The following is a 41386-nucleotide window of genomic DNA, read 5'->3' as shown; positions in this document are numbered from 1 at the left end:
CTTCACGGCCTTTCCCCGATAGAATATCGGGAAAAGGCCGTGGCATAATACTCTTTTTATTACTGTCTACTTGACAGGGAGATGACCAGATGCGTACTCTTTTTTGGGGTGATTATATTCCATTTTGAACAGATTTCTTTACAATTACCCATGTGTCTTTCTTTTTAACCGTTATAGCTACATTAGTTCCATTAGATTCCTTATAAAAGATATATCCATTGTTTGAGTTTACATATGTAACTGGTTCACCTATGCAATCTCGCGAACAGGATTTGTTGACTAGTTCAATTAAGGATAGTTCACTTGGATCGGTTTTACTGGCTTCTATAACAGCATCAAGGCTTGTTTTTCGATAACCTTGCAAGTTTATATGAAAAAGCTGCTCTATTTCTCCTGTAATGCTAGTGTTCATTACTTCTACTGAATTCTTTTTTTCTTGAAGAAAGCCGTTTTCATAAAGTAATTTTGTATAGCCAATCCATGCTATTAACACTAGCATGAAAAACATACCCGTCATTTTAAGTATTCGAAGTCGTTTGCTTATAATTGTTTCTGAGTATTTCATTCACTCTAATCCTCCAATGTTTTTAATTTAAAATATGCTTGGATACATACTTTTAGAAGAGGATGAAAGTTAATGAGTTTTTAATAAAAAAGAAAACATCCAGGGTTAGATGCTTTCTTTTTTTGGTATTTTTGGCTATCTGTTAGTTACTTGTTTCATAAGTGGTCTTATTTCTTTAACTGGTGGTTTCTTATCATAGGCATCAACGTAAGAAAAGTAGTAGTTTAAGTTTCTTAGAAGACCTTTTCCTATTTTTGCACTTAAGAAAGGAAAGACTTGTCCGGTATAATCATCGAGAGATTTACAGTAATATTTTTCATCTAAATATATACTGTATTTACATGTTAGTTCTACTAAAGGATTCCCTTCATCATCAAATACTTCTTTAGAATCAATAATATCTATTAGTGCAAATTTTTCATTTAAGTAAACTTTCTTTTTTTTCTCGTGTTTATTTGTAAGTATAAAAACGAGACCAATCGCGTTAATCAAACTATTTCCTCCTATAAAAAACGGATATTAATAAAATATATCGATATAAGCTAAATGTAAAGAGGAGAGGTGAAATATCATGGAGAGAAAACTAAATAAGCCGATTGGTGAGAGCTGATAATCAGTGGGGGATGAACAAACCCCTCACTGATTAAAGTTTCACTTTATTGAAAGACTTGCGGGAATTGTTTTACGATTGCGTTTGTTATCATGTCAGCCATTTCTAATGCTTCTTTTTCAATTTTATCGTAAAGTTTTACTCCTGCTTCATAATCTTTATTTAGGAAGGCAAGTGCTTCTGCTTTCGTTAGTGCTAAATGTTCATAAAACATTTTTCTAAATTCTTCTTTATCTATATATGGGTTGATACTGTTAAGAAATTCAATAATTGCGTCACCATTAGCGTACCATTTTTTCTCTATAGCGGCCGCTGCATTTTGATTACCAGCTTTTTCCGCTTTAACAAGATCCGCTGCAATTACTAAGTGATCTTTAATTAATGCACTATATTTTTTTACTGCATCTTTACCGTAAAATGGTTCAAGTGATAGTCCCATATGTGTTGCGTTTTGTAGAAGTCGTCCAACAGTAACGTTAACATCTGGTAAATTAAATACTATACTTATAATAGCCAATCTCGTCCAAGCGACGTGTTGTTCCCATAAAGAACGCATATATCCTTTTAAAAAATTCTCATTTTTACTAATTCGGTAGTTCCGTACGGATAAATCATAGTTTACATAAGGGTTATGGTAGGGGGAGTAATACGATTGCCAATAAGAATACATAAATAGTAACACTCCTTTGAACATGTATAACTCAAAGTATGATGAAGATTTATTTTTAGTTCCGTGTCCTAGATTATTTTTAGGGAATTTGAAATGGAGAAATTCAATGAATGATGTTGTGATATATATGAATAATTTGAATATAAAGTAAAAGAGGGTCTGCAAGGGAAGTTACAGACCCTCAAAAGGGTATTGCCGAGATGTCGGACTCGACTACGTAATGTTATCATAAAATTCTTTTGAAAAAACCTGGTAAATGTGTCCAAATGAAATTGGGACCTTCATACAGTCAAAGGGACCTGCTTCCCGCGGCAGATCCCAATAACTAGATAATGTCGATGAGCAAAAAACTCATCTGGAGTACTTTTATAGTAACAAGTAAAATGTGTTTTGTGTATTGAGAAAGAAGAATTGCATAATTATATACGAACAATTTAACTCCCAACAATTTATGATTATCATTAATTGTTGGGAGTTAAATATGGTTATAAAATGGAGAAAAGACTTGGAAGTGAGATCGAGGTACACAGAAGTATGTAATCATGAAAAAGACCTGCTAATATAAGCAGGTCAACTTAAGGGGTTTATCCAACAGATTATTATATATGTTAACAACTCAATTGTAGTAAGTCTATATGTTTAATATTGAGAAAACTTCTGTGAATAATATATTTTTTGCGCATATATTAACGTTTAAAAAGTTGAGAAAGAAAATTAAAAAGCTTTTTATAAGAGAATAATGGCTGATACTTATAGTATGATTCATATTTCCACGTATCATTATTAGAGAATTGGAGTTGTTTTGTTTTCGTTTTTGCCGTGATGGACCTCATATTACGATGTTTCATATAGTAACCTCCTGAATTTATATGTATATGATTAGTAGTATTCAAGAAAGGGAAATAAAATGAACATTTAAATTGAAACTCTTTCTTCTTGTGTACTGGATTTACGTTATAAATGTTGTAAAACATATAAAATAATGATGCTAATTCATATTAAATAAGTGAAGAAACATAGAATAATGAAAAAACAATAAGCATCTAATCATCCCTTTCAAGTCGCATAAGTGATTGATATAATAGAAGTAGATGAAAGATAAAGAAAAGCAGGTGACTCTTTTTTGTTTACTAAAGCACAAGAACTTTTAGCGTCCTACTTTGGTTATTCTTCGTTTCGAAGAGGACAAGATGAAACAATTAAAAATGTACTAGATGGGAAAGATACGGTTTGTATCATGCCAACGGGTGGCGGTAAGTCGATTTGTTATCAAATTCCGGCATTAATATTTGAAGGAACGACGTTGGTTATATCACCTTTAATATCACTTATGAAGGATCAAGTAGATACATTGGTACAGAATGGCATTTCAGCTACATATATTAATAGTTCTATATCTATTGCAGAAGCAAATCAGCGAATTCAATTAGCGAAACAAGGACATTACAAGTTACTTTATGTGGCGCCTGAGCGTCTTGATTCGATGGAGTTTGTTGACCAACTTATCGATATGAAAATCCCTATGATTGCGATTGATGAAGCACACTGTATTTCACAGTGGGGACATGATTTCCGTCCAAGTTATTTACATATACATCGCATATTAGATTATCTTCCAGAAAAACCGCTCGTATTAGCATTAACAGCAACAGCAACACCGCAAGTACGTGATGATATTTGTAATACACTTGAAATTAATCAAAAAAATACCATTATGACAACGTTTGAGCGTGAGAACTTATCGTTTTCTGTCATTAAAGGGCAAGATCGAAATGCATATTTGGCGGATTATATTCGTCAAAATCAAAAGGAATCTGGGATTATATATGCAGCTACTAGAAAAGTAGTCGATCAGTTATATGAAGATTTGATGAAGGCAGGTGTTTCTGTATCAAAATATCATGCTGGTATGAGTGATAGTGATCGAAATGAGCAACAAGAACTCTTTTTACGAGATGAAGTAAGTGTAATGGTAGCAACATCTGCATTCGGGATGGGTATTGATAAATCGAATATTCGTTACGTAATTCATTATCAGCTTCCAAAAAATATGGAAAGTTACTATCAAGAAGCAGGACGTGCTGGTCGTGACGGATTAGATAGTACATGTATATTGTTATATTCTTCTCAAGATGTACAAGTACAGCGTTTTTTAATTGATCAATCAACTGGAGAATCACGTTTTTCAAATGAACTTGAAAAATTGCAAAATATGACCGATTACTGTCATACAGAACAATGTTTACAATCATTCATTTTGCAATACTTTGGAGAAGAACCGAAAGAAGATTGTGGACGCTGTGGTAATTGTACAGACAATCGCGAGAGCATCGATGTGACAAGAGAATCACAAATGGTTTTATCATGCATGATTAGAACGAACCAACGCTTTGGAAAGCAAATGATAGCGCAAGTATTAACTGGGTCGAAGAATAAGAAAGTTATTGAATTTAATTTTCATACTTTACCAACGTATGGGCTTTTATCGAACCGTAGTGTAAAAGAGGTCAGTGAGTTTATTGAGTTTTTAATTTCAGACGAGTTAATTGCAGTTGAACATGGCACTTATCCGACGTTAAAAGTAACTGAAAAAGGGAAAGAAGTATTACTTGGTAAAGAGAATGTTTTACGAAAAGAACGAGTAGAGACAAGACAAATTGTTCAAGACCATCCTTTATTTGAAGTGCTTCGTGAAGTACGTAAAGAAATTGCACAAGGAGAAGGTGTACCTCCGTTCGTTATTTTCTCTGACCAAACATTAAAAGATATGTGTGTGAAAATGCCGCAAAATGATTCTGAATTGTTGACGGTAAAAGGTATCGGAGAACACAAACTTGTGAAATATGGCTCGCACTTCTTACAAGCAGTTCAGCATTTTATTGAGGGAAATCCAAATTATGCTGAAACGATTAAGACAGAAGTAGTTTCAGAGCGTAAAAAGTCAGGAAAAGCGGCCGCAAATTCTCAGTTAGAAACATATGAAATGTATAAACAAGGTATTGATTTGAATGAGATTGCAAAAGAACGTAACTTATCAAGACAAACAATTGAAAACCATTTAATTCGCTGCTATGAGGATGGAATGGAAGTAGATTGGCAAAGCTTTGTTCCAGCAGAGTATGAATCTGTTATTGAAAATGCCGTTCAAAATGCAGATGGTGGTCTGAAATCTATTAAAGAACAGCTTCCGAATGAAGTGAGTTACTTTATGATTCGTGCTTATTTACAAATAAGAAAGTAGAGACATATAAAGGGGATAAGAATTTATGTATCATGTTTTCGTTTATGGCACGTTAAGAAGAGGACAAACGAATGCTCATTATATGCTAGGTGCAACATGCATCGCAGACAGAGCTTGGACATATGGAAAATTATTTGATACGAACGAAGGATATCCAGCCATGACTTATTCGATTGAAGAACAGGTGTATGGAGAAATTTATGTAGTAAATGATGAGATATTGTGTAAGTTAGATGAACTAGAAGAATATACAGGCAATGCGGAGACTGATTTATATAATCGAATCACGCAAACAGTATATGTTGCTGATAGGGAAATTGAGGCATATGTGTATATCGCTCAGGATAAAAAGATGTTAAAGAAAGTGATAGACTCTGGTGACTGGCTTATGTATCAAAAAATATAATAAGGTAGTTTTAAAAATTGGAAAGCAGATAATGACGAATTCATTATCTGCTTTTTATTGTGTGAATAATTGTCGTTCTCTTTTTATTCTTATAGTTCTTAGTACGATTCCAATTCCGAGAAATAAAACAGTAGCAGCGACCCCGCTAATAGGATTTAACCAAAAATCACTACTGTTTGTAAGAGTAATAATCCCTGTTATTGTAACTAAAACAGTAGGAACAGCATCCTCGATCGCATGCATGATAACACATGGCCAGACGGATTTTGTAAGTCTATATATTTCAACATACATAATTGACCAACAAACCATAAGGATACAGCCAGATAGAAGCATATTTAATCTTGAGATAGATTCAAAATACTCATTTGGTAAAAAGACTAGATAGTAAGCAGCATGCCAAAGTGCCCAAATGAAACCAGAAATAATATAAATGTACCAATCGTTTAGATTTAGTTCAATCAACTTTGGAGTTAAATAACCCCGCCAAGAAAACTCTTCAAAAATGTTTTTAATAAAGTTACCAATAGTAGACATGACTATGAGTGACAATAACGTGGATATATCAAAACTAGAAATATGAGCTATTCCAAAAATGAGCGATATGCTTATCGTTATTACTGTAACAAATGGATAAATAAGTAGTGCAGTGAAATACCATATAAAATTTCCTTTCAAATTTGGCTTGATGCCAAAATCATTCCAATCTCGGCTAATAACTCTAAGTAAAATGCTTACGAGGAAAGGTAATATTAGCCATAATCCCATACCTAAAGTGTTTCCTTCAGGTTGATTTGTTAGAAGAGAATCTAGAAATACCCCAATCCACCCACTGGCCAAAACAGTGAATACAAAAATAAGTAAATATAACTTTAACGGTTTCTTTTTCGCGACATTCATTTGAAGAGCCTCCTTTACTTTTATTTATCCTACTATTTGTGGGCAGTAAAACGCCCATTGATTAAAGTCTTTCATTTTTACAATGTTTTTTAATAGATAAATTAAATAGGAGACAAATAGAAAGTAGTATCTTTTGTATGCATCACTATACTATATGTGTATTTGTGTGATTTAGATGTTGCATATTCTTTTTAAATTAGAAAGATGAAAAGTAAGTTTTTTCGGGAAATTTAAATGGAAACTATTGACTTTATGATTGGGTTTTTAATACAATGATACTTCGACTGAAAAATTAGAACGGACAGGAGGGAATCGTCGAAATGAGCAACATATTTGAAGATGAGTTACAAAAAATGAAGGATACTTTACATACGATGGATGAGCAATTGGATAAGCTTGAAAAAACCCCGGTTTATTATGGAGAAGATTTTAAAGAGCAAATTCTTGAAAGTATGAGGGAGTCTAATAGACAAAACTTACGTATTGGTGTGCAAGAGCCGTACTTTGGAAGGTTAGATTTTCAGGAAGATGGAAAAGAAGAAGTTATGCCGATTTATATCGGAAAAGTAGGGGTTTCGGATATGGACACGATGAAGCCAATCATTATTGATTGGCGAGCGCCTGTCGCAAGTATGTTTTATTCATTTACCGGTGGAGAAGAATTAGCATTTTATCAATCACCAGATGGGTTAGTAGAAGGTGATGTGTATTTAAAACGAAACATTTCCATTCGAAAAAGAGAACTTGAACGTGTTGTTGATACATATGTAAAAGGAAATGATATTATTCGAGCGGAAAGAAATTTACCATTACTTATTCAAGGGGTTGCAGGGAGCGGAAAGACAACAATTGCTTTACATCGCCTTGCTTTTTTAATTTATGAATATCGTGAACAATTAGAAGCAGAAAGAATGATCGTATTTGCGCCGAATAGTCTGTTTTTAGACTATATTTCGAGTGTACTTCCTGAATTAGGTGTAGGAAATATTAGTCAAACAACGTTTCCGGATTGGGCATTACGTACGTTAGATGATTCAGTGAAACTAAAGCAGACAGAAGAAAAATTGAAAGAAGCATTTTCAATTAATCGTGATGAAAAGAAGGTAATGCTAGGTAAATTAAAGGGTACGTTGGAATTTAAGACGTTTATTGAAGAGAGAATGATCCAATTTGAAAATGAGTTAGTTCCGACAAAAGATTTTGAGGCGTGGGATAGAGCGACTATTCCAGTAGAAGATATTAAAAAATGGATGCAAGTTGAATATAAACATTATCCTTTACAGAAAAGAAGAGAACGATTAGTAGGACGAATGAAGCGCTGGATTGAAATTGAACTTAAAAAATTTGGGGAAACAAACGAGAAAAAATTACTTAAAAAAGAAGCGACTAAGAGACTCAACGCATATATGAAGTTTTGGCCGAAAATGAGTGCTCTTTCACTGTATAGTTCAATAGTAAAAAGTAAAGAAATACTTGAGGTATTACCTGAAGAACTTGTTAAAGAAACAGAAAAGAGTTGTCGTAAAAAAGAAGTGTATGTAGAAGATTTACCAGCTTTAATATACATACATCATCGTATAACAGGGATTGAAATCGGGCAGAAGTTTCATCACGTTGTTATTGATGAAGCGCAAGATTTTTCGCCTTTCCAAATTTATGCATTAAAAGAAATTACATTAGGTAATTCTTTCACTATATTAGGTGATTTATCGCAAGCGATTTATGATTACCAAGGAATTGAAGATTGGAATGCTTTTAAGGAAGTATTCCAAGAAACCGGTTATTATGAATTGACAAGAAGTTATCGTTCTACAAAAGAAATTATTGAATTTGCAAATGAAATAATTAAAAATGCAGAAATCCCAGTAGGACTCGCAACACCAGTCTTCCGCAGTGGAGAAGATGTGAAAGTAATTCATGCCGAAAATCAATTTACTGAAATTGTGAAGACGGTAAAACATTTGCAAAATGCAGATGTGAAAACAATTGCAGTAATCGGAAGAACAGAAGATGAATGCCGTGATATATATGTGAAATTAACAAATGCAGGATTAACGGTAAACGTAATTGAAGCAAACCAAAGTAAATATGAAGGTGGTATATCAGTAGTACCTGTCTATTTAGCGAAAGGTTTAGAATTTGATGCGGTGCTTTTAATTGATGTGGATGAGGAACATTACAAAAACACAAAACATGATGCAAAGTTACTATATGTCGGATGTACGAGATCACTTCATGACTTATGGATTTTCCATAGTGGGGAAGCGTCACCTTTAATTAAAGGATTAAAATAAAGTGAAACTATAATCAGTGGGGAGTTTTACTGCAAGCTAATGTGGGATAAATATAAAAAGAGGATTTTCTAGTACTGTATGAAAATCCTCTTTTTTATATTGAAATGGTAGACGTGTAAAATGACAATAAATTTATTTAATTTTCGATATAAGATACTTCACTGTACTTAAAAATATAACAATAAAGTCGTTTAAAAATCTAAACATTATTCAACAATAGCGCCCGATTGTTGAATAATGTTCAATTTCAAACGAATAAAGCCATTAATATTAAATCTTGATAGCCACCATCCAATTTTACACCCTTTGCTTTTCTACCCTCTTCAAAGAAGCCTAGATTCTTATATAACTGGATTGCACTTAGATTATCTTCCATTACCTCAAGACAAACTTTTTCAATCTTACTGTTATTTTTAGCCCAATTGATTAACGTTTCTAGAAGAGCTCTTCCAATACCATAATTTCGATATTCAGGTAGTATGTTCATCGCAAAAGCCCCTTGATGACTGATTTTTTCTTTGTTTCCGTTCTTAAAATCTATTGCACCGACTAACTTACCAGAAACTTCAGCAATAAACTGTACATAATTTGGATTTTCATGATAAGATTTTAACGTTTTTTGAATAACATCGATACGCACCTTTTTTACATCCTCAACCGTACTTAGCATGTATGGAGCGTTTATTAAAGCTTTTGAAGCAGAATCTAGTATTCTTTCTGCATCCTGTTCTTTAGCTTCTCTAATTATTATTGTTTTTCCATCCTTAGATTTATAAGTAAAAACATTAGTTGATAAGATACTACACACACCCTTTCGGAATATAATTAGTTGAATTTTTTAACTATCGTGCAATTATTAAGTAAGAAAAAGTCGTATCACCTTTTTCTGCAATCGCTCTGCTTCAACTTAATGACGATTATTTCAAATATTTTTAATTTTTACAAGGATTTATTCTGTAATATAGCCCGATTGTTGAATAACATGACTAGCGTTTTTTAAACAATTTTATTATGTTTTAAACAACTTTATTATCTCTGTACAAGATGAATTAATGACTTGAGCTGTTGTGTAAATAATATACAATGACCTTTTCTAATTCCTTAGTTTGTTCTTTTTCCCATATACGAACAGCATCTACTAGAGTTTGTGTGTGTTTTAACCAATCTAGAATAAGATGTAGTTGTTCTTGTATTTGCCCAATGTTTTGCTCCTTTATGTTCTTATTCTGAATTCTATCAATTAATTGAAGCATATAGGGAAGTTTTTCTATGCATTCGCTTAAATCTCCGCAATAACCTGAAGGGAATTCATGTGTGCCAAATTCTAAAGTATTGATGTAATTAGAAACTAGGTATATCATAGCTTCTTGTTCGGTATCACCACCTAATTCAATCGCTTTTCGAAGGAATTTTTCTAAATCGTCTTCTCTATTGCTAGAATCCATATAAATTCCTATCCATCTAAAAGGTCTTGAATCAAATGGGTTGTTTTCTGTCCATCTATATAGAATGTCAATTAGAAAACTATTTAGTGAGAAAGTTAAGACCTCATCTTTTTCGTTTAATGCATCTAAAATAGTAAACAGCGAAATGGCAAACTCTTCTTGAACTTTTGATTCCCATTTTTTGCATTTGTAATAAATGTCCCTAAATGTTTAAAAGCTAATTTTCGAAGTCCCGCTTCGCGATGCTGACAGTAACAAATAAAATCATGCCAATGCTCATTTGTATTCATATGTATAATAATAGTTTGTAATGCAGTGAGAGGTTTATCCATTATAAGTCCCCAATCTATTAAGCACGTGTTGAAAATTTAGTGTTATTATATCATTACATAAATTAAAGTGGGAAGAATTTAAGATGGATTTTATTGGTCACGGGATCTAATCGATTGGTAATGTAGCGATTCTAACAGGACCCATTATTGACTTTGAAGATGAAACGAAAAAAGTTATTATGTTTATCTGAATATTGAGGGGACATGTTTATTTAATTTTTAGAAAACATAGACTATTAAATTTGTAAATGGTATAATCTTCTTATTATTGGAAATAAAATCAAAATATTTGAAAATAAAGGATAGGGTTGGTTTTAATGGGGGATTCTGATCACAAAGAAACAAAGGCAATATTAAAGTTATGGTTTATTTATATACCACTTGCATTTGGAGAATTTGTCTTTTCGACTATCATAGGTTATTTAAAAAAAAGATTTTGTATTTGAAAAACAATTAACCTAATTTAATTGTTTTTTTATTTTCCTCTAATAAACCAAACAAAAATAGAGATTTTGAACAAGATGAAGTTTATGAAGGAAATAACGTTGATTAGGTGCTGAAAACGGGAATCATTCAAGCATGGTAATTCACCGTTTTTATAGCTTCCTATAGTGAGATGTTATGTTCACATCATATGTATACGATATTTGTAACTTAATATAGCATTACTGGAACTTCAAAATTAGTAGTTAAGGTTGTTACCTTTTAGAGTGTTATATATAACTTAGCTAAAAAAGCACAAATTATATAATTTGCGCTGTTCATTATCTGTTTTTTGGTAAAAAATTATAGTTTTTGTCACATTAATACTGTACGATACATAGTATAAAACACATACTGTATGACATATAGTAATGGAAATGAGGTGAGTGAATGGATACTTTATTAAACTCGTTAATTACTGAGTTAAGAAGAGGGACATTAACGTTAGCTGTTTTAAGTCAATTAAGAACGCCGCAGTACGGATATTCACTTGTCCAGTTATTGGAGCAATCAGGGGTTACAATTGATCAAAGTACTTTATATCCACTACTTCGCCGATTAGAAAAGCAGGAATTAGTGACGAGTAGTTGGGATAAAACGGAGAGTAGACCTCGTAAGTATTATGTTTTAAGTGATTATGGATTAGAAATATTTTTGCAGTTGAAAAAAGAATGGATAAAGGATTCGAAAGAACTTTATAACTTATTAAAGGAGGAGGAAGAGAATGAATTTAATTGATCTCTATATCCAAGAGGTTGCGAAGAGATTACCTGAAAAAAATCGTGAAGATATTACACTTGAACTAAGGTCAACTATAGATGATATGTTACCTGAAGATTATAATGAGAAAGATGTAAAGAGCGTTCTCGAAAAATTGGGGAGTCCGGTTTCATTGGCTAATGGTTATTTGGATAGACCGATGCATTTAATTGGACCACGTTATTTTGATGTATATACAACGTTGTTAAAAATGATTATACCAATCGCAGCTGTCATTGCACTCATATCAATGGTTGCAGAAAATTTTATAGGCTATAGTGGTGATCAAGCAGTATTAAATGTTATTTTTCAATTGATAGGTAAAGGCATTGGGGAAATTTTTGAAGTGGGCCTCCATGTATTTTTCTGGTTGACAGTTGTGTTTGTTATTTTAGAAAGAACAGATACAGACAAAGGTATCGAACCGTTGACGACAAGTTTAAAAAAATGGACACCAGATGATTTGAAAAACATCTCGTATATTCCAAAGAAAAAAGCAATCTCGAAGTTTGAAGTTTTTGGAGGTTTAATGTGGACAGCAGTTTGGGCTACACTTTACTTTTATGCGAATCATCTTGTTGGCGTATATAACGGTACGGCAAATGGACTGAAGTTTGTCTCGCCAACTTTTAATCAAGAGGTTTTATTGCAGTACTGGCCAATCGTTGTAATTATGATCGTTTTTGAAATATGTATATCCCTTTATAAATTAGTGCAGGGACAATGGACTCAAAGATTGGCGATTGGGAATGCTATTCTTCAAGTAGCTGGGACGATAGTATTCATTGTAATTGTAGTAAATCCACATGTATTTAACGCAGGGTTTATTACGTATTTGGCAAATGCATTTACTATTTCCCTAGAGGGATTTAAAACGTGGTTAGTTGGCGGTGGAATTGTAATTTACACATTATCTGCTGCAATAAATATATTTGACGGTTTCCGAAAAGCTAGTATTCGTATGTAGATAAAAATCGGAAATTTCGATAAAATAAAACTATTAAAAAGATAGTGGATATAAGATGAACATGATGAAAGGAAGAAAACAATGATAAGGGTAGCAACGAAAAAAGATTTAGCATACATTTTAGATATTTATAACGATGCGATACTTTATACAACAGCTGTATATGCGTATAAACCTGTAACCCTTGAAAATAGAATAGATTGGTATGAACAAAAAAAGGCTGAAGGGTATCCAATTTTCGTATATGAATTAGATAATAAAGTAGTAGGATTTGCGACATTCGGCCCATTTAGAACGTGGCCTGCTTATAAATATTCAGTTGAACATTCTGTGTATGTAGATAAGGCATATAGAAAAAATGGCATTGGGTCTTCATTAATGAAGGAATTAATCAAAATTGCAAAGGAAAGAGAGTATATGACCTTAATTGCTGGAATTGATGCAGAGAATGAGAAAAGTATTGCCTTGCATCAAAACTATGGATTTGTTCATGCAGGAACAATAAAAAAATCTGGTTATAAGTTTAATAAATGGCTAGATTTAGCTTTTTATCAGCTGGAACTTAACGGTCCTGAAAATCCTATAGAAGAATAAATATTTTTCGGTAGCAAGAAAAAATTCATGCTACCTTTTTCTTATTTTAATAGCTAATGAAAAGGTTTTTTACATTCAATGTTGAAATATTAGAAGTTAATATAACGATGTAAAAAGAGGGATAGAAATGGAAACTGTTATAAATAAAATAAAAGAGGTACAATCTAATTATGTGGGAATGGCAATTTATTCTACAAAAAATAATCGTATAGTTGCTTCGTATAATAGTGAATTAAATATTCCGTTAGCATCAGCAGCAAAATTAGTCATTGGATTTGTAGTAACGCAAATGGTGAAGGAAAATAAACATAATTGGAATGATATACTTCATTACATTAAATTTAATCCACATGAAGATAGTGCGCAGTTATATCCGCATTTACAAGGAAGAACTTCTTTAACACTTAGTGAAGCGGTAGAGGTAATGATTGCTTGTCATGATAGTTACGTTGCACAGTCAGTTGTAATGCACTGTGGTGGATGGGATGCTGTGAAAATGTACGCACAAACGTACTTTTCAAAAATTCATATACAAGAGAATGCTAGAGATGAGAAAAATGTTGGAGAATTAAGTGAAGTTCTTGCCCTTTTCATACAAACCTTTCAAGGTTATAAATCAGAACCAGAATTATGGGAACCAATTATTAGCGGCATGGTAAGACAGCAAGGAGAGTATGAAGAAATTCCATATTATCATATAGCTCATATGACAGGTGGATTACTCACAGCTACAATAAATATTGGTATTATAGGAATGTTTAACGAATTTCCACTTCTTTATGTGATTGGGGGAAAAGATTTACCGAATCGCCGTGAAAATAAAGAGGTAGATGAAGCTTTTGCAGTAGTTTTAAAGTACATATACAAAGAATATAGTGAAAGCATGCTAGGAGTGAGCGATTGAAAAGAAACTTAAAGACTTCAACAATCATTATTTTAATTTTAACGATTATTGCTCTTGAAGTTGGAATCGCACTATATGATCACAATTTGTCATTAGATACAATTTACTTTGCAGCAATTCTTATTTGTATTGTATTGCTTTTTGGCACACGTGTTTCTGAAGAGAAAGAAAGTACATCGAAACGAGGACGAAGAAAAATAGCTGTTATATTTTGGCTATCTATTTCATTGTCTATCGCTTGTTTTGCAGTTATAAGTTACATAAGGGTAGGCTATGTCTCTGTACCAGGGATAATTGGCTTTTCATGCTTTGTTATATATGGTGGATTCGTTTTGATTAGTATTTTAAAGGGGAAAAATAAAATGTAGCTTACTAAGTTGAAAGGAAGCAATGTATATGAAACATATAGAGAACGGTACACGTATTGAAGGAGAATACATTAAAAATAAAGTCATTCAATATAATATGTCCATCTTAACAGATGAAGTAAAACAGCCGATGGAAGAAGTAAGTCTCGTAGTAAAAAATGAAGAAGGAAAAATATTTGGTGGTGTAACAGGTACGATGTATTTTTATCATCTTCATATCGACTTTTTATGGGTTGATAAATCAGCTCGTCATGACGGTTGGGGGAGCCAACTTTTACATAAAATTGAAGAAATTGCGAAGGAAAAAGGGTGCAGATTAATATTGCTAGATTCATTTAGTTTTCAAGCGCCAGAATTTTATAAAAAGCATGGTTACCGAGAGTATGGTATCGTTGAAGATCATCCGAAAGGTCATAGTCAGCACTTTTTTGAAAAGAGATTATAATAATATTATGTATACTGATTGATGGGAGAAAGCATATGTACACGTATAAATTGCAACAAGAACAACCAATCTGTGCAGAAAAAATAAAGAAGCTTTATGATTCTGTCGGTTGGTGGCCAGAAAGAAAAGAAGTCGATATTGAAAAAATGTTAAAGAATAGCATAGCCATTGGAGTATGGGAAGAAAATGAATTAGTTGGATTTGCTAGAGTCGTTTCTGATGGTGTTTTTCGAGCATACATTGAAGATGTTGTCGTACATGAGAATGTAAGAAATAAAGGTATTGGAGAGAAAATGCTTACAATATTACTTCGAGAAATATCTCATATTGATATTGTTAGTCTATTTTGCGGAGAGAAGCTAATAAAGTTTTACGGTGAGCAGCAATTTCAAGCAACGAAGCAAATTGTGATGCATCGTAATCAAACAGGGAAAGAATAAGAGGTGCCAATTAAAATGAATGCAACAAGAGCGTACTGTTTATCGAAAAGAAAAGCGACAGAAGATTCTCCAGATGGATGGAGTGCAACATGTATGAGGCTTAATAATAAAATATTTGCGATAGTAAATCATGAAGAAGGTGAAAAGGCTGCGATTACATTGAAGTGTGATCCAGAAGTCGCATTAAGAATAAGAGAAGATTATCCAGAAACAATTATTCCAGGGTATCATATGAATAAAAAACATTGGAATACCGTTTATATTCATAAGGGTATAGAGCAGGAGCAAATTAATAAAATGATTGATTGGTCGTATGATTTAGTACTACAATCATTTTCAAAGAAAAAGCAGCAGGAGTTAATGGATTAATATGTATTAGGAGTGTGTGTAATGAAAGATTCGATTAAAGATACGTATGATAAATTAGCGAGTACATATAAAGAAAATCTAGATTTCGCAAATCCATATAACAGTTATTATGAAAGACCGGCGATGATGGAGCTTATTCCAAAGGAACTAGAAGGAAAAAAGATATTAGATGCTGGATGTGCAGCTGGATGGTATACTTCTCAATTCATAGGAAGAGGAGCAAATGTTACAGCAATTGATGTAAGTCCTGAAATGGTAAAAGCAGCAAAAGAAAATATAGGAAAAGAAGCGACGTTCCTTTGTCATGATCTGCAAGAAACATTGCCATTTGAAGATAATACGTATGATGTGATTGTAAGTTCATTAACTCTTCATTATATAGAAAATTGGAATCAAGTATTTCAAGAATTTCGTCGTGTATTGAAGCCAGGTGGAGAACTTATATATTCTATTCATCATCCTTTTATGGATTTCACAAAGTTTCCATGTGAAAATTATTTTGAAAAACAGTTATTAATAGATACTTGGGTTAAACCGAATATTACTATTGAAGTCAAGTTTTTTAGAAGATCATTACAAGACATACTAAATGAAACTACAAATTATTTTGTATTAGAAGAGATAGTGGAACCGAAGGCAATTGAAAAAATGAAAGAAGTAAGCGAAAAATCATATCATTATTTAAATATGAATCCACATTTTCTTATCATAAAAGCAATCAATAAATAGCTAGTAAAATAACTTTGTTTTACTAGCTATTTACAGTTTTACATTACATATTAGGAGACTTTAAAATGAATACGAAACGAAATAGAGTAGTATATGCACTATTTACTATAGTTGTTATTATTTTAGGTCTTAGCTCAAGAAAGTTTGCTTTTGCACTACCACATCTATTAAATGATTATTTAGGTGATGCATTATGGACATTAATGATTTTCACTGGCTTTGGATTTTTGTTTCCTAAAACAGAGACGAAGAAGTTGGCTTTTATTAGTTTAATGTTTTGCTACGGGATTGAAGCGAGCCAATTGTATCATGCGGAATGGATAGATAGCATTCGTGGAACGACTTTGGGCGGACTCGTGTTGGGATACGGTTTTTTGTGGAGTGATTTAGTGGCTTATACAATTGGTGTTGGAGTGGGAATACTGTGTGAGGTTATTTTTCGGAAGAAATAAGAATTGTAAAAGGGGTATTGTAAATGGAACAAGCACTGGAAATTGCAAAGTTTTGGTTTCGAAATGAACATGTCACAGCTACTGTAATGCAACCAAAAGTAGCGAAGGTTTTATGCAAGAATAAAGAGTACATTTTAAAGAGAACGGGATCGATAAAGCAACTTCTAGTTGAATTCGATGTTTTGAAGCAACTGTATGAAAAGGGAATTAAAGTACAGAGAGTAGTAAAGACAGAAAATGATGAACAATATGTATTATATAAAGAAAAATATTATTGCTTATATGAGTATGTTGCCGGAAGTGTTTTAGAAATAAAAGATACGAATAAGCTGGAAAGGCTAGCAAGTACAATTGGAGAAGAAATAGCTAATCTGCACAAAGCATTACATTCGGTGAATAGTGACCATGAGTTAATAAAAAGAGATTTATATAAGATGGTATTTGAATGGGCTATACCGATTTTAGAAAAGAATGAGCATGTTCATCGAGAGGTAATTCAAAAGATGGAGCGAATGCACGCAGCTTTCAAGGAAACGGTCCATCCATTACCGAGACAAATTATTCATCGTGATATGCATCTATCAAATGTAATCTTTAAAGATGATAAACTGGAAGGGTTTATAGATTTTGAGATTTTAGAAAATAATGTAAAAATATTTGATTTATGTTATTGCTGTACAAGTATATTAAGCGAGCTATTTAGTGATGAAAAATTAAGAGGGAAATGGTTACATATCGTTAGCAAAGTCTTTGAAGGTTATTATAAACAAAATGATTTAACGAAAGAAGAACTAAAAGCCATTTGGTATGTTATGCTTTCAATTCAAATTATCTTTATTGCTTATTTTGTCCAGTTACCAGATTTATTAAAGTTAAATGAAGAAATGTTCTTCTGGATTTTTGCTAATAAGGAAGCTATTGAAGAAGTTATAGAAGGTATCGTAAAGGTATGAAAAAAATAATATTAATTGGTTCTGGTGGTTCAGGAAAATCTACATTAGCAAGGCAGTTAGGAAATAAATTAAATATTAAGGTGCATCATCTTGATGCATTATTTTGGAAACCGAATTGGGAAGGTGTTCCGAGAGAAGAACAAATAGCAGTTCAAAATAACTTAATTAAAGATGAGAAGTGGATTATTGATGGGAATTATGGCGGGACGATGGATATCAGACTGAATGCAGCTGATACAATTATCTTCCTTGATATTCATAGAACAATTTGTATTTATCGTGCGTTTAAAAGAATTGTAAAATACCGGAATAAAAAAAGACCAGATATGGGCGCGGGATGTGAAGAAAGATTTGATTTGCAATTTTTTAAATGGATATGGAAATATCCTAATGCTAAACGACCTACAATTTTAAAAGGGTTAGAGCAATTGTCCGAAGAGAAAAAGGTTATTGTTTTAAAATCTCCAAATGAGGTTCGGAAATTTTTAGAGCACATATAATAATAGAATGTGACACAACAATTCTTTTTGAATCTTACCGATTAGTTTAATTAAACTAATCGTTTTTTATTATGGAAAATTTAACGCTTTTGAAAATTGTATTTTGTAATGAGTATATGACTATAAATTCAAAATGAACGTTTGGAGGAATAGAAAATGACTAATGATTTAATTCAACTAATTGATTCATTAATGGTAAATATTCCAGCTGGAGAGGTAGTATTAAGAGATGATCGAATAAAAAAAGAATGGCTAGTGCAAATTCAACCATTTCTTCTTGCGAAGTATGCTGTAACAATCGAACTATATGATGCTATTACAAATAGTACATTAAATAATTTTGATAAAAATCATAAACCAGTTGTCAATATTTCATGGAACGATGCCATTGCGTTTTGTAATGTACTTTCAAAAAAAGCGGGATTAAAAGAATATTATTCTATTAGTGATGGTGGTCAAATTGTGAAATGTAATTTAGATTCAAATGGCTACCGATTACCATGTGAGGCAGAGTGGCAATATGCATGTAAAGCAAGTACAACCGGATATACATACGGGAAACTTCATGATATAGCGTGGTATAATGAAAATTCAAATGGAGAGATTCATGACGTTGGCCAAAAAGAACCGAATGCATGGGGACTTTATGATATGCTAGGGAACGTTTGGGAATGGTGTTATGATTTGTACGATGAAACAGTGTACGGATCATACCGCATTTTTCGTGGTGGTAGTTGGGCTGAAACAGCGAGAGGGTGCGGCGCTACTTGTCGTCGTCGAAGCCATCCTACATTTCATATAGATGATCTCGGTTTTAGACTCGCTAGGTCAATTTAGTAGGAACATGCTACGAACACTAAGAAAAGAGTATCGAGAAAATCCGTACTCTTGCCAACATAGAAACGATTTAACGTAAGGAGTGTTTATTATGGCGCGTGTTTTATTTATTAACGCTGGATCAGAAGGACATATAAATCCAACTTTACAAGTTGTAGAAGAATTGATTTCTCGTGGTGAAGAGGTCGTTTATTTTTCAATAAAAGCTTTCAGGGAGCGGATTGAGAAGACAGGTGCTACTGTACGAACGATTGATGATCAAAAATTTATAAAAGCGTTTCTATCTGGAGGCAGAAATTATTTACAGGAAAGAATAAACGGCCTTCTACATACAGCGAATATTGTAATATCTAGCGTTCTAGAACAAATTGAAGGTGAACATTTTGATTACATGATTCATGATTCTATGTTTGGTTGTGGCCATTTAATTGCTCAAATTCTTAAACTTCCAGCCATAAATTCATGCACATCTTTTGCGCAGGATGAAAAATCCTTTGAGCAAATGTTAGGTCATCTGTCAAAAAATATCCCAGTAGAAATTCATGATAAAATACAGAATGATTTTCAAAACTTAAAAAAGGGAATTACTGAAAAATATGGTGTTGAAATAAAATCATCGTATGAAGTTTTCTGTAATCCTGCACCCCTTACTATTGTGTATACAATTAAGGAGTTCCAGCCTTTTGGTGATACGTTTGATGAAACATATAAATTTGTAGGACCATCTATCTCTACACAAATGAAAAACAGAGACGTTGATTTTACTTCAATTGAAGAAAAAAGTCCGATTTATATTTCATTAGGTACTGTTTTTAATGAAGCGATTGACTTTTATAAACTGTGTATGAAGGCCTTTGAGAATAGTGAGCATACAATTGTTATGTCTATTGGTAATAAAACAAAAATAAGTGATCTAGGCGAAATCCCTAAAAACTTCATTGTGAAAAACTATGTGCCTCAAACCGAACTGCTTACTTATACGAAACTATTTATTACACACGGCGGGATGAACAGTACGCATGAAGGACTATATAACGGGGTTCCGCTCGTTGTAATACCGCAAAGTGCAGATCAGCCAGCAATCGCAAAGCAAGTGGAGAGTCTTGGAGCAGGAGTTCAATTACATATGAATGAATTAACCGTGGAGAAATTGCGTGAAAGTGTGGAGTTAATTTTAAATAACCCTTCATATAAAGAGGCTGCTTTGAATTTGAAGGAATCATTCCGAACATCGGGTGGATATAAGGAAGCTGTTGATGAAATTTTTACATTTGTAGGTCAGTAATAAATATAAAGTTATACATGAAAAAAGTGTCTATATTAAATGATATAGACACTTTTCTGTTGTAAGAAGAGAAGAATTGTTTAAATGAAAATACTAAATGTGAATTTTGAGAACTAAGTCTACAATTTCTGCTGCACACTTTTATTTTATCCCGTATTAACCGACCGTAAAACCCCAACTAATTAAAGTTTTACTTTATGATTTCAGGATGTGGTTTTATATGTTAGTAATAATTTCACTGTTTCTGCACAACTTCTGCACATGCTTAGGCGAGTTCTATGTCATGATATATTCATAAAGTGAAATATTTCACAAGGAAAAAATATATTTTCACTGCGGTGTATGCATAATTAATACATACATCGGTACAAGTTTGTCTCTTGTTATTCTTTTACATCAAAGCCCACATTCCACTACAAAGTATAACAAGAAGGAGACATGAGCATGAATAATCGATTTTTAAAACAACTACAAAATATGAAAATGAACAAAAAAAGTTTAGGAGCTGTAGCATTAACAGCTGGAATTATTAGTACGACACTTATTCCTCAAAATGCTTATGCGCACGGTTTTGTTGAAAAGCCCGGTAGCCGATCCGCTTTATGTAGTCCAACTTATGGTGCGCTAAATGTAAACTGTGGAAGTGTTATGTATGAACCACAAAGTTTAGAAGCTCCAAAAGGGTTCCCGCAAGGTGGTCCAGTAGATGGACAAATTGCTTCAGCAGGCGGAAAATTTGGTGGTATTTTAGATCAACAAACAGCAAATCGTTGGTTTAAAAATACAATCACTGGTGGGGAAAATACATTTACTTGGAAGTATACTGCGCCTCACTTAACGAGTAAGTGGCATTACTATATTACTAAAAAAGGATGGAATCCAAATAAAGCGCTAACAAGAGCAGATTTCGAACCAATTGGAACTGTACAACATGATGGTTCTGCAGCTTCAAATAATTTAACTCATAAAATCAATGTACCTACTGATCGTAGTGGATATCATGTGATTTTAGCAGTATGGGATGTAGCTGATACAGCAAATGCATTCTATAATGTAATTGATGTTAATCTTATTAATGATGTGAAACCAGACATAGAAGCGCCAAGTATTCCAAATGGACTTCAGACGCAAAAAGTAACAGCGAATAGTGTAGAACTAACATGGAACGCTTCTACGGATAATGTAGGGGTAAAAGGATATCAAATCTTCCGTAACGGAGAGATGATTGATACAGTACCAGGGACTCATTTTATTGATAAGAAGTTACAACCAAGTACAGAATACTCTTATACTGTAAAAGCAATTGACGCAGCTGGCAATGTATCAAAAGAAAGTACAGCGCTTACAGTAAAAACGACAGTTGAGACTCCTGATACAGAAGCACCAACACAACCAAAAGGATTACATAGTATGGGAACGACAGCGTCAAGTGTGGATTTAATGTGGAGTCCATCTGACGATAATATTGGTGTAGACCATTATGATATTTATAGAGAAACAGAAGGGTCAATGAAAAAGATTGCAACATCCAATACAACTTCTTATTTGGATAAAAATCTGCTCGCTAATACTACTTATAAATATGTAGTGAAAGCTGTTGATGTAGCTGGAAATGAATCCGTACAGAGTGATATATTCACAATTACTACAAAAACTGAAAGCGCTTCATATGAAGCGTGGGATGCAAAAAAAGCATATAAAAAGGGAGATAGAGTTCTGCACGAAGGAAAAGTATATGAAGCAGTCCAGAGTTATCAAGGAAATGGTGATCCAAACTGGATTTATGCATTATCATTATGGAAAACAGTGTAAGTTTTACCTAGGTATGAACTAAAAGATGATGGGCTTTGATACAAAAGGTAATTTTGAGAATTCACTTTTCTATTAATAAAAAAGGGTAGTGTATGAATACATAAGATTCATATACTACCCTTTTTATTATGATAACACTTTCGTCATAAGTATGTGTGGAATGCCATCTTCCATAAATATATCAGAAGAAGTTTGATAGTCTAATTTTTTATAAAATCCTTCAGCTTGTGTTTGACCGTGTAGCTTCACTTTTGTAGCTTGTTCGTTACGAGCAATTTCTTCTAACGTTTGAATGATGACTTTACCTAATCCATATGTACGATAATCTTTTAAAATACAAATACGTTCTAATTTTCCGACACCATCAACAAATCGTATACGCCCTGTGCCTACAGGAAGATCATGATAATAAACTAAAATATGTTTACATTGCTCTCCGATTTCATCGAATGTATCGAATTCATCTGTAAGAGGAACACCTTGTTCTTTTACAAATACTTCTTTTCGAATATGAAAGGCAGTTTCTAAATCAGTAAGTTCTGTTATAAGTTTGGATTGCAAAATGTTCAGTCCTTTCTAGTGTAATCAGTTTGCGTTTTCCTAGTATATCATAATAAAGCACTATTAAGAGAAGAAGAACATACTAAAAAGCCAACTTTAAAAAGTTAGCTTTTATTACAATTTCTTTATCCCATTTTTAGTGCCAATAATTGCTGTACTCGTCATACTTATAAACAACCCTGTTTCAACTACACCAGTAATCATTTTTAATTGGGTGTGTAAATGGGCAGGATTAGAAATATGATTAGGGAATATACAATCGATAATCATGTTATTGTTATCGGTTATATAGGTTTCATTATTTTTTAAACGTAACGTTGTTTGACACCCTAAAGACTGAATTTTATTTTCGGTTTGTTTCCATGAAAAAGGGATGATTTCAACAGGTAATGGAAAATTACCTAAATGTGTTACAAGTTTCGATTCATCAGCAATGATAATTAGTTCTTTAGAGGAAGAGGCAACGATTTTTTCACGAAGTAATGCACCGCCACCGCCTTTTATAAGTTGTAAATTTGAATCAATTTCATCCGCTCCATCAATTGTAAGATCAAGACTTTGTACGTCGTTTAACGAAAGTAGGGGGATATTTAGTTGATGTGCTAATGCTTCAGTTTCCTTTGATGTTGGTACAGCTTGAAATGATAATCCTTCTTTTACACGCTCACCTAATTTTTGTATTGTCCAATATACAGTAGAACCTGTACCAAGCCCAATCTTCATGCCATCATTTACAAAGTTAGCGGCATATTCGCCAGCGAGCTGTTTTAAATTCATCGCTTTACTCCGCCGGACGCGGCCCGGCATCAAGACCTGAATTTTCAACTGTAAGTACCGGACGAACGACTATATCTTTATGTACACGCATTTGACAAGATAATCGTAAATGATCTTCAATTCCTTTTTCCGTCATTGCATGTTTCTCATTCGCACTTGCTTCACAGAAATCACCTGCTAGTATTTCTACTCTACAAGTTGTGCAACGTGCATTCCCGCCGCAACGATGAAGAATGTTGACACCGCTATCTTCAATTGCTAATACTAACTTTGTTCCTTCTTTCACATCAAAAGTTCCCGCACCTTCAATTGTTAATTTTGGCAAATTTGTTCCTCCTCACGTAAAATTGTACATAACATATTTATGACCGCGAATTATTGAACATAAACATTATTTTTTTATATCCCCGTAACTTTTTTTAATGTTGAATCGTTTATTAAGTAAGCGCTGAAAAGGAGTGGTTATTTTGTGCACAAAAGTAACTCATGTTTCAAAGAACCATATCGATATGAATCATTCAAATATAAACTTTTTAATTGAACAATATGGAGAGTTAAAAAGATACTGTACTTTTTTAACGAAAAACAAATGGGATGGGGAAGATCTCGCCCAAGAAACAGTGTGTAAAGTGCTTCAAAAATATAGAAATAAAGATATTTGTATGACACTCGTCTATAAAATAGCAAGAAATCGTTGGTTAGATCAGATGAAGTCTAAGTCTGTTCATGAAAAAATAAGAGGACAAATCACTTTTGAAGAACCACATGAGAACATTGCAGATTTGCATGAAATGGTAGGGAAAGTATTGTCTTCATTAAATGTACAGCAATCCGCAATTTTATTATTAAAAGATGTTTTTCAATATAGTATCGCTGATATTGCTAAAGTGTGTTCTGTATCAGAAGGTGCAGTGAAAGCTTCTTTATTTCGGAGTAGAAATAGGCTGAAAACTGTAAGTGAAGAAGGGATTGAGATAGTCGAATTCACAGAGGATATTGAAGTTGTTGTAACATCTATTCGTGAGGAAAGACCAGAATTATTAACGAAGCTTCTTCCGACAATAGATTTTACTAAATTACCATCTAAACAGCCAGTCTTATTATTTAATGTGAAAAACCCTTCTTCCTACAGTTATATGCTTTACGCAGCATAACAAGTATTGGAGGGATTTAAAATGAATGCAATTCCATATGTAGTAGAACAAACAAAATTAGGAGAACGTTCCTATGATATATATTCAAGGTTATTGAAAGACCGCATTATTATTATCGGCTCAGAAATTAATGATCAAGTAGCGAGTAGTGTCGTAGCGCAATTATTATTTTTAGAAGCAGAAGATGCAGAAAAAGATATATTCTTATACATCAATAGCCCTGGCGGTTCAACGACAGCAGGTTTTGCAATATTAGATACGATGAATTTAATTAAACCAGATGTGCAAACGCTATGCATGGGCTTTGCGGCATCATTCGGTGCATTATTATTATTATCAGGAGCAAAAGGAAAACGGTTTGCTCTCCCTAACAGTGAAATTATGATTCATCAGCCGCTTGGTGGTGCACAAGGGCAAGCAACAGAAATTGAAATAACTGCGAAAAGAATATTAAAGTTAAAGCATGATATTAATAAAATGATTGCAGAAAAAACAGGCCAACCGATTGAAAGAGTAGCACATGATACAGAAAGAGATTATTTTATGACTGCAGAAGAAGCCAAGGCATATGGGATTGTAGATGACGTTGTTACGAAAAAATAAGTTAAAAACAGGCTAGAGGATATGCTAACCCTCTAGCCTATTTTTATTAATCTTTTACCCATTCATCAACTAGCGCTTGATTCTTCTTAATCCATTTTCGCGCCGCTTCTTCGGGATCTTTCGTTTTATTTAACTCGACCATTAACGTACCAAGCTGTTCATCGTTCATCTTCCATTTGTCAAAGTATTTTATGATATCCGGATGGTCTTTTTCGAAACCTTTACGAACAGAGTAATAAATGTCATCTTTTTCACCATATACTTTCTTAGGGTCTTTTAAATATTTTAAGTCAAATTCTGAAAAGCCCCAATGCGGATTCCAAAGCGTAACAGCGATTGGTTTCTTTTTCGTATATGCTTTCTTTAGTTCACTCATCATCGCAGCTTCAGAAGATTGGACAAGTTTTAGTTTTATATCATATTCTTTCATTGCTTTATTCGTTAAATTCATAAGACTACTACCGGGTTCGATACCGACAATTTTATTCTCTAGTTCATCTTTATGAGCATTTAAATCTTCGATACTGTTTATGTTTTTCATATAAGAAGGGACGACTAAACCTAGTCCAGTACCTTCGTACCATTTTGATTTTAAGACAATATCATCTTTATAACGATCGTTTAGCGGTTTATCTGTAACTGGTAGCCATACTTCTAAATTCGCATCAACATCACCACGAGCGACACCAGTCCAAATTGCGGCTTTTTCTAAATACATAAGTTCAACTTTGTAGCCTTTTTCTTCTAATAAAACTTTCCACATGTTTGCGGTTGCAATATTTTCTTTCCAACTTGTTACACCAAGTTTAATTTTTCCTTTCGAATTTGCATTTGTTGCATTACATGAAGTGAAAATCATAGTAATAAATAATGCAAGGCATATAAACCAAATTTTCTTTCGCATCGAAAACCTCCTAAGTAACGTTTGCCTTATAAAATAAATGTATAAGTAAGCATTCTTATTATGAACGGAAACGAGAATTTTAAAGAAATCTTATGAATGTCATTTTTATGTAATATTTCTTTGTAAAATCGCAACACTATGTGAATAGATGGGTAGAAAAGGAGTAGTGACATGGATAATACAAAGGTGCGTGTTGAAAACGTAACAAAAGTATTCGGGAAACATCCGCAAAGGGCCCTTTCCTTATTAAAAGAAGGAAAAAGTAAATCGGAAATTTTAAAAGAGACAGGAATGAACGTTGGGGTGAAAAAAGCAACGTTTGAAGTTTACTCTGGAGAGATTTTCGTTATTATGGGTTTGTCTGGTAGCGGGAAATCTACGCTAGTTCGTATGTTAAATCAATTGATTAAACCAACTGCAGGTCATATATACATAGATGGTGAAGACATCGCAACGATGGGAAAAGAAGAGTTACGGAGAGTAAGAAGAACGAAAATGAGTATGGTATTTCAGAAATTCGCTCTATTTCCGCATCGTACAGTTATACAAAATGTTGCATATGGTTTAGAAATTCAAGGAGTTCCGGTTGAAGAGCGAGAGAAAAAAGCGTTAGAATCGCTACAGTTAGTAGGACTCGATCATCATAAAGATAATTACCCAAGTCAACTTAGTGGTGGTATGCAGCAGCGCGTTGGAATCGCAAGGGCACTAACGAATAATCCAGATGTATTACTAATGGACGAGTCATTCAGTGCATTAGATCCACTTATTCGAAAAGAAATGCAAGATGAATTGTTAGAGTTACAAGATAAAATGGAAAAAACGATTATATTTATTACGCATGATTTAGATGAAGCGCTTCGAATTGGAGATCGTATCGCATTAATGAAAGATGGAGAAATTGTCCAAATTGGAACACCAGAAGAAATTATGATGAGCCCCGCTAATGAATTTGTAGAAAAGTTTGTTGCGGACGTGAATTTAGGAAAAGTAATTACGGCTGAGTCTATTTTAAAACGACCAGAAACTTTATTAATTGATCGTGGACCTCGTGTAGCCCTTCAAATTATGAGGAATGCAGGTGTCTCAACTGTATATGTTGTAAACAAAAAGTATGAGTTTTTAGGTATATTAACTGCGGATGATGCGAGTAAAGCAGTACAAAAACAGTGGCCGATTGCTGATTTATTACTTAATGATATTCCGCATGTGTATTTGGATACTTTACTGGAAGAGACTTATGCAAAAATGGCGGAGATGAAATATCCGTTACCAGTAATCGATGAGAAGAAAAGGCTAAGAGGAATTATTAAACGTGAAAGTGTCATTCAAGCTCTTGCAGGAAACATTGAGGAAGAGGTGAAAGACGATGAATAGTATACCGCGTATTCCATTAGGGGAATGGGTCGACTCATTTGTTGCAAGTTTATATGAGCACTTTGAAGGCTTATTCCGAGGATTCTCTTATATTATTGGCGGATTTGTTGATTTACTCACTAATTTTTTAACAATAATACCTGCCATATTGATGATTATTATCTTATGTTTCCTCATTTGGTACACAACGAGGAAATTATCTTTAGTCATTTTTACGCTCATTGGATTATTATTTATTTTGAATATTAACTACTGGGCACAAACGATGCAAACATTGGCACTCGTACTTACGTCTGTTATTATTTCAATTATTGTCGGAATTCCAATTGGTATATTAGCATCTCAAAATGAACGTTTCTCAAAATTTTTAAAACCAACATTAGATTTTATGCAAACAATGCCTGCATTCGTATACCTTATTCCAGCGATTACATTTTTCGGAGTAGGTGTAGTACCTGGAATTATTGCATCAGTAATCTTTGCAATGCCACCGACAATTCGTTTTACTGACTTAGGAATTAGACAAGTTCCAGAAGATTTAATTGAAGCAGCGAATGCATTTGGATCCACAGCATCACAAAAACTATTTAAAGTACAATTACCACTTGCAACCGGAACGATTATGGCTGGTGTGAACCAAAGCATTATGCTTTCGTTATCGATGGTTGTAACAGCATCACTTGTAGGAGCTCCAGGACTTGGAGTTGATGTATATCGCTCTGTAACACAAGTTAATATCGGAATGGGATTTGAAGCTGGATTAGCTATCGTAGTAATCGCAATTATATTAGATCGAATTACACAAGGGTTCCATACGAAAAGAAAATAATGAATAAAAAACACACTTTTATAATACAAAGTGTGTTTTTTATTGCATCCAGATCACATACGAACGATAACAGAACCTCCAGCTGGTGCACAAACTTGGTTTTTTTGTTGTTCCATTGATTTAATTAATTGATTATTTTCCTCGATTAATGAGATTAATTTAGTTAATTGATTTTCAAGACTTGCAATACGCTGCATCATATATTGTGAATCATGATGCAATGTATTCCTTGCGGGATGAGGGGAATAAACATACTGTTGATTTATATTTGGATTCCAATGAGGATACATTTGAATCGTTCCTCCTTCAATAAATTACGAAGCTTTCTTATAGTAAATGCCTATGTATAATTAATAGTTACTTGAAAATTTTCCAATATAAAAGGAGTATGTACAGAAAATGGAAAATATTATATGTGAAGTTACAGGACATTTTTTAGAAATATTTAAGCGAGATAGTGCGTATATTAATACATTCAAGTAAATGTATGTTATTTAGGGAGAAATGGTGGGAGGAGATGTAATTTTGGCTAAAAATAAAAAAAGAAATGATGCTTTGGCAATAGGTGTCGGTATAGGGGTTGTAATTGGTGTATTTCAAGGGCACTTTACAAATAATTTAGTAATCGGAATTGTGATTGGGATTATAATTGGGATTGCGTTTTTGAAGAAGTAATGAGATGTAAATTCATTTCAAAAATTATTGTATCAAAAGAATGAAAATTCGGAATATGAAACCTGTTTTTCCTTTTATTGTGATATTATATATGAAAAGGAAGGTGATGGATATGTCAACAAACAATCAAATAGAACAAAACTGTTTCATTTGCAAAAAACATATAGGAAATATTATAGTTCCAGGTGGAGCTATTTACGAAGATGAACTCGTTTACGTTGGACATGTCCACCGGGATAGTGAAGAAACATACCTGGGTTATGTAATGATAGATATAAAAAGACATGTACCTGGCCTTGCTGAACTAACAGATGAAGAAGCGAAAGCGTTCGGACTTATAACAAGTAGAGTAAGTAAAGCGCTAAAAGAAAGCGAAGGTGCAGAGCATATTTACACTTTTGTTTCAGGAAATGGTGCACCACATATGCATATGCACATTATTCCGCGTTATCCGAATACACCAAAAGAGTTTTGGTCACCAACCGAGATAGCGAAATGGACTGGCGCACCATATGGTGACGAAGAGAAAATAAAAAAACTATGTGAAAGAATACGAAAGTATATGGTAAATGAGTATGCATACAAAAAATAATACACAATATTCATGGGTTGGAAATATAGAAATGTGTTTAGGAGAAATTTCAGTTAAACAATATGGTGATATTGTACTTGATAAATATGGCGGGAATAAAAGTGCTGGAGCGAAAAAGAATGAAGATGGTGCATTAGTTTGGTCAAATGGTGAATGGGAATTTGCAGCTATTCTAGATGGACATAATAGTGCGGAAAGTGTTGAGTTAGTAGTAAATACAATCGAAAAAGAATATGAAAATATAAAAGTAATTTTGAATGAACCAATTAATTCAGTATTTCAGTCTGTTGAAAATCATATACTTACAATTTTTCAGTCATCTTCATTTAAGGAAAAGTGCAAAAAAATTAAAGGTGAAACAGCTTGCTTACTATGTGTAAGGAAAGAAAATTATATATGGTGGCTTTCTATCGGTGATTGTTTAGTGTATGTATTTCATGAAGAGTTACATAAGTTAGGACAATATGCATTAAATCAACGTCATTTTTACGAATGGATTGGAAATGTAAACACATTTGATTTACCTGTTCCTTGCTATTCATCAGGTATTCGTGAATTACGTACTGGAAAGAACCGAATTGTAATGGTGACAGATGGAGTATTAGAATGTGGGGAACGCCGATATGAAATACCTGTAAATTTGTATAATGCTATGAACAGAAATGATAAAACACTTAAAGAAAATATTCACAATGTTTTAGAACACGTGCATCATCAGTTGGGACGTGATAGTGCGACAATTATTAGTTGGGACGTAGAAAATAAAAGGAATGCTACGTATCCGAGTGATCAGCCGGAGAAAAGGTAAAGGAGGAAACATCACTGTTTTGGGTTAAAGGAATTTTATTAATAGTATGGATTATATCCTTAGTTGTTTTTGAAAAAGTAGTGAGGAAAAAACTAAATATACCGAAACAAACAGACTGGAATAGTAAATATGTAAACAACTTTCATAAATGGGGCACTAGGGCTCTTATTATTTCTTATATAATTTTTACGATGATATGTGCTACTTTAAATCCCGTTTATATTAGTAATTTACCCATTTTATTTTTAATAACTTTATACTGCTTTCAATCATTTATGGAGTGGAAATTTGATAAAGAATCGAGGGAATATGTCATTTCTTTAGGAACGGTTCCGCTATTAGTAATAACAGGAATTATTCTTAATTTTTTCTTTTATACCTATTGGATTTAATCATATGTGGAATGAATGGGGAGACAAAATGAAAAATCCTAAATTACGTGCTGAAGCAATGATTTTAAATGAAGATCATTCTAAAGTACTTGTACAATGCGATGAAAATGGATCATTTTATCGTTTTCCAGGTGGCTCTATTGAATTTGGTGAAACGTCAAAAGAAGCAATAATTCGAGAGTTAATAGAAGAATACGATTTGAAAGTTGATGTTCAAGAGTTAGCAATTGTAAATGAACACATTTTTGAGTGGGACAACGAAAAAGGTCATCATTGTACATTGATACATTGGGGGACTGTTGAAAAAATCATTACAAATGAAATAAGGCATAAAGAGCATGAGGATATTATATTAATTTGGAAAAGTCTAGAGGAATTACAGGAGAAGCCGACATATCCTGAAGGCATCATAAGTTATTTAGAAGGGGATAACCGTAATATAGTCCAATTTATTTCAAGTAATTAAATGAAATAACTAATAAACAAGAAACCATTTACTACTAAATGGTTTCTTGTTTATTTAAGCATTTATTTTAGTTAATATAGATGTAATGAAATTAGTTTTATCCTCTGCATACTTATGTTTATCAGTAGGATTAGCTTGTGAAAGTTGAATCTTTAACTGTTCATACTGCATGCGTGCAGTTTTATTGTCTATTAAGTAATCACGAAATTGTAATTGTTCTATTAAATATGTATTCCCTTGTTCATACATATGAATTTGATGAGTTCTTGGTTCACCTTTATTAAAATAGTATCTTTCGGGTAATACTTCTTTTCTATATTTATAGTTTAGTAGTTTTAACTTTTTAATACAATGTATACCGTCCGTATAATTTTCTAATTCAATTGCTATATCAATAATTGGCTTTGCACTTAAATATGGAATAGAAGTACTACCAATATGGTGTATCGCTAAAATATGTTCGCCAATTTGTTCCTCAATGAGTTGTTTCTCTTTCATAAACTCAATTTCCCATACGGTAAACCTAACATTTAATTAGCATCCCTTTCAAAATAGTTTTCAAAAAGTTTATTACATTTTCTTAAAGCTTCTCAAAACAAGGTGTTCCCACAATCTCCAAGGAAGAATCTTCTTCGCAAAGATCATAAATTTCACACCTTTACCGATTGGATATCGTAAATTTGTACGCTTAGATTCAGCAATTTCTACAATTTTATTAGCAACATCTATCGGATTACCAAATGTATCACTACCGCTATTAATATGTTTTTGTATTTTATCCATATACTCTTTGTAAGGAGATGTTGTATCAGATTGGTTTTCAGCTAGTTGTTTCCCAACCTCCCATATGTTTGTGTTATAAGAACCTGGTTCAATTAAAGCAACATCTATTCCGAAAGGTTTTACTTCTAAGCGAAGCGATTCACTCCAGCCTTCTAATGCATATTTTGAAGATACATAAGGAGATAAACCAGGGAATCCAACTTGGCCGCTAATGCTGCTTATATTAATGATTTTTCCACTTCTTTGTTTTCTCATATACGGTAAGACAAGCTGGGTAATTGATATAGCTCCAAATAGGTTCGTTTCAAATTGTTTACGGTATTCCTCTACTGGAATTTCTTCTACAAAGCCGCCATTTGCATATCCTGCATTATTAACAAGTAGGTCTACTTTTTGTATTTCTTTTAAAAATAATTGGAAGTTATGTATAGAGTTTTGATCGGTTACATCTAATTGTTGAATTTTTATGTTTTGTTGTAAGTTGAGTTGAGCGGCTTGAGATAGTAAGTTCACTTGTTTTTCAAGGTTCCGCATTGTAGCAATAACTAAATAATCTTTTTTTGCGAGTTCGAGTGTAGTTAATAGTCCAAATCCACTTGAGGCTCCTGTAATTATTGCGATTTTTTTATTCATTTTCCGCCAGCTTTCTTTTTCTTTTATCATAACGAGTTATGATAAGAAAATCTATTATTCTTACATTCAGTATGAAATCAATTTGTATGTAAAAAAGGGGATTATAGGGAATGAGCGTATATAGAGTAGTGTATATTAATATGATAATGAAATGAGGGAAGAAAAATGGTCCATGTGAAGGATGTATTAGCAGATCAATTGTTGGCGAATGCAAACGATCCCAGTTGGTATATTCCATTTTCAGATGCAGTGAAAGATCTATCTGAGAGAGAAGCTTTCTGGAAACCGAATGAAGAGAGTAATAGTATAGCTGAAATTGTACAACATTTACTGTATTGGAACTCAACGTGGCAAACTAGGTATAAAGAATCAAATGTGAATGCAGTACCCGCTATTGGAGATAATAACAAAAGTTTTATGCTTTCAGATAATCAAACTTTCGATGAATTACGGGAAAAACTATTAGAAAAACTGTTACAATGGCAAAATCTTATAAATGAAGAAAAGGTTGAAAGTGATGTAGTAGGATTTCCTGTTTCTGTAAAGTGGTGGGAAGTGTTAGCGAATGTAACAACTCATAATGCATATCATATTGGCCAAATTATTTACATCCGAAAATTACAGCAGAGCTTTGATAATGAATAAAATAATAGTTCTCAAATTAGGTGAACAAAAGTGGACAAAACGAGACAGATGTCTCATTTTGTCCACTTTTTTATTATGAAAGAAAAGAGAAAACCTATTAAATCAAGGATTAGAATTTGGCACGGTACTTGCAATATAAAAGATGATCAAGAAAATAGGAGGGCTGGATATGTTAAAAACAACTGAAAGTAAAGAGAATGAAATTACGAAAGAACAAGCTTGTTGGATGTACGAAAAAATGTTAGAGATTCGTAAGTTTGAAGATAAGGTGCATGAATTGTTCGCGCAAGGCGTTTTGCCAGGTTTCGTTCATTTATACGCAGGTGAAGAAGCGGTAGCAGTTGGTGTATGTGCCCACTTAACGGATAGTGACAGTATTACAAGTACACATAGAGGTCATGGACATTGTATCGCAAAAGGTTGTGATTTAAATGGTATGATGGCTGAACTTTTCGGGAAAGCGACAGGATTATGTAAAGGTAAAGGCGGTTCCATGCATATTGCGGATTTAGATAAAGGAATGCTTGGTGCTAATGGCATTGTAGGCGGGGGGGTTCCCACTTGCTTGCGGTTCAGCATTGACAGCTAAATATAAAGGAACAAAAGATGTAAGTGTTTGTTTCTTCGGTGACGGAGCAAATAATGAAGGAACATTCCATGAAGGGGTTAATTTAGCGGCGATTTGGAAGTTACCAGTTATTTTTATTGCAGAAAATAACGGTTACGGTGAAGCAACTACATTTGAATATGCTTCAAGTTGTGATTCTATTGCGGATCGTGCAAAAGCTTATAATATTCCAGGCGTTCAAGTAGATGGAAAAGATCTTCTAGCTGTATATAAAGCTGCTGCAGAAGCAGTGGAACGTGCGCGTAATGGTGATGGTCCAACAATTATTGAATGTATGACATATCGTAATTACGGTCATTTTGAAGGTGAAGCGCAAACATATAAAACATCAGAAGAAAAAGAAGAACATTTAAATGAAAAAGATGCGATTGTGAATTTCCGTAAGCATTTAATTCATGAAGGTTTATTAACGGAATCTGAACTTGTTGATATGGAAAAAGCAGTAGATGATGCAGTACAAAGATCCATTGAATTTAGTGAAAATAGTCCATACCCAGACGATGAAGAATTATTAAAAGATGTATACGTTTCTTACAAATAAGAGGAGGGTGAAAAAATATGACTAGAACAGTAAGTATGTCAACTGCAATTAATGAAGCAATGAAAATCTCAATGCGTCGTGATGAAAATGTAATTTTAATAGGTGAAGACGTTGCAGGCGGTGCACAAGTTGATCATCTGCAAGATGATGAAGCTTGGGGTGGTGTTCTTGGTGTTACGAAAGGACTTGTACAAGAGTTTGGCCGAAATCGTATATTGGATACACCAATTTCTGAAGCGGGTTATATGGGAGCTGCGATGGCAGCTGCTGCAACTGGGTTACGTCCGATAGCTGAATTAATGTTTAATGATTTTATCGGTAGTTGTCTTGATCAAGTATTAAACCAAGGTGCAAAATTCCGCTATATGTTTGGTGGTAAAGCGAAAGTGCCAGTTACGGTACGTACGATGCACGGTGCAGGTTTTAGCGCAGCTGCACAACATTCACAAAGTTTGTATGCCTTATTTACGAGCATTCCAGGTATAAAAGTTGTCGTTCCTTCTACTCCATATGACGCAAAAGGCTTATTATTAGCGGCAATTGAAGATGACGACCCGGTAATCTTCTTTGAAGATAAAACACTTTACAATATGAAAGGTGAAGTGCCGGAAGGGTATTATACAATTTCTTTAGGAAAAGCAGATATTAAACGAGAAGGTTCTGATGTAACAATTGTCGCAATCGGAAAACAAGTTCATACAGCACTTGCAGCTGCAAAGCAATTATCGGAAAAGGGGCTTGAAGTAGAAGTAATTGATCCACGATCTTTATCACCGCTTGATGAAGATACTATTTTATCATCTGTTGAAAAAACAAATCGTCTTATCGTTATTGACGAAGCGAATCCAAGATGTAGTATCGCAACAGATATTGCGGCAATTGTAGCGGATAAAGGTTTTGATGTGTTAGATGCACCTATTAAACGAATTACAGCACCACATACACCTGTTCCGTTCTCACCACCACTTGAAAAGTTGTATTTGCCAACGCCAGAAAAAGTAATTGAAACTGTATCAGAAATGATTGGAGACCAATCTTTATTACATGTGTAATAAAACGATGAGAAGGGAGAGAGACACATGGCTGTAGAAGTTGTAATGCCGAAGTTAGGTATGGCGATGAAAGAAGGTATTATTACGAGCTGGAATATTAAAGCAGGCGATAATGTAGCAAAAGGAGAACTAATTGCTAGTATTAATTCAGAAAAAATTGAAACGGAAATTGAAGCGCCAGCTGATGGTACGGTACTTGATATAGCTGTAAGTGAAGATGAAGGAGTGCCGCCTGGTACTGTAATTTGCTACATCGGTAAACCAAATGAAAAAGTAGAAATGCAGGAAAGCACACATGTGGTAGAAGAAAAAACATCTAATATAGAAGTACAAAATCAAGAACCAAATGGGAAAGAAGTAGCGAAGCAAAGAATTAAAATTTCACCTGTAGCGAAGAAAATTGCAAAGTCTGAAAATCTGGATATCAAGGCATTAGTTGGTACAGGTCCTGGCGGAAGGATTACAAAGGCAGATGTATTAAAGGCGCTAGAAGAAAGAGTAGCAAATCCAGAAGTACCTGAACAAGAAGAAAGTACAGTCGTTCCTGTTACTGGTATGAGAAAAGCAATTGCGAGTCGTATGCATGCAAGCTTACAAAATAGTGCGCAATTAACGTTAACGATGAAAGTAGATGTTACAGATTTAGTTGCATTACATAAAGACATAGCGGAAGTTGTGCAAAAACGATACGAAAACAAACTAACCATTACGGATTTCGTTTCTCGTGCTGTTGTATTAGCACTTAGAGAGCATAAAGAAATGAACAGCGCTTATATAGATGATGCCATTCATCAATTTGAACCTGTGCATTTAGGCATGGCAGTCGCATTAGAAAAAGGATTAGTCGTTCCAGCTATTCGCTTTGCAAATAATTTATCTTTAGTAGAGTTGTCTAAAGAGATTAAGGATATGGCACAAAAGGCACGAGCAGGTAGCTTAAGTAGTGATGATATGCATGGAACGACATTTACAATTAGTAATTTAGGTAGCTTTGGTATTGAATATTTCACACCTGTATTAAATACACCTGAGACTGGTATTTTAGGTATTGGCGCAATTGAACATGTTCCTGTATATAAAGGGAAAAAAATTAAAAAAGGTAGTATGTTACCTTTAAGTTTAACATTCGATCATCGTGTACTAGACGGTGCACCAGCAGCATTTTTACGCACAATTAAACATTATTTAGAAGAACCTATAACAATTCTTTTATAAAGAGGAGGTGAGAGAATGAGTAAACTAGTTGTAATTGGAGGCGGACCAGCTGGATATGTAGCGGCAATTACCGCGGCTCAAAATGGAAAAGAGGTCACTCTTATTGATGAAGCTGACCTTGGCGGAACGTGTTTAAATGTTGGGTGTATGCCGACGAAATCACTGTTAGAAAGTGCTGAAGTACATGACATTGTGAGAAAAGCGAATGATTATGGGGTTACGCTTAATACAGGAAGTATATCAATTGATTGGGATCAAATACAGGCGAGGAAATCACAAATCGTAATGCAACTCGTCCAAGGAATACAATATTTAATGAAGAAAAATAAAATTAAAGTTGTAAAAGGAAAAGCGAAATTCGAAACGGATCATCGTGTGCGAGTTGTACAAGGAAATAAAGAAGAAGTAGTTGATGGAGAGAGCTTTATTATCGCAGCTGGTTCCGAACCTACAGAATTACCATTCGCTCCGTTTGATGGAAAATGGATTTTAAATAGTAGCCATGCGATGTCTCTTAAGGGTGTACCATCTTCATTGTTAATCGTTGGCGGTGGTGTAATAGGCGGTGGTGTAATAGGATGTGAGTTTGCAAGTATTTATAGTCGCCTTGGGACAAAAGTTACGATTGTTGAAATGGCACCGCAATTATTACCAGGTGAAGATGAAGATATCGCACATATTTTAAGAGAGAAATTAGAAAGTGATGGCGTAGAAATATTTACAGGAGCTGCTTTAAAAGGATTAAATAATTATAAGAAGCAAGCTTCATTTGAATATGAAGGTAGTATCCAAGAAGCTAACCCGGAATATGTTCTCATTTCTGTCGGCCGAAAACCACGTGTACAACAATTAGATTTAGAAAAAGCGGGGGTTCAGTTTTCAAATAAAGGGATTGCTGTGAACGAACATATGCAAACGAACGTATCACATATTTACGCAGCTGGTGATGTGATCGGTGGAATTCAGCTTGCTCACGTTGCCTTCCATGAAGGAACGAAAGCAGCATTACACGCAAGTGGAGAAGACGTGAAAGTAAATTATCACGCTGTGCCTCGATGTATATACACAGCTCCAGAAATAGCTAGTGTCGGGTTAAGTGAAAAAGGTGCAAGAGAACAATATGGTGATATTCTCATCGGAGAATTTCCTTTTACAGCGAACGGAAAAGCTCTTATTTTAGGAGAACAAGTAGGGAAAGTAAAAGTCATTGTGGAACCTAAATACCAAGAAATTGTAGGGATTTCTATTATCGGTCCTTATGCAACTGAACTTATTGGTCAAGGAACCGTAATGATTCATACAGAAGTTACCGCTGATATAATGAGAGATTATATTGCAGCACATCCAACTTTATCTGAGGCGATTCATGAAGCGTTAATGCAAGCGGTAGGACATGCTGTACATGCTTAGAGGGAAATATAATAAACCACTATTCTCTAAATAAATAAGAGAATAGTGGTTTGACTTTTAATAATACCTTATTACTATTTAATTTCAATCGCTGAAGTAATATCGTTCCAATCAGCAGCTAAATTAGCAGTTTTACCGTACCAATCAGCATGTTTAAATAAAACGCCTTTTCCATATCCTTGTGTTGAAGTGTGCTCCCAAAGTGTCGTTGAATAACTTGCAGAAGGTGACGCTGTACTTACAGAAGAAATTCTGTCATTCCAGCTAGATGGTAAGTTTTTAAAGCCGCTACTCCAGTAAATATATTGGCCACCTTTATCTTTATGTTCATAAAAATCAGTACTACCAGCACCGCTACCTAAAGGATTAATTTTATTTTTAATTGCTTTTTTATCCTTTTCAATATACGCATCTAATGTTTCACGGCTAGTAAAACCATAAGCTAGCCAATCTCCATTTTCATTTTGCTCTGGTAATACCATAGTAATTTGGATATTTTTCTTATCCTGATCACTTAATTTTGCAAATGAATTAACATTTTGTTCATCCACTTTTAAATAATCAAATGACTTAATTGTGTTACTTTTTTCTTCAGCACTTACCGCACCTAGTCCTCCAGTTAGTGCAAAACCCGCTACTAATGTCCCTGCTACTAATTTCTTCAACATATAACCATCCCTTTTTGTTTGAATTTTTGTACAGGTGAATCTTGTACAGCTAAAATGTATTCTAATTTTATACTTTTGCAAATATTCTGAAGTTTTAGAAATAATAGGCGGAATATTTATAGTTTTACATTTTTTCTTTAGAAAGAATGGTTATTGGAATGATACAATAAGTGGATATATTGTTTTTACTGGATGTAAAGATGTTTTAGGAGAGGTGTCATTGAAATATTTTACAAGAGATTGGTATAAAGAAATGCAAGTTTTAGAATTTGTAAGTTTTATAGATTCTATAAAAGAATGGTCGGAAATGGATATAGAAAGTTTAAAGGAGGAAATGGAGAAAAGGAAAATAGATTTATTAAAATTCCTTCCTGAATCGATATACTCAATTATACAAAACATCACAACTAATTCAAAATACCCATCAGGTGAACTGAAAAAACGTATGCAAAAGTGGACAGCAGATTATGAGAAAAGAGTGGCACAATTAGATCAATTATACGTAGAATATTTTAATTCCATTGAGAAAAAACTTCCGTCAAATGTCGCTCAGTTACACAAGACATCACTACACGATAGTGTAATTAAAGTAGTAAAGAGAAAGTCAGAAGATACTTTGTCTATCATATTAGATTGCAGTGGTACTTTTAGTGAATTTGATAAACTTGAAGTAACCTTTATCCCGCATTAACGGGCAGTAAGACACCCACCTCAAAATGCAGCGAAAACAAAGAAGTTAGGTGGGGATCAACTGCCCGTAAAGCCCGATTGGTTAGAGCTAATAATCAGTGGGGGATGAACAAAACCCCCGCTGATTAAAGTTTCACTTTATAGGAGTAACAAAGTGTTCTATGCCGGAAAACTTTGAAGATGCTTGGTGGTTATATCATGAAATAGCTCTTACTGAAGATGGTTTTGAACTAGGTGTTTTATTTGACTGTCCATTTAGAGAAGTGACGATTTGCGCGGCAGATGCATTACTTGTGAAGAAATAACTTTTTATGGAGCATTACAAACGTTTGACATAATAAAAAAATAAAGTTATTGTAGAGACATGAAGTCTACAATAGGGGCTGTACTATGAAATATTCTAAAGCTACAAATTATGCTCTTCATACAATACTTTTTCTGGCAAAGGCTACACCAAATAAGTTAGTTAGTGTTCACCAATTAGCAGAAATGCAAAATGTTTCACCAACGTACTTGTCTAAAATACTAACTAAGTTGACGAAGGAAGGGATGATACATTCATCATCTGGTCCAAAGGGCGGTTACTCGCTTAGTAAGAATTGGGAAGATATTTCATTTTTAGATATTATACATGCAATTGAAGGTAAAACATCATTGTTTGAATGTTGTTTACATGACAAACCTGGATGTTTAATTAATGAAGTAATGCTTGCAGCAGAAGAGGAAATGGAAGAAGAGTTACGAAATCAAAAAATCGTAGATCTTGCGAAAAAAATAAAAGTGGATTTTTAATCTGCTTTTATTTTTAAATTAATTAAGGATAAAAAGACTCTTTGATATCTTTAATTGTAGTTAGAAAATGATATGAAGAAGGAGAGAAGATGATGACTAAATTTTGGAATGATCGATATAAATCAGATGAATATTTTTACGGGGAAGAACCTAATACATTTATTAAAGAACAAGCATTTCGTTTAGCAAATCACAATAAAGTAATAGCTTTCGCGGAGGGAGAAGGTAGAAATGCTGTATTTCTAGCAAGACAAGGGAACGAAGTAACAGCTATTGATTATTCGGAAGATGGATTAGAGAAGACAAAAAAATTGGCAGAGAAGCATAATGTAAACGTGCATACAAAAAAAGTAGATTTATTAGCTGATAGTTTGCCAGAAAATGAATATGATGCAGCAATTATGGTATTTGGACATTTTCATGATGATTATAAAAAAATGATATTAGGTAAAATGATACAAACGATAAAGCCTGGTGGTTTAATTATGTTTGAGGTTTACTCAAAAAAACAAATAAACTATAGTACTGGTGGACCAAAAGATGTTGATATGCTGTATGATCCAATTGATATTCTTACTTGGTGTGAAGAACATAAGGTAATTCATTTCTTTAATGGAGAACAAGAGCGAGTTGAAGGGAAAGGGCACACTGGTTTAGCTGATGTTATTCAAGTTGTTATTAGAAAATGAATATAAGTGTTAATGAAAGGTAAATGTATGAATGTAAAAAGACCAGTCATGTTGAAGTGCACCCCAATTGTTAGACACATAACTAACAATTGGAGGTGCATTTTTTATGGCTAAATTTTCTTCAAAAGATAAAATAAAAGCA

General features: G+C 33.6%; 47 protein-coding genes and 4 pseudogenes. 36 read left to right on the top strand and 15 right to left on the bottom strand.

The features are described from left to right. Positions 1-112: 112 nt before the first annotated feature. From MR169_RS22525 to MR169_RS22510, 4 genes are all read right to left on the bottom strand, one after another. Positions 113-565, bottom strand: a complete 453-nt coding sequence (locus tag MR169_RS22525) for a hypothetical protein (RefSeq protein ID WP_000877574.1) — start codon at positions 563-565, stop codon at positions 113-115. Between the two features lie 135 nt (positions 566-700). Continuing rightward, positions 701-1057: a hypothetical protein gene (locus tag MR169_RS22520; protein WP_000606231.1), complete on the bottom strand. Its 357-nt coding sequence runs from the start codon at positions 1055-1057 to the stop codon at positions 701-703. 164 nt (positions 1058-1221) lie between these two features. Next, positions 1222-1845, bottom strand: coding sequence for an acetylglutamate kinase (locus MR169_RS22515; protein WP_242320057.1), 624 nt, complete (start codon positions 1843-1845; stop codon positions 1222-1224). A gap of 686 nt (positions 1846-2531) precedes the next feature. Beyond that, a complete protein-coding gene (locus MR169_RS22510) occupies positions 2532-2693 on the bottom strand; it encodes a hypothetical protein (protein WP_170955191.1) in 162 nt (53 codons plus the stop codon). Between the two features lie 275 nt (positions 2694-2968). On the opposite strand from MR169_RS22510, the gene recQ reads away from it, so the two are divergent. After that, positions 2969-5086 carry a DNA helicase RecQ gene (gene recQ / locus MR169_RS22505; RefSeq protein ID WP_242320056.1) on the top strand — a complete coding sequence of 706 codons (2118 nt, stop codon included), beginning with the start codon at positions 2969-2971 and terminating at the stop codon, positions 5084-5086. A 25-nt stretch (positions 5087-5111) separates the two neighbouring features. Continuing rightward, positions 5112-5492 carry a gamma-glutamylcyclotransferase family protein gene (locus tag MR169_RS22500; protein ID WP_000274905.1) on the top strand — a complete coding sequence of 127 codons (381 nt, stop codon included), beginning with the start codon at positions 5112-5114 and terminating at the stop codon, positions 5490-5492. 54 nt (positions 5493-5546) lie between these two features. Here MR169_RS22500 and MR169_RS22495 read toward each other — a convergent pair whose 3' ends face one another. Next, complete coding sequence (locus MR169_RS22495) at positions 5547-6392, bottom strand: CPBP family glutamic-type intramembrane protease (protein WP_016118060.1); 846 nt, start codon at positions 6390-6392, stop codon at positions 5547-5549. Positions 6393-6712: 320 nt separating this feature from the next. On the opposite strand from MR169_RS22495, the gene MR169_RS22490 reads away from it, so the two are divergent. Then, positions 6713-8686, top strand: a complete 1974-nt coding sequence (locus MR169_RS22490; protein WP_242320055.1) for a HelD family protein — start codon at positions 6713-6715, stop codon at positions 8684-8686. Between the two features lie 247 nt (positions 8687-8933). Here MR169_RS22490 and MR169_RS22485 read toward each other — a convergent pair whose 3' ends face one another. Then, a complete protein-coding gene (locus MR169_RS22485; protein ID WP_170964354.1) occupies positions 8934-9494 on the bottom strand; it encodes a GNAT family N-acetyltransferase in 561 nt (186 codons plus the stop codon). 241 nt (positions 9495-9735) lie between these two features. Next, positions 9736-10463: pseudogene (locus tag MR169_RS22480) on the bottom strand (hypothetical protein). A gap of 873 nt (positions 10464-11336) precedes the next feature. Here MR169_RS22480 and MR169_RS22475 point away from each other — a divergent pair. The 15 genes from MR169_RS22475 (at position 11337) to MR169_RS22405 (ending at position 22360) form a co-directional block, all read left to right on the top strand. Beyond that, a complete protein-coding gene (locus tag MR169_RS22475) occupies positions 11337-11684 on the top strand; it encodes a PadR family transcriptional regulator (RefSeq protein WP_000380301.1) in 348 nt (115 codons plus the stop codon). Further along, positions 11671-12672 (top strand): HAAS signaling domain-containing protein, encoded by a 1002-nt coding sequence (locus MR169_RS22470; protein ID WP_065845367.1) that lies wholly within the window; start codon positions 11671-11673, stop codon positions 12670-12672. The genes MR169_RS22475 and MR169_RS22470 overlap by 14 nt, the downstream gene beginning before the upstream one ends. 81 nt (positions 12673-12753) lie before the next feature. Next, positions 12754-13266, top strand: coding sequence for a GNAT family N-acetyltransferase (locus MR169_RS22465; protein WP_137074719.1), 513 nt, complete (start codon positions 12754-12756; stop codon positions 13264-13266). Positions 13267-13393: 127 nt separating this feature from the next. Next, a complete protein-coding gene (locus MR169_RS22460; RefSeq protein WP_000450750.1) occupies positions 13394-14170 on the top strand; it encodes a serine hydrolase in 777 nt (258 codons plus the stop codon). Then, on the top strand, positions 14167-14538 hold the full coding sequence (locus MR169_RS22455; protein WP_137074720.1) for a hypothetical protein: 372 nt from the start codon (positions 14167-14169) through the stop codon (positions 14536-14538). The genes MR169_RS22460 and MR169_RS22455 overlap by 4 nt, the downstream gene beginning before the upstream one ends. A 28-nt stretch (positions 14539-14566) precedes the next feature. Further along, positions 14567-14983: a GNAT family N-acetyltransferase gene (locus tag MR169_RS22450; protein WP_000680411.1), complete on the top strand. Its 417-nt coding sequence runs from the start codon at positions 14567-14569 to the stop codon at positions 14981-14983. Between the two features lie 35 nt (positions 14984-15018). Further along, entirely contained in the window at positions 15019-15423 is a 405-nt protein-coding gene (locus tag MR169_RS22445) for a GNAT family N-acetyltransferase (RefSeq protein WP_000288969.1), read from the top strand. A 15-nt stretch (positions 15424-15438) separates the two neighbouring features. Continuing rightward, positions 15439-15792, top strand: coding sequence for an MmcQ/YjbR family DNA-binding protein (locus tag MR169_RS22440; protein ID WP_000994622.1), 354 nt, complete (start codon positions 15439-15441; stop codon positions 15790-15792). Positions 15793-15813: 21 nt separating this feature from the next. Further along, positions 15814-16521, top strand: coding sequence for a class I SAM-dependent methyltransferase (locus tag MR169_RS22435; RefSeq protein WP_044797634.1), 708 nt, complete (start codon positions 15814-15816; stop codon positions 16519-16521). Positions 16522-16586: 65 nt separating this feature from the next. Continuing rightward, positions 16587-16973: a ribosomal maturation YjgA family protein gene (locus MR169_RS22430; protein ID WP_242320054.1), complete on the top strand. Its 387-nt coding sequence runs from the start codon at positions 16587-16589 to the stop codon at positions 16971-16973. Between the two features lie 23 nt (positions 16974-16996). Further along, positions 16997-17926, top strand: a complete 930-nt coding sequence (locus tag MR169_RS22425) for a phosphotransferase enzyme family protein (RefSeq protein WP_242320053.1) — start codon at positions 16997-16999, stop codon at positions 17924-17926. Then, positions 17923-18426: a DNA topology modulation protein gene (locus tag MR169_RS22420; protein ID WP_000720551.1), complete on the top strand. Its 504-nt coding sequence runs from the start codon at positions 17923-17925 to the stop codon at positions 18424-18426. Before MR169_RS22425 ends, MR169_RS22420 begins: the two co-directional genes overlap by 4 nt. A 156-nt stretch (positions 18427-18582) precedes the next feature. Then, on the top strand, positions 18583-19263 hold the full coding sequence (locus tag MR169_RS22415; protein ID WP_025966128.1) for a formylglycine-generating enzyme family protein: 681 nt from the start codon (positions 18583-18585) through the stop codon (positions 19261-19263). A gap of 91 nt (positions 19264-19354) precedes the next feature. Beyond that, positions 19355-20548 (top strand): macrolide family glycosyltransferase, encoded by a 1194-nt coding sequence (locus tag MR169_RS22410; protein WP_242320052.1) that lies wholly within the window; start codon positions 19355-19357, stop codon positions 20546-20548. Positions 20549-20992: 444 nt separating this feature from the next. Beyond that, positions 20993-22360: a lytic polysaccharide monooxygenase gene (locus MR169_RS22405; RefSeq protein ID WP_088066323.1), complete on the top strand. Its 1368-nt coding sequence runs from the start codon at positions 20993-20995 to the stop codon at positions 22358-22360. 126 nt (positions 22361-22486) lie between these two features. Here the strand turns inward: MR169_RS22405 and MR169_RS22400 are convergent, their stop codons facing one another. From MR169_RS22400 to MR169_RS22390, 3 genes are all read right to left on the bottom strand, one after another. Further along, complete coding sequence (locus MR169_RS22400) at positions 22487-22921, bottom strand: GNAT family N-acetyltransferase (RefSeq protein ID WP_001190880.1); 435 nt, start codon at positions 22919-22921, stop codon at positions 22487-22489. A gap of 114 nt (positions 22922-23035) precedes the next feature. Continuing rightward, complete coding sequence (rpiA, locus tag MR169_RS22395) at positions 23036-23698, bottom strand: ribose 5-phosphate isomerase A (RefSeq protein WP_001049985.1); 663 nt, start codon at positions 23696-23698, stop codon at positions 23036-23038. Between the two features lie 4 nt (positions 23699-23702). After that, the gene (locus tag MR169_RS22390) at positions 23703-24023 is read right to left on the bottom strand and encodes a 2Fe-2S iron-sulfur cluster-binding protein (RefSeq protein ID WP_001125388.1); all 321 of its coding nucleotides are present in this window, start codon (positions 24021-24023) and stop codon (positions 23703-23705) included. Positions 24024-24165: 142 nt separating this feature from the next. Here MR169_RS22390 and MR169_RS22385 point away from each other — a divergent pair, with 142 nt between their 5' ends. Together MR169_RS22385 and clpP are read left to right on the top strand one after the other, a co-directional pair. Further along, positions 24166-24852 carry an RNA polymerase subunit sigma-70 gene (locus MR169_RS22385; RefSeq protein ID WP_109140885.1) on the top strand — a complete coding sequence of 229 codons (687 nt, stop codon included), beginning with the start codon at positions 24166-24168 and terminating at the stop codon, positions 24850-24852. Between the two features lie 21 nt (positions 24853-24873). Then, positions 24874-25455, top strand: a complete 582-nt coding sequence (gene clpP / locus MR169_RS22380) for an ATP-dependent Clp endopeptidase proteolytic subunit ClpP (protein ID WP_000991610.1) — start codon at positions 24874-24876, stop codon at positions 25453-25455. 46 nt (positions 25456-25501) lie between these two features. Here clpP and MR169_RS22375 read toward each other — a convergent pair whose 3' ends face one another. Next, positions 25502-26359: a glycine betaine ABC transporter substrate-binding protein gene (locus MR169_RS22375; RefSeq protein ID WP_001227620.1), complete on the bottom strand. Its 858-nt coding sequence runs from the start codon at positions 26357-26359 to the stop codon at positions 25502-25504. Positions 26360-26530: 171 nt separating this feature from the next. Here MR169_RS22375 and MR169_RS22370 point away from each other — a divergent pair, with 171 nt between their 5' ends. Then, positions 26531-27736 carry a quaternary amine ABC transporter ATP-binding protein gene (locus MR169_RS22370; protein WP_000370606.1) on the top strand — a complete coding sequence of 402 codons (1206 nt, stop codon included), beginning with the start codon at positions 26531-26533 and terminating at the stop codon, positions 27734-27736. Further along, entirely contained in the window at positions 27729-28565 is an 837-nt protein-coding gene (locus MR169_RS22365) for an ABC transporter permease (RefSeq protein ID WP_001084760.1), read from the top strand. The genes MR169_RS22370 and MR169_RS22365 overlap by 8 nt, the downstream gene beginning before the upstream one ends. Positions 28566-28618: 53 nt before the next feature. Here MR169_RS22365 and MR169_RS22360 read toward each other — a convergent pair whose 3' ends face one another. Further along, on the bottom strand, positions 28619-28855 hold the full coding sequence (locus MR169_RS22360; protein WP_000283222.1) for a hypothetical protein: 237 nt from the start codon (positions 28853-28855) through the stop codon (positions 28619-28621). 217 nt (positions 28856-29072) lie between these two features. On the opposite strand from MR169_RS22360, the gene MR169_RS22355 reads away from it, so the two are divergent. The 5 genes from MR169_RS22355 (at position 29073) to MR169_RS22335 (ending at position 31498) form a co-directional block, all read left to right on the top strand. Beyond that, positions 29073-29240, top strand: a complete 168-nt coding sequence (locus tag MR169_RS22355) for a glycine zipper domain-containing protein (protein ID WP_000508470.1) — start codon at positions 29073-29075, stop codon at positions 29238-29240. A 91-nt stretch (positions 29241-29331) separates the two neighbouring features. Further along, on the top strand, positions 29332-29832 hold the full coding sequence (locus MR169_RS22350; RefSeq protein WP_137026416.1) for an HIT family protein: 501 nt from the start codon (positions 29332-29334) through the stop codon (positions 29830-29832). Further along, a complete protein-coding gene (locus MR169_RS22345) occupies positions 29816-30640 on the top strand; it encodes a PP2C family serine/threonine-protein phosphatase (protein WP_242320051.1) in 825 nt (274 codons plus the stop codon). Before MR169_RS22350 ends, MR169_RS22345 begins: the two co-directional genes overlap by 17 nt. A gap of 53 nt (positions 30641-30693) precedes the next feature. Further along, positions 30694-31032: a DUF4181 domain-containing protein gene (locus MR169_RS22340; protein ID WP_074628857.1), complete on the top strand. Its 339-nt coding sequence runs from the start codon at positions 30694-30696 to the stop codon at positions 31030-31032. A 28-nt stretch (positions 31033-31060) separates the two neighbouring features. Continuing rightward, on the top strand, positions 31061-31498 hold the full coding sequence (locus MR169_RS22335; RefSeq protein ID WP_000795352.1) for an NUDIX domain-containing protein: 438 nt from the start codon (positions 31061-31063) through the stop codon (positions 31496-31498). Positions 31499-31552: 54 nt separating this feature from the next. On the opposite strand, the gene MR169_RS22330 is transcribed toward MR169_RS22335, so the two are convergent. Then, positions 31553-32005 (bottom strand): GrpB family protein, encoded by a 453-nt coding sequence (locus tag MR169_RS22330; RefSeq protein WP_242320058.1) that lies wholly within the window; start codon positions 32003-32005, stop codon positions 31553-31555. 63 nt (positions 32006-32068) lie between these two features. After that, positions 32069-32914, bottom strand: coding sequence for an oxidoreductase (locus MR169_RS22325; protein ID WP_001034801.1), 846 nt, complete (start codon positions 32912-32914; stop codon positions 32069-32071). Between the two features lie 165 nt (positions 32915-33079). On the opposite strand from MR169_RS22325, the gene MR169_RS22320 reads away from it, so the two are divergent. The 5 genes and pseudogenes from MR169_RS22320 (at position 33080) to lpdA (ending at position 38405) form a co-directional block, all read left to right on the top strand. Further along, positions 33080-33559, top strand: a complete 480-nt coding sequence (locus MR169_RS22320; RefSeq protein WP_000233783.1) for a DinB family protein — start codon at positions 33080-33082, stop codon at positions 33557-33559. 169 nt (positions 33560-33728) lie between these two features. After that, positions 33729-34728, top strand: a pseudogene (acoA, locus tag MR169_RS22315) (acetoin:2,6-dichlorophenolindophenol oxidoreductase subunit alpha). A 17-nt stretch (positions 34729-34745) separates the two neighbouring features. Next, on the top strand, positions 34746-35780 hold the full coding sequence (gene acoB / locus MR169_RS22310) for an acetoin:2,6-dichlorophenolindophenol oxidoreductase subunit beta (RefSeq protein WP_242320050.1): 1035 nt from the start codon (positions 34746-34748) through the stop codon (positions 35778-35780). A 27-nt stretch (positions 35781-35807) separates the two neighbouring features. Then, positions 35808-36995, top strand: a complete 1188-nt coding sequence (locus MR169_RS22305) for a dihydrolipoamide acetyltransferase family protein (protein WP_242320049.1) — start codon at positions 35808-35810, stop codon at positions 36993-36995. Between the two features lie 15 nt (positions 36996-37010). Next, positions 37011-38405 carry a dihydrolipoyl dehydrogenase gene (gene lpdA, locus MR169_RS22300; RefSeq protein ID WP_242320048.1) on the top strand — a complete coding sequence of 465 codons (1395 nt, stop codon included), beginning with the start codon at positions 37011-37013 and terminating at the stop codon, positions 38403-38405. Positions 38406-38479: 74 nt separating this feature from the next. On the opposite strand, the gene MR169_RS22295 is transcribed toward lpdA, so the two are convergent. Further along, positions 38480-39073, bottom strand: a complete 594-nt coding sequence (locus tag MR169_RS22295; RefSeq protein ID WP_206904791.1) for a hypothetical protein — start codon at positions 39071-39073, stop codon at positions 38480-38482. A 220-nt stretch (positions 39074-39293) separates the two neighbouring features. On the opposite strand from MR169_RS22295, the pseudogene MR169_RS22290 reads away from it, so the two are divergent. From MR169_RS22290 to MR169_RS22275, 4 genes and pseudogenes are all read left to right on the top strand, one after another. After that, a pseudogene (locus tag MR169_RS22290) lies at positions 39294-39749 on the top strand (DUF4085 family protein); the annotation flags it as partial. Positions 39750-39900: 151 nt separating this feature from the next. After that, positions 39901-40068: pseudogene (locus tag MR169_RS22285) on the top strand (DUF4085 family protein); the annotation flags it as partial. Positions 40069-40153: 85 nt separating this feature from the next. Continuing rightward, positions 40154-40555, top strand: a complete 402-nt coding sequence (locus MR169_RS22280; RefSeq protein WP_242320047.1) for an Rrf2 family transcriptional regulator — start codon at positions 40154-40156, stop codon at positions 40553-40555. An 89-nt stretch (positions 40556-40644) separates the two neighbouring features. Then, positions 40645-41244: a class I SAM-dependent methyltransferase gene (locus MR169_RS22275; protein WP_001999933.1), complete on the top strand. Its 600-nt coding sequence runs from the start codon at positions 40645-40647 to the stop codon at positions 41242-41244. The last annotated feature ends 142 nt before the right edge of the window (positions 41245-41386 follow it).

It is taken from the genome of Bacillus cereus group sp. BfR-BA-01349 (assembly GCF_022663795.1).
GTDB lineage: Bacteria > Bacillota > Bacilli > Bacillales > Bacillaceae_G > Bacillus_A > Bacillus_A cereus.
The sequence above is the reverse complement of the archived record's forward strand: the minus strand, read 5'-3'. Positions and strand labels throughout refer to the sequence as shown.

Bases quoted from the DNA above. Each gene is read 5' to 3' on its own strand.
- MR169_RS22275 (WP_001999933.1), top strand. From the start codon at position 40,645: ATGATGACTAAATTTTGGAATGATCGATATAAATCAGATGAATATTTT.
- MR169_RS22280 (WP_242320047.1), top strand. From the start codon at position 40,154: ATGAAATATTCTAAAGCTACAAATTATGCTCTTCATACAATACTTTTT.
- MR169_RS22320 (WP_000233783.1), top strand. From the start codon at position 33,080: ATGGTCCATGTGAAGGATGTATTAGCAGATCAATTGTTGGCGAATGCA.
- MR169_RS22370 (WP_000370606.1), top strand. From the start codon at position 26,531: ATGGATAATACAAAGGTGCGTGTTGAAAACGTAACAAAAGTATTCGGG.
- MR169_RS22495 (WP_016118060.1), bottom strand. From the start codon at position 6,392: ATGAATGTCGCGAAAAAGAAACCGTTAAAGTTATATTTACTTATTTTT.
- MR169_RS22425 (WP_242320053.1), top strand. From the start codon at position 16,997: ATGGAACAAGCACTGGAAATTGCAAAGTTTTGGTTTCGAAATGAACAT.
- MR169_RS22350 (WP_137026416.1), top strand. From the start codon at position 29,332: ATGAAAAGGAAGGTGATGGATATGTCAACAAACAATCAAATAGAACAA.
- MR169_RS22415 (WP_025966128.1), top strand. From the start codon at position 18,583: ATGACTAATGATTTAATTCAACTAATTGATTCATTAATGGTAAATATT.
- MR169_RS22515 (WP_242320057.1), bottom strand. From the start codon at position 1,845: ATGTATTCTTATTGGCAATCGTATTACTCCCCCTACCATAACCCTTAT.
- MR169_RS22510 (WP_170955191.1), bottom strand. From the start codon at position 2,693: ATGAAACATCGTAATATGAGGTCCATCACGGCAAAAACGAAAACAAAA.
- lpdA (WP_242320048.1), top strand. From the start codon at position 37,011: ATGAGTAAACTAGTTGTAATTGGAGGCGGACCAGCTGGATATGTAGCG.
- MR169_RS22420 (WP_000720551.1), top strand. From the start codon at position 17,923: ATGAAAAAAATAATATTAATTGGTTCTGGTGGTTCAGGAAAATCTACA.
- acoB (WP_242320050.1), top strand. From the start codon at position 34,746: ATGACTAGAACAGTAAGTATGTCAACTGCAATTAATGAAGCAATGAAA.
- MR169_RS22445 (WP_000288969.1), top strand. From the start codon at position 15,019: ATGTACACGTATAAATTGCAACAAGAACAACCAATCTGTGCAGAAAAA.
- clpP (WP_000991610.1), top strand. From the start codon at position 24,874: ATGAATGCAATTCCATATGTAGTAGAACAAACAAAATTAGGAGAACGT.
- MR169_RS22500 (WP_000274905.1), top strand. From the start codon at position 5,112: ATGTATCATGTTTTCGTTTATGGCACGTTAAGAAGAGGACAAACGAAT.
- MR169_RS22295 (WP_206904791.1), bottom strand. From the start codon at position 39,073: ATGTTGAAGAAATTAGTAGCAGGGACATTAGTAGCGGGTTTTGCACTA.
- MR169_RS22450 (WP_000680411.1), top strand. From the start codon at position 14,567: ATGAAACATATAGAGAACGGTACACGTATTGAAGGAGAATACATTAAA.
- MR169_RS22305 (WP_242320049.1), top strand. From the start codon at position 35,808: ATGGCTGTAGAAGTTGTAATGCCGAAGTTAGGTATGGCGATGAAAGAA.
- MR169_RS22525 (WP_000877574.1), bottom strand. From the start codon at position 565: ATGAAATACTCAGAAACAATTATAAGCAAACGACTTCGAATACTTAAA.
- MR169_RS22475 (WP_000380301.1), top strand. From the start codon at position 11,337: ATGGATACTTTATTAAACTCGTTAATTACTGAGTTAAGAAGAGGGACA.
- MR169_RS22365 (WP_001084760.1), top strand. From the start codon at position 27,729: ATGAATAGTATACCGCGTATTCCATTAGGGGAATGGGTCGACTCATTT.
- MR169_RS22490 (WP_242320055.1), top strand. From the start codon at position 6,713: ATGAGCAACATATTTGAAGATGAGTTACAAAAAATGAAGGATACTTTA.
- MR169_RS22410 (WP_242320052.1), top strand. From the start codon at position 19,355: ATGGCGCGTGTTTTATTTATTAACGCTGGATCAGAAGGACATATAAAT.
- MR169_RS22405 (WP_088066323.1), top strand. From the start codon at position 20,993: ATGAATAATCGATTTTTAAAACAACTACAAAATATGAAAATGAACAAA.
- MR169_RS22345 (WP_242320051.1), top strand. From the start codon at position 29,816: ATGCATACAAAAAATAATACACAATATTCATGGGTTGGAAATATAGAA.
- MR169_RS22440 (WP_000994622.1), top strand. From the start codon at position 15,439: ATGAATGCAACAAGAGCGTACTGTTTATCGAAAAGAAAAGCGACAGAA.
- MR169_RS22465 (WP_137074719.1), top strand. From the start codon at position 12,754: ATGATAAGGGTAGCAACGAAAAAAGATTTAGCATACATTTTAGATATT.
- MR169_RS22335 (WP_000795352.1), top strand. From the start codon at position 31,061: ATGAAAAATCCTAAATTACGTGCTGAAGCAATGATTTTAAATGAAGAT.
- MR169_RS22470 (WP_065845367.1), top strand. From the start codon at position 11,671: ATGAATTTAATTGATCTCTATATCCAAGAGGTTGCGAAGAGATTACCT.
- MR169_RS22325 (WP_001034801.1), bottom strand. From the start codon at position 32,914: ATGAATAAAAAAATCGCAATAATTACAGGAGCCTCAAGTGGATTTGGA.
- MR169_RS22430 (WP_242320054.1), top strand. From the start codon at position 16,587: ATGAATACGAAACGAAATAGAGTAGTATATGCACTATTTACTATAGTT.
- MR169_RS22360 (WP_000283222.1), bottom strand. From the start codon at position 28,855: ATGTATCCTCATTGGAATCCAAATATAAATCAACAGTATGTTTATTCC.
- MR169_RS22460 (WP_000450750.1), top strand. From the start codon at position 13,394: ATGGAAACTGTTATAAATAAAATAAAAGAGGTACAATCTAATTATGTG.
- rpiA (WP_001049985.1), bottom strand. From the start codon at position 23,698: ATGAATTTAAAACAGCTCGCTGGCGAATATGCCGCTAACTTTGTAAAT.
- MR169_RS22435 (WP_044797634.1), top strand. From the start codon at position 15,814: ATGAAAGATTCGATTAAAGATACGTATGATAAATTAGCGAGTACATAT.
- MR169_RS22375 (WP_001227620.1), bottom strand. From the start codon at position 26,359: ATGCGAAAGAAAATTTGGTTTATATGCCTTGCATTATTTATTACTATG.